Here is a 57671-nt window from a genome sequence, read left to right on the forward strand (position 1 = left end):
CAGCCACTGCTTGCGCTGCCGTTCGCTGCCGAACTGGGCGAGCACCTCCATGTTCCCGGTGTCCGGGGCGGCGCAGTTCAGCGCCGTGGGGGCCAGCTGGGGGCTGTGGCCGGTGATCTCGGCGAGCGGGGCGTACTGGAGATTGGTCAGCCCCGCGCCCAGCCCGGGATCGGGCAGGAAGAGATTCCACAGGCCCCGCTCGCGGGCCTTCGCCTTGAGCTCCTCCACGACGGGTGGGGTGCGCCAGGGGGAGTCCTGCCGCGCGCGCTGCTCCTCGGCCACCGCCTCCGCCGGGTGGACATGGTCCGCCATGAAGGCGAGCAGCTCGGCCCGCAGCTCCTCGGTGCGGGCGTCGAATGCGAAGTCCATGGCTGTCTCAGCCCTTCCGTAGCGTGGTGAGGCCGTTCTCGACGAACACCGGGACGACCTCGCCGATGCGGTCGAAGCCGGCGCCGACGGTCTGGCCGAGGGTGAACCGGTAGTGGATGCCTTCGAGGATCACGGCGAGCTTGAAGTAGGCGAAGGCCGTGTACCAGGCGACGCCGCCCACATCGCGGCCCGAGCCGGCCGCGTACCGCTCGATCAGCCCGCGCGGCGCGGGGTGGCCGGGGGCGCCGCTGGTCGTGGTGATCGGCGAGTCCGCCGTCTCCTGCTGCTCGCTGTACATCACCAGCAGGCCCAGGTCGGTCAGCGGATCGCCGAGGGTGGACATCTCCCAGTCGAGAATCGCGTTGATCCGGTCATCGCCGCCCACGAGTACGTTGTCCAGCCGATAGTCGCCGTGCACGACGGTGGGGGCGGGAGAGGCCGGCAGGGCCTTGCCGAGCGCCTCGTGCAGCTCGTCGATCCCGGGCAGCTCACGGCTGCGCGACGCGGCCAGCTGCTTGCCCCAGCGGCGCAGCTGCCGCTCCAGGAACCCGTCCGGCCGCCCGAAGTCGGCGAGACCGACGGCGGCCGGATCGACGGCGTGCAGCCCGACCAGGGTGTCCACCAGGCCGAGGACGACACGGCGGGTGCGCTCCGGGCCCAGGGGGGCGAGCTGTTCGGCCGTGCGGTACGGCGTGCCCTCGACGAACTCCATGACGTAGAAGGGCGCTCCCAGGATTGACTCGTCCTCGCACAGCAGCACCGGCCCCGGAACCGGCACGCTGGTCGGGTGCAGCGCGCCGATCACCCGGTGCTCGCGCCGCATGTCATGGGCGGTGGCGAGCACATGGCCCAGCGGCGGACGGCGTACGACCCAGCGGGCGGCGCCGTCGGTGACCGCGTAGGTGAGGTTCGACCGGCCGCCGGGGATCAGCTCGGCGCGCAGCGGCCCGCCGCGCACCAGCCCCGGCCGCTCGCGGTCCAGATGGGCGCGGAGCCGCTCGAGGTCGAGTCCTGGCGGATTGCCTGAGGTCATCGGGTCTCTTCCTCCGTCAAGGGGGCTACGGGCGGACACGGGGGTGTCGGCGGACGGTCCCGCATCATGATGCCGACCAGTCGGTATGGCGTCCAGTGTTGAGCCCGTCGAGCTGCGCCGCCGGTTTGCGCGCCGCCGGTTTGCGCCGGGTGCGCGGGAGCAGGAGCGTCGAAGAGGGGGAGCCCGAAGGGGGGAGCGCGGTCCCGGGGGCCGCACGCACCGTCCCGCCCGCAGACGCGCAGCGCAGGAACGCGAGGAGCCCGTCATGAAGGCCATCACCTACCACCGCTACGGCGGCCCCGAGGTCCTGGAGTACGGAGAGGCGCGCGAGCCCAAGGTCGGCCCCGACTCGGTGCTGGTCAAGGTCATGGCCGCCGGCGTCAACCCGGTCGACTGGAAGGCGCGGGCGGGCTATCTGGATCCCGTCCTGGAGGCCGTCTTCCCGGTCATCCCGGGCTGGGACGTCGCGGGCGTCGTCGAGCGGCCCGGCCCCGCGGTGACCGAGTTCGCGGCGGGCGACGAGGTGATCGGCTACGTCCGCGAGGACTTTCTGTCCCGGGGCACCTTCGCCGAGTATGTCGCCGCGCCCGTGCGCACCCTCGCCCGCAAGCCGCGGAACCTGACCTTCACCCAGGCCGCGGGCATTCCGCTGGCGGGCCTCACCGCGTACCAGACGCTGGTCAAGGCGCTGAAGGTCACCGAGGGCGACTCCGTTCTGGTGCACGCGGCCGCGGGTGGCGTCGGTTCCATGGCCGTCCAGCTGGCCAAGCACCTCGGCGCCCGCGTGCTCGGCACCGCCAGCGAACGCAACCACGAATATCTGCGCGCCCTGGGCGCCGAGCCGGTCACCTACGGCGAGGGGCTCGCCGACCGCGTGCGGGCGCTGGCCCCCGGCGGGGTGCACGCCGTCTTCGACACGGTCGGCGGCGACGCGCTCACCGACTCCGTGCCGCTGCTGTCCGCCGGCGGGCGGCTGGCCTCCATCAGCGACCAGGCGGTCCTCGCGCTCGGCGGCCGCTATGTCTTCGTCCGGCCCGACCCGAACGACCTCCAGGACCTCACCGACATCGCCGAGCGCGGCGCCCTCGGCGTGGAGGTCGCGGCCGTCTTCCCCCTGAAGAACACGGCCGACGCCCACCGCCTCAACGAGGAGGGCCACACCCGCGGCAAGATCGTCGTCACGGTCGGTTAGGTGCTGTCCGGCGGATCTTGACGCCTGCGGCGGGCTCGCCCCCACCCCGCCCTGGTCGATATGCGGCGCCGCCGCGTGGGGGGCTCTGCCACAGACCCGGGGTCCAGGGGCAGAGCCCCTGCCACGCGGCGGAGCCGCACATCAGCAGGGGCTCGACACCGCGGGAAGGGGCGGGTAGGGGAAAAGATCCGACGATGGTTCCGCCGGCCGGACACCCCTGGGCCCCGGCCGGGCCGCTACGGGGGGCCCTCTCTGATGGCCGCCCTCGCGCGGGCGGTCCGCACCGCCGCCGACAGGGTGGCGATGTCATAGGCGCCGTGGTGGCGACGGCCGTTGACGAAGAACGTCGGCGTCCCCGAGACACCGCTCAGATCGGCGGATTCGACGTCCTCCGCGATCCGCTCGGCCCCCGACCGGCCGCGCACATCCGCGCGGAACCGCTCGCCGTCGAGCCCGAGCTGCTCCGCGTAGCCCAGCAGATGTCTGACCTGAAGGTCGCCCTGATGGCTCAGCAGCATGTCGTGCATGTCCCAGTACCGGCCCTGGTGGGCCGCGGCCTCGGCGGCCTCGGCGGCGAGCTGGGCGTTGGGGTGGACATCCCGCAGCGGCAGATGGCGCCAGACGTAGCGCACGTCGTCGCCGAAGTCGGCGAGCAGCTCGCGGACCACGGGCTCCGCCAGGCCGCAGTACGGGCACTCGAAGTCCCCGTACTCGAGGAGCGTGACCGGTGCGGTCCGGGGGCCGCGGATGTGATCGCGCTCCACATCGACGGGGTCACTGAGGTCGATGAGGGTCTGTGCCTCGCCCAGCAGCGCCCGCGCGCGGCGGCGCGGGGGCAGGAGGGCGATGGCCCGGGTCACCAGCCAGGTGGTGAGCAGCGAACCGACGATGGCGGCGAGGATGCCGATCTTCGCCTGCTCCAGCTGCTGCCCGCTGAAGGCGAGCGTGGCGATCAGCAGGGACACGGTGAAACCCACCCCGGCCAGACTCCCGCCGGCGGCGACGCCGCCCCAGCCGACCGGGGGGAGCAGCCGCTTGCGGCTCAGCCGCACGGCGATCCAGGTGGCGCCCAGGATGCCGACCGGCTTGCCCAGCACATAGCCCAGCAGGATGCCCAGGGTGGGGCGCGAGCCGAAGGCGTGGGCGAGGTCCCCGGGGGTGACGGTGATGCCCGCGTTGGCCAGCGCGAACAGCGGCACGATCACATAGCTGGTCCAGGGGTGGAACATCCGCTGGAGCCGCTCGTTGGGCGAGATCGCCGAGACCAGACCGCGGCGGAGCACCTGCTCCGATTCGGGGCTCGGCTGTTCGCGGAAGCGCCGGAACAGCTTGCTGGCCCGTTCCAGGGCGTGCCGCTCGGCCGGATGGGCGGGCACCAGCAGCCCGATGGCCAGGCCGCTCACCACCGGATCCACACCGGACTGGAGCATCGCCGCCCACAGGGCCACGGCCGGCACCGCGTACGCGGCCGACCGCCGCACCCCGGCCACGCGCAGGCCCAGGAGCACGGCGAAGACGCCGACCGCCGTCAGCAGCGCGGGCACATGGACGACCTCCGTGTAGGCGAAGGCGATCACGACCAGGGCCAGCAGATCGTCGGCGACCGCGACGGTCAGGACGAAGACCCGCAGGCCGCGCGGGAGGCGCCGGCCGAAGAGGGCGAGCCCGCCGAGCGCGAAGGCCGTGTCGGTGGACATGGCGGTTCCCCAGCCCCGCGCCGAGGGGTGACCGGCGTTGAAGGCGAGGAAAATGGCGACGGGGACGATCATGCCGAAGACCCCGGCCAACACCGGGAGGGTCACCCGACTGCGTTCGCGCAGCTCGCCCATGTCGAACTCGCGGCGCGCCTCGAGGCCGAGCACGAAGAAGAACAGCGTGATCAGCCCGCTGTTCACCCACTCGCGCAGCTCCAGCGACACCCCGGCCGACGTGCCGAACCGCAGCGACAGCGGTGTGCTCCACCACGACTCGTAGCTGCCCGGCGCGGCATTGGCCCAGATCAGCGCCGCGACGGCGGCGACCAGGAGGAACGCCGCGCTGCCCGTCTCGGTCCGCAGAAACGCGCGCAGCGGGCCGCGCTCGTCCATCCCGGACGCGGTCTGGAGGGTCATCGTCGGATCCGAGGCCGCCACGGTCGCTCCTCTCCTGCCTCCTGCCAGCGTGCCCCCACGAGGGCACCGGCCGCGCCGCGGCGGTGCGTCAGCGCGTCAGCGCGCCAGCGCGGCGCCGAAGGCGACCAGCGCCAGCGTGCAGCCCGCCGCCGCCGCGGCCGCCCGCGGGGACAGTGCGGGCGGTCGCGGCGCGGTCATCGCCCGGATGCGGCGGGCCGCCACACCCAGGAAAGCCAGCCAGGCCAGCGCGGCGAACACCGCGCAGAGCACGGAGACCGGGCCGGTCCCGTTGTGCAGGGCCTGCCGGGCGGCCAGCGACGCTGCGACGGCGCAGGCCAGCGTCGTACGCCGCCAGGCCAGCCGGGTCCGCTCCGGCTGGAGCCCGGGGTCGCGGGACACGGGCTCGTGCACGTCGGGATCGTCCGGCTCTGCCATCGGCTCAGCCGCCCCAGCGGACCGCGACGAGGCCCACCATCACCAGGGCGATCACCCCGACGGCCAGCCCCAGCACGACCGGGAAGCGGGAGACCGGCAGATCCTCGCCGCGCCGCATCGCCCGCTCACAGCGGATCCAGTGGTTGAGCGCCCGCACCGCGCACACCGCGCCCCCCGCCAGCAGCGTGAGCGCCGCCGCCAGCCGCAGCGTCCCGTCCGTGTCCGGCAGGAACTGGTCGACCGCGAAGCCCCCGCCGACCAGCGCCATCGCGGTGCGCAGCCAGGCCAGGAAGGTGCGTTCGTTGGCGAGGGAGAAGCGGTAGTCCGGGGTCTCCCCCTCTGCGCGCAGCCGCTCGGGCGCGAACCACAGCCGCACATCCGCGACGGCGGAGGCGAGCCTGCCCCGGGGCGGCGTGCGGTTGGCGTCGATCATGGGACAAGCGTACTCGGGCCCGTATCGGCCCATTGGGTACGGGCGGGGGTGTCCGGCGGAGCTTTCCCCCACCCCGCCCCTCCCCGAAACCGGGGCTGCGCCCCGGACCCCGCCGGGGCTCCGCCCCGGACCCCGCCGGGGCTCCGCCCCAGGCCCCCGGGCTGCGCCCCGGCCCCCCGGGGCTGCGGCCCGAACCCCGCTGGGGCTGTGCCCCGAACCCCCGGGGCTGTGCCCCAGACCCCCGGGCTCCGCCCCAGACCGCTGGGGCTGCGCCCGAACTCCGCTGAGGCTATGCCTCGAACCCCGCCGGGGCTCCGCCTCAGACCCCCCGGGCTGAGCCCTAGACTCCCCGGGGCTCCGCCCCGAACCCTGCCGGGGCTGTGCCCCAGCCCCCGCCGGGGCTGCGCCCCAGACCCCTGGGGCCAGGGGCAAAGCCCGCCACGCGGCGGAGCCGCGCATCGGACACTGCGGGAAGGGGCGGGGTGGGGGAAGGCGCCTAGCCGCGCCACTCCGCCAGCCGGCGATAGGCCTCCACGCCGTCCGGCACCCACTCCCACTCGTCCAGCCGCCGCGCCAGCTCCTCCTCGCTCAGGAAGGCGTGCCAGGCGACCTCCTCGGCCTGCGGCGCGACCGGCAGCTCGCAGCGGACCTCGTAGATCCGCGACCACCAGGTGTGCTCCGGCGTGTCGTAGAGGAAGGAGAACAGCGGCGTCGGGGCGGGCAGACCGGACACTCCCAGCTCCTCCTCGGCCTCGCGCAGCGCCGCCGTGTCGTACGACTCGCCCGCGCCGACGACACCGCCGACGAACATGTCGTACAGGGACGGGAAGACGAGTTTCTCCGCGGTGCGGCGGTGTACGAAGATCCGGCCGGCGCCGTCCCGGGCCAGCACGAAGACGGTCCGGTGGCGCAGCCTGCGGGCCATGGCGTCGGCGCGCCGGGCTTGCCCCACCACCTGGTCCCGCTCGTCCACGATGTCCAGCAGCTCGTCGGCCGAGAGCGGCTGCCGGGGCGGCTCCTGCCGCGACTGTTGATCGGGCATGCCGTCATCCAAGCAGGGGTGGCGCGGTCAGCGCCACCCTCCGCCCGGGTAGCCCGATCCGCCGTGGTGGCGCCCTCCGCGGCCGCGGCCCGACCCGTCGTAGCCCGACCCGTCGGACCCGGACCCGGACCCGTAGCGGTCCGCCCACTCCTGCGCCCAGCGGGCCGCTTCCTCCGAGTCCCGCCGCCAGTCCTCGGCGGACCGCCCCTGCCGCCCCCAGCCGGACGGCCAGGAGGGGCGCGTGGGCTCGGTGCGGGTCGGGGGCTTGGCCGGGGCCGTGGAGGGGGCCTGGGTCTCCGGCTGTGCGGCCGGGGCGCCGGTGGGCGGCGCGGGCTCGGGGGTGTGCGAGGCGCCCGGCAGCGGCTTGGCGCCGGCAGCCGCGTCGGCCACCGGGACGAAGTCGTCCGCGCCCGCGTCCGGCGCCGACGACGGCGCGTCGTGCGCGGGTGCGGCGGCGGCCTCCCGGCCGTCCTTGCCGAGCATCAGAAAGAGCGCGGTGGCGGCGCCGGTGGCGGAGAGCAGAATCGCTCCGGCCGCCGCCTTGCGCCGGTCGCTGACCGGGCGGCGGCGGGCGTGCCGGGGGCCGATCACCTCGCCCTGCAACACCTGCGGGCCCTCCTCGGCCCCGGACCCGGCGAGTTCGACGGGTTGGGGGCCGGGAGTGACCAGCGTAGGACTCACCACGCGCCGGTCCGTGATGGGCGGCCGCGAGGGAGAAGGATGGTGGTCAGCCATGGCGCCTGATGATGCCCGGCCGTCGAACCCCCTGTCCATCTTCGCGATCGATTGCGACCGTTATGTCGTACAAGGTGGTGCGGAGCAGGAGTTGGGGACCTGCGGACGGGTGCCCGGAAGGGCAGCCGTTCCCCGGGTTGACGCCATACTGACCGGTAGGCAGGATCACCGACACCACCGGTTCCCGGGCGCCGCGCCGCGCCGCCCGGCCGCCGGTTCCCTGCGCGCTCCTGACGAGACGGGACACCAGAAACCATGGCGTACGACGCGGATGTGATCGTGGTCGGGGCGGGGCTCGCGGGGCTGGCGGCCACCGCCGAGCTGGCCGACGCGGGCCGCAAGGTGATCCTGCTGGACCAGGAGCCCGAGCAGTCGCTCGGCGGCCAGGCCCACTGGTCCTTCGGCGGCCTCTTCCTCGTCGACTCGCCCGAGCAGCGCCGGCTGCGCATCCGCGACAGCCGCGAACTGGCCTGGCAGGACTGGCTGGGCACGGCCGGGTTCGACCGCGAGGAGGACCACTGGCCGCGCCGCTGGGCGGAGGCCTATGTGGACTTCGCGGCCGGCGAGAAGCGGGCCTGGTTGCACGCCCAGGGGCTGCGGCTGTTCCCGCTCGTCGGCTGGGCCGAGCGCGGTGGCTACGACGCGACCGGACACGGCAACTCCGTCCCCCGCTTCCACATCACCTGGGGCACCGGCCCCGGCGTCGTCGCGCCCTTCGAGCGGCGGGTGCGCGCCGCCGTCGCGCGCGGCCTGGTCCAACTGCGTTTCCGGCACCGGGTCACCGGGCTGTCCCGCAGCGCGGGCGCCGTCGACACCGTGACCGGCGAGATCCTGGAGCCGAGCGACGCCGAGCGCGGCACCCCCAGCGGCCGCGAGGTCACCGGCGCCTTCGAGCTGCGCGCCCAAGCCGTGATCATCACCTCCGGCGGGATCGGCGGCAACCACGACCTGGTCCGCCGGAACTGGCCCGCCCGGCTGGGCACTCCGCCCGAGCGGATGCTCTCCGGCGTCCCCGCGCATGTGGACGGCAAGCTGCTGGGCGTCGCGGAGGCGGCGGGCGCGCGGCTGATCAACCGCGACCGGATGTGGCACTACACCGAGGGCATCGAGAACTGGAACCCCATCTGGCCCCGGCACGCCATCCGCATCCTGCCCGGCCCCTCCTCGCTGTGGTTCGACGCCCGCGGCAAGCGGCTCCCGGTGCCGCTCTTCCCCGGCTTCGACACCCTCGGCACGCTCGAACACATCATGCGGACCGGCTACGACTACACCTGGTTCGTGCTCACCCAGAAGATCATCGAGAAGGAGTTCGCGCTCTCCGGCTCCGAGCAGAACCCGGACCTCACCGGCAAGCGGGTCCGCGATGTGCTGGGCCGCGGCCGGGGCGGGGTGCCCGGCCCGGTCCAGGCGTTCATGGACCATGGCGCGGACTTCATCGTCGAGCGGTCGCTCACGGGTCTCGTACGGCGGATGAACGAGCTCACCAAGGAGCCGCTGATCGACGAGGCGGAGCTGCGCCGCGAAATCGTCGCCCGCGACCGGGAGATCACCAACCCGTACACCAAGGACCTCCAGATCACGGCCCTGCGCGGCACCCGGAAATACCTCGGCGACCGCCTCATCCGCACCGCCGCCCCGCACCGGATCCTCGACGCCAAGGCGGGCCCGCTGATCGCCGTGCGCCTCAACATCCTGACCCGCAAGACGCTGGGCGGCCTGGAGACCGACCTGTCCGCGCGGGTGCTGACCGAGGGCGGGGAGCCGCTGCCCGGCGTGTACGCGGCGGGCGAGGCGGCCGGGTTCGGCGGCGGCGGCGTCCACGGCTACCGCTCCCTGGAGGGCACGTTCCTCGGCGGCTGTCTCTTCTCCGGCCGTACGGCGGGCCGCGCGGCCGCGAAGGCGGTGGGGTAGAAGGGCGGCCGCGGCGGGCTTCTTCGACGGAAGCTGGCGCCGGTCGCCCCCGGGGTGCTCTCATCAATGGCATGGACCGCAACCCCGACGCCGCGGAGCCCCCCACCGCCGACCCCGACAGCGCCGACCCGGACACCACCGGTCGCGGCGCCCCCGTCGGCCGCCGCGTCATCCTCGGCATGCTCGCCCTGGGCGCGGGCGGCATGGCCGCCGCCCCCTGGCTCCAGGCCCGCCTGGAGACCTTCCTGGCCGCGGCGGCCGACAACGACCCCACCGGGGTGACCGGGCTGCTGCCCAACGGCGGCGGGTTCCGGTACTACTCGGTGACCTCCTCCGTCCCCCACAAGAACGCCGACAGCTACCGGCTGACCGTCGGCGGGCTCGTGGACAAGCCCGCCGGCTACCGGCTCGCCGACCTCCGCGCGCTGCCCCAGCACCGCGTCGTCCACGATGTCCAGTGCGTCACCGGCTGGCGCGTGCCGCACACCTCCTTCGAGGGCGTGCGCCTGGCCACGCTGCTCGACGCCGCCGGGGTCCGCCCGGGCGCCGGGGCCGTCCGGTTCACCTGCTTCGACGGGGCGTACAGCGAGAGCCTCACCCTCGAACAGGCCCGCCGGGACGACGTCCTGGTCGCGCTGCGGATGCGGGACGAGCCGCTGGGCCACTCCCACGGCGGCCCGGTGCGGCTGTACGTCGCGCCCATGTACTTCTACAAGTCGGCGAAATGGCTCTCCGGCATCGAGGTCACCCGCGACGTACAACCGGGCTACTGGGAGCACCGCGGCTACGACGTGGACGCGTGGGTCGGCAAGTCGAACGGACGCGACGATGCCCCCACCACCTGACGCCCGCCCCGGCGGCGCCGCCCCCGCCCCCCACGCCGCACGCGCCGCACGCTCCCGGCCCCGCACCCGCGTGGCCCGCTTCACCCCGGCCGAGCGCTGGATCCACCGCACCACCGCCGCCCTCCTGGGCGCCTGCGTGGTGAGCGCGGCCTGCCTGTATCTGCCCCAGCTCGCCGAACTCGTCGGCCGCCGCGTCCTGGTGGTCACGGTGCACGAGTGGACCGGCATCCTGACCCCGGTCCCCACCCTGCTGGGCCTGGCCTCCCGCGCCTTCCGCGCCGACCTCTCGCGCCTCAACCGCTTCGGCCCGCACGACCGTCGCTGGCTGCGCTCGGTGCTGCGGCGCGACTGGAGCGACGGGGCGCGCCCGGCGGGGAAGTTCAACGCCGGGCAGAAGCTGTACGCCGCCTATCTCAGCGGCGCCGTGCTGGTGATGGCGGGCACGGGGCTGCTGATGTGGTTCACCGGTCTGGCCCCGCTGGTGTGGCGCATCAGCGCCACCTTCGTCCACGACTGGCTGGCGCTGGCCGTCGGCGTCGTGCTGCTCGGGCACATCGCCATGGCGCTCGCCGACCCGGAGGCCCGGCGCGGGATGCGCACCGGCACGGTCGACCGGGCCTGGGCGGCCCGCGAGCACCCGCTGTGGCGCACCGGCGAGGACCGGGGAGACCGCCAGGACCGCCAGGGCCGCGAGGGCCGCGAGGGCCGCGAGGACACAAGCGTGAATTGAAAGCCGTCGCCCCGCCCCGATGCCATGATGCGACACACACCGTCAATTCCGAGGCCGGGAAAAGCCGGGGAACAGGAATGCCCGCATGGCCGTGAAAGGTCTCAGAAAAGCCATCGCACGATACGGGGCACCGACCGCGGGATGCGTCGTCGCGCTGCTCGCGCTGACCGGATGTCCCGGCTCGCCCGGCGCGCCGGAACGGCGGGGCGGGCTGTGGGTGAACCCGGACAACCCGGCGGCCCGGCACGCCCGTGACCAGCGGCGGGCGGGCCGGTACGCGGACGCGCGGCTCATGCGGCGGATCGCCGACGAGCCGCTGGCCGAGTGGCTCGGCCCGAATCCGCGCGACCGCGTCAGGCTCGTCACCGAATCCGCCGCGCGGGAACACCGTACGCCGGTGCTGGTCGCTTATCACATTCCGTACCGGGACTGCGGGCATTACTCCGCGGGAGGGGCGAGGAACGACAGGGAATACCTGGACTGGATCCGGGAAATCGTCTCCGGAATCGGCGATCGAAAGGCGATTGTCGTATTGGAGCCCGACGCGGTGGCCCAGGTGGTCGACGGCTGTGTCCCCGAGCGGCTGCGGGGCCCGCGGCTGGCCCTGCTGCGCGACGCCGTCGCCATGCTCTCCGCGCCGCCCGGCACCCAGGTCTATCTGGACGCGGGGAACCCTGGGTGGATCCGGAACACCCAGCGGCTGGTGGAGCCGCTCTGGGAGAGCGGCATCGAGCAGGCGGACGGCTTCTCGCTGAACGTCTCCAACTTCCAGCCGACGCGGGTGACCCGCGCCTACGGCCACCGGCTGTCGACCCAGCTCGGCGGCGCCCACTTCATCATCGACACCAGCCGCAACGGCAACGGCCCGCTCACCCGCGGCGGGGAGGGCGGGGCCGACGACGCCAAGGGCGGCGCGCGGGACGACGCCAAGGGTGGCGACGGAAGCGCGGAACATCCCGGCACCGGCACCGGCACCGGCACCAGCCACCACGTCGTCGGCGGCGAGGAGAACTGGTGCAACCCCCCGGGCCGGGCGCTGGGCGAGCCCCCGAGCACCCGCACCGGCGACCCCTCCATCGACGCCTACCTGTGGATCAAGCGCCCCGGCGAGTCCGACGGGACCTGCAACGGCGGCCCCCCGGCCGGCCGTTGGTGGACGGCGTACGCTCTCGACCTGGCCCGCAACGCCAAGGCGCGCCACAGGTGACGGCACGGGCTGTCAGGGCGGGTCAGGGCACAGGCCGTCAGCCCGCCCCGGCGTGGGCCTCGGCGCGCGCCTCCGCGGGCGCCTCGGCGCGGGCCGTCGGCACCGCCGCGGCGGTGCGCCGGGTGCGCCGCGCCAGCAACAGCCCGCCCACCCAGATGGCCATCGGCGCCAGGCACAGCCCCACCGCCAGCAGCGCCCAGGTGCGCATCGCCGCGTGGGTGTGCCCCAGGAACAGCGAGGCGACCAGCGAGCCGCCGAACACCGCGGCCCACACCAGATGGATACGGAAGGTGGACAGCTGGTCGGCGCTGGAGGAGTCGCCCTTCGGCGTCACCACGAACCGGCTTCTGCGCCGCAGCAGCGCGTCGCACAGCGACTTGGCGTAGATCGGGGCGGACAGCGCGGACAGCAGCATCCCCGCCACCCCGCCGGAGCCCTCCGGCTCGTGCGGGGAGACGTTGTGCCGCCGGTTCCACACGTACAGCCCGATCTGGAGCGCCGCGGCGTCGCTGTAGAGCATCATCCACATCTCCGCCGGGATGTGGATCCCGGAGGCGCCCAGCACCAGGAACAGCGCGCAGGACAGCGCCGACAGCATCCAGTTGAGCGCGGTCATCGGGTAGTACGCGATCATCAGCGAGTAGTTGAGCAGCTTCCCCGGAGACAGCGTGAACGGCGCCTTCCAGAACTGCTTGAGCACCGTCTCGTAGGTGCCCCGGCTCCAGCGCAGCTGCTGGGTGAAGAAGTCCGTCCAGGTGCTCGGCCCCTCCCCGACGGCCAGCACGTCCGGGGTGTAGACCGAGCGCCACTTCTTCCTGGTGACCGGGTTGCGGCGGCGGTGCAGCTCGAAGCCGGTGGCCATGTCCTCGGTGATCGAGTCGTACAGCCCGCCGATGCTCCGCAGCGCGGCGATGCGCACCGCGTTGTTGGTCCCGACGAACATGGGGCCGCCATACGCGTTTCCCGCCCGCTGGATCAGCGCGTGGAACAGGAACTGCTGGCTCTCGGCCGCTTTGGTGACCGCCGTGTCGTAATTGCCGTACACCTGCGGGCCGACCACAAAGGCGATATCCGGATCGCGGAAGTAACCCATCATCCGCTCGAGGAAGTTGGGCAGCGGAACGTGGTCGGTGTCCACACAGGCCATGAATTCATAGTCGTCGCCATGGGCGTCCAGCCAGGCGTTGTAATTCCCGTGCTTGGTCTTCGCGCGAAAGGGCCCCTTCGGCTGATTCCACTTCTCGACGCCCTTGCGGGAGAAATGCCGGACGCCGAGCCGCGCGCACAACTCCTTGACCTCGTCGTCGTTCCCCTCGTCCAGCAGCCATACGTCGAGCCACCCCGTGTGCCTGACCCGCATCGCCCCCTCCAGCGTCGCCCGGACCATCTCGATCGGCTCCTTGCCGGGCACGAAGCTGGTCAGAAACGCCACCCGGGTCCCCGGCTCGGCGGTCACCGGCACCGGGTCCCGGGCCACCAGCGTTGCGTGCGCGTTGGAGACCACGGTGAACAGGCGGAACGCCTCGATCAGCGCGATCGAGAGCAGCATCGTGGTGTCCGCCGCCGTCTCCCAGGCCGGCACATAGTCGCGGTGCACCCAGTGCTGCGGCTGGAGCAGCCACAGCAGCAGCAGCCCCGAACACACCGGCGCCGCGCACAGCAGCAGCGCCGCGCGGACGCGGTGCGGCTCCTGCGCCAGCAGGCTGCGGCAGCGCACCCGGTACGGGCGGCCGGGCGGCGGCTGGGTCAGCGGGCCCGCCAGCTGGCTGTACCGCTTGTACTCGTACGCCGCGGCGGGGCCCCGGCGGCGGGAGGTCGTCCCATGGTGCGCGGGCCGTGCGGGGCGCGGCGCGGCGCGGGGCGTGGCACCCGGCTCGGAAGCGTCTCTGACGGGCGTTGGTGCAGACATCTGGGCACTCCCGCGGGTCGCCTGGGACAAAATATCGCGCGGCGATGACCCGGACGGCTTACATTCGTCAGGTCATCGCGCGAGATGAGAAGGTAACAATCCCATGGGGAATGACTGTGCAAATCGGATTTTCGGCGCGCCTTGGCGCGCCCCGGTGCTCCCCATCGCTTCCCGGTGCCGCCCGTCGTATTGGGCGGCCCGCCACTCCGACGGCCTATAGCCGCGCGTCTTACGTGATTTACATCCCGATGTCTGTCATGGTCGGATGCGATTCGGCGTGCATGATTCGACCGCGCGATCCGGGCTGTGTTTCGGCCGCGCGTTTCGGCTGCCGGGTTCGGCATGTGTGAGGAAGCCCGCGCCATGGGGCGGGCGCGACAGGAAAGATGGGGCCCGGTCGCCCGATGAGAGTGCTGCACATCATCTCGCGCCTCGGCGCCGGTGGCGCCGAGCAGCAACTGCGGCTGCTGCTGCGCCACCTGCCCGCCCGCTGTGACGTCCTCACCCTGTCCGCCCCCGGGGCCGTCGGCCACGGCATCCGGGCGGACGGGGTGCCCGTCACCCACCTGCCCCTGCGCGGCCGCGACCCGATGGCCCCGGCCCGGCTGGCGCGGTTCATCCGCGGTGGCGGCTACGACCTGGTCCACACCCATCTCCACCGGGCCGGCGTATACGGCCGGATCGCCGCCCGGCTGGCGGGCGTCGGCGCCGTGATCGCCACCGAACACAGCCTGGGCGACCGTCACATCGACGGCCGCCCGCACACCGTCGCCACCCGCGCCCGCTACCTCGCCGCCGAGCGCCTGGGCTCGGCGACCGTCGCCGTCTCGGCCGCCGTCGCCGACCGGCTCCGCGCCTGGGGCGTCGCCAACCACCGCATCCACCTGGTGCCCAACGGCCTGGACGCCCGCCACTTCCACTACACCCCGGCCGCCCGCGCCGCCGCCCGCGCCCGCCTCGGCATCCCCGGACACGCCTTCGTCGTCGGCGGGGTGGGCCGGCTGGTGGCGGCCAAGCGCTTCGACGTGGCGCTGCGGGCCGTCGCCGAGGTGCCCGGGGCCCGGCTGCTGCTGGTCGGCGACGGCCCCGAGCGCACCGCGCTGCACGACCTGGCCGCCTGGCTCGGGGTGGCCGACCGGGTCCGGCTGCTCGGCGAGCGCGACGGGGCGGTGGCCGGGACGGGGGACCGGCCCGCCGACATCCCCGGGCTGCTGGCCGCCATGGACGTCTTCGTCGCGCCGTCCGCGGAGGAGGCGTTCGGCATCGCCGCCGTGGAGGCCCTCGCGGCCGGGCTGCCGGTGCTCTACACCGTCTGCCCCGCCCTCGACGAACTGCCGCCCGGCGCCGCCCCCGGCGCCCACCGCATCGGCCCCGGTGCCGCCGCCCTGGCCGGCGCCCTGCGCGAATCCGCCGCCGCCGGCCCCGTACGGTTCCCGGTGCCCGCCGCCGTCGAGCGCTACGACATCGTCCGCACCGCCCGCCGGCTGGCGCTGCTGTACGAACGCTCCGTCAGCTGCGGGCCCGACGGCTGCGCCCGGGGCCCTGCCGTCAACCTGCGCTGGCCGCGGAGCGGTGCTCCTGCGGGCTGACCCCGCGCACCCGCTTGAAGGCCGAGCTCAGCGCGTACGGGCTGCCGTAGCCGACCCGCCGGGCCACCGCCCCGAGGGTCGCGTCCGGCTCCCGCAGCAGATCGGCGGCCAGCGCCAGCCGCCAGCCGGTCAGATACGCCATGGGCGGCTCGCCGACCAGCTCGGTGAAGCGCCGGGCCAGCGCCGCCCGGGAGACCCCGGTCCGCTCGGCCAGCAGGGCCACCGTCCACGGATGGGCCGGATGGTTCTGGAGCAGCCGCAGGGCGCGGCCCACCACCGGGTCGCCCAGCGCCCGGTACCAGGCCGGGGCCCGCGCCTCCGGCCGGGCGAACCACGCCCGCAGCACGGAGATCAGCACCAGGTCGAGCAGCCGGTCCAGCACGGCCGTCTGGCCCGCCTCGTCCTTGACGATCTCCTCGCCCAGCCACGACAGCAACGGTGAGCCGCACTCCTTGCCCGGCAGCACCAGCAGCGGCGGCAGCGCGTCCAGCAGCCGCCGGCTGATCTCCCCGTCCATCCGGTACGTGCCGACCAGCATCGTCGCCGAGCCGTGCTCGCTGTTGCCCCAGGTGCGCACCCCCAGCGCCATCCGCTCGGCCAGATCCTCGCCCTCGGCGGTGCGGCACACCTCGCCGGGCAGGATCCAGGCCTGCGGCCTGGTGGCCGGATCGTCGGCCACCGTGTACGGGTCGGGGCCGCGCACGATCGCGACGTCCCCCGGGACCAGCCGCACCCCTTTCTCTGGCTCGCCCTGCCCCGGGACCACCCACGCCGCGCCGCGCGCCACGGTCATCACACACAGCGGGGCCCGGTCCTCGATCCGCACGGACCAGGGCGGTTCCATGACCATACGGAGCAGAAACGCCCCCCGGGCTCTCGGCCCGTCCAGCAGGCCGGCCAGTGGATCCATGGCGCCCGCTACCGCCGTTCGAGGGCGGCCGTGGAGCCCCGTACCACCAGATGCGTCGGCAACACCCGCTGCGGGGGCTGCTCGCCCTCGGCTGCGGGGGTGGCCAGCATGCGGAACAGCAGATCGACGGCGGCCCGCGCGCCGTGCGCCTTGGGCACCGAGACCGTGGTCAGAGGTGGCGCCGCCATCCCGGCCAGGGCGATGTCGTCGCAGCCCACCACGCTCATCTCGTCCGGCACCCGCACCCCCCGCACCGCGAACCTGCTCATCAGACCGAACGCGACGATGTCGTCGAACGCCAGCACCGCGCTCGCCCCGCTGGCCAGCACCACATCGGCGGCCCCGGTGACCCCGCCATCGAAGTGCGGCGCCACGCTCCCCACCTGAACGATCTCCACCAACCCCGACGCGGCCACCGCCTCGACACCGGCCGCCCGCTCCCGCGCGGCCCACGAGCTGCGCGGCCCTCCGACGTAGGCGATCCGGCGGTGGCCCAGCGCGTGCAGATGGGTCAGCGCGTCGGTGATCCCCTCCACCAGGTCGGCCGTGACGCATCCGAACCCCGGCGCCTTGCGGTGCAGCAGCACGATCGGCTTGTCGGTGAGTTCGCCCAGCGACCCCAACTCCTCGCCGCTCAGATGCGGGGAACACAGCACGATCCCGTCCACCTGCGGGGCCAGGGTGCGGATCGCGTCCAGCTCCAGGCCCTCGTCCCGCTCGGCGTCGCTCACGAACACCGTGTGGCCGAGCCCCCGGGCCCGCGCCTGCACCCCCTTGCAGATGTCCGCGAAGAAGGGGTTCAGCAGATCCGGGACGATCACGCCCAGGTGGCCCGTGCGCCCGGTGATCAGCCCGCGCGCGGCCTGGTTGGGCTGATAGCCGAGCCGGTCGGCGGCGGCCCGGACCCGCTCGCGCGTCACGGGGCTCACCGTCCCGCCGGGCGTCAGGGCCCGCGACACGGTGGACGGGGACACCCCCGACGCCTTCGCGACGTCCCGAATCGTCACCTGCACGCCCCGAGGTTGACACCCCGTTCCACCCGCGTCAAACATCGTCCCGCCAGGCCACCACCGGGCTTCACGGTGTTAGGAACTCTTAAGACGCCCTTGTGAGACTTGCGCGGACCGGTTTTCGTACCTGTCCACGCTTGAATCGAGGCACCGTGTCTCCTTCGGAAGCCACGTCCACTTCATCCACCGCAGCCGCGTCTCCCGACTTCCTCGATCCGTCCTTCTGGGCCCGGCCGCTCGATGAGCGTGCCGCGGTGTTCGAGAGGCTGCGTGGGCTGCCGCACCCCGAATTCGTTCGGCCGCGGCTGCCCTGGGGGCCGATGGCATCCGGCTATTACGCGCTGGCGAAACACGCGGACATCGCCGAAGTGAGCCGTCGCCCTCAGGACTTTTCGTCCGAGGGCGCCACCACGATGCTGACGCCGGAGATGGAAGAGTTCTACGGCTCCATGATCACCATGGACAATCCGGAGCACGCCAGGTTACGGCGCATCGTGGCGCGGTCGTTCGGCCGCAACATGGCGCCCAGGTTCGATGCCATTGCCCGTCAGGTGGCCCGGCGGATCGTGGACGAACTCATCGAGCGCGGGCCCGGCGACTTCGTCCGCCCGGCGGCGGAGATGCCCATCGCCGTGCTCAGCACCATGATGGGCATTCCCAGCGAGGACTACGAATTCCTCTTCGAGCGGACGAACATCATCATGGGCGGGCTCGACCCCGAGGTCGCGGCCAGCCCCGAGGACGCGGCGGCCGCCGTGCTGGGCGCCCTGCGGGACCTCGGGGACTACATCGGACGGCTCCGCGAGGACCGGCTCGCCCGCCCCAGCAACGATGTCATCACCAAGCTGGTCCAGGTACAGGACGACGGAGAACAACTCACCCGCCAGGAACTGGTCTCCTTCTTCATCCTCCTCGTCAACGCCGGCATGGAGACCACCCGCAACTCCATCGCCCAGGCCCTGGTGCTGCTCACCGCCCACCCGGACCAGCGGCAACTCCTGCTGTCCGACTTCGAACGCCATGCGAAGGGCGCCGTCGAGGAGATCCTCCGGGTGGGCACCCCCATCAACTGGATGCGCCGGACCGCCACCGGCGACATCGAGATGAACGGCCATCGGTTCCGCAAGGGCGACCAGGTTTTCCTCCTCTACTGGTCGGCGAACCACGACGGACACGTCTTCGAGGATCCGTACCGCTTCGACATCACCCGGGACCCCAATCCGCATCTGTCATTCGGCGCGGTGGGGCCGCACTTCTGTCTCGGCGCCCATCTCGCCCGGATCGAGATCATCGCCATGTACCGAGAACTCCTGGCCTCACTCCCGGACATCCGCTCGGAGGGCGAGCCCATCCGCCTGGATTCCAGCTTCGTCGAGGGCTTCAAAGGTCTGAACTGCACGTTCTGACGCTAAAAGAGAGGAGGCGCCAGCGATGGCGAAGGACGAGGCGAAGCTTCTCGACCACCTCAAGTGGGTGACGGCAGAACTGCGGGACACTCGGCAGCGTCTGCGTGAAGCGGAGTCCGCCGAACCCGAGCCGATCGCGATCGTCGGAATGGCCTGCCGGTTTCCCGGCGGGGTGGAGAACCCGGACGACTTGTGGAATCTGGTGGCGGCCGGAGGCGAAGGGCTGGTCGATTTCCCGGAGGACCGAGGCTGGGATCTGGAGAACCTGTTCGATCCCGACCCGGACCGGCCGGGGACGAGTTATGCGCGCCAGGGCACCTTTCTGCGCGGCGCCGGAGGCTTTGACGCCGAATTCTTCGGGATTTCGCCGCGTGAGGCGGTGGTGATGGACCCCCAGCAGCGCGTGTTGCTGGAGGTCGCCTGGGAGACCTTCGAACACGCCGGCATCGACCCGCACGGCCTCGCGGGCAGCAGCACGGGCGTCTACGCCGGGGTGACCTCACAGGACTACATGGTGCTCACCGCCATGGCCGCCAATGACGTGGAGGGATACGCCGCCACCGGAAACCTCGCCTGTGTCCTGTCCGGGCGGGTGTCCTATGAGTTGGGGCTCGAGGGCCCGGCGGTGACCGTGGACACGGGGTGTTCGTCGTCCTTGGTGGCGCTGCACTCCGCCGTGCAGGCGCTGCGCGGTGGCGAGTGCTCGCTGGCGCTGGCGGGCGGGGTGACGGTGATGGCCACGCCGGGTGCGTTTGTGGAGTTTTCGCGGCAGCGGGGATTGGCGGCCGATGGGCGGTGCAAGTCGTTCGCGGCGGCGGCGGATGGCACGGGGTGGGGTGAGGGTGTCGGGCTGTTGCTGCTGGAGCGGCTGTCGGACGCGCGGCGGAACGGCCACAAGGTGTGGGGTGTGGTGCGGGGTTCGGCGATCAACCAGGACGGTGCCAGCAATGGGCTGACGGCGCCCAACGGCCCGTCGCAGCAGCGCGTGATCCGGCAGGCGCTCGCGAACGCGCGGCTGTCACCCGCCGATGTGGACGCGGTCGAGGCACATGGCACGGGCACCACACTCGGCGATCCGATCGAGGCGCAGGCGCTGCTGGCCACCTACGGCCAGGGGCGTGCGGCCGAGCGGCCGCTGCTGCTGGGGTCCGTCAAGTCCAACATCGGCCACACCCAGGCCGCCGCCGGAGTGGCGGGCATCATCAAGATGGTGATGGCCATGCGGCACGGGCTGTTGCCCAAGACCCTGCACGTGGACGAGCCGACGCCGCATGTGGACTGGAGCGGCGGGGCGGTCGAACTGCTCAGGGAGGCGACGGCCTGGCCGGACGCGGAGCGCCCCCGGCGGGCGGCTGTCTCCTCGTTCGGCATCTCCGGCACCAACGCCCATGTGATTCTGGAAGCGGCCACAGCACCGGCGGCGGACGTGGCGACCACCGAGCCGACGGTCCCCGGTGGCGTGGTGCCGTGGGTGGTCTCGGGGCGGTCGGCGGCGGCGCTGCGGGCCCAGGCGGAGCGGTTGGCGGAGTTCGCCGAGCAGACCTACGCCGACCCGTCCGAGGTGGGCTGGTCGCTGGCGGCGGGCCGGGCGATGCTCGACCACCGGGCGGTGGTCGTCAGCGACGACCGGGAGGAGCTGCTGGCCGGTCTGCGGGCGCTGGCCGTGGGGGCGCCGTTCGGCGGTGTGGTGACCGCGGAGCCGGTGGCCGGGGGTGCCGGTCCGGTGCTGGTGTTCCCGGGCCAGGGTGGTCAGTGGCGGGGGATGGGGGTGGAGTTGCTGGACTTCTCACCGGTGTTCGCGGCGCGGATGGCGGAGTGCGAGGCGGCGCTGTCGCCGTTTGTGGACTGGTCGCTGACGGCGGCGCTGCGAGGCGAGGGCGGGGTGGACGCGTCGCGGGTGGACGTGGTGCAGCCGGCGCTGTGGGCGGTGATGGTCTCGCTGGCTGAGGTGTGGCGCTCCCACGGCGTGGCGCCCGCGGCGGTCGTGGGGCATTCGCAGGGCGAGATCGCGGCGGCCGTGGTGGCCGGGGCGCTGTCGCTGGAGGACGGGGCGCGGGTCGTGGCGGTGCGCTCCCAGGCGTTGCGGGTGTTGTCGGGGCGGGGTGCGATGGCTTCGCTCGCGGTGGGTGCGGAGGAGGCCGAGGAGGCGATCGGCGGGCGTGAGGGTGTGGTCGTGGCGGCGGTGAACGGGCCCGGGTCGACCGTGATCTCGGGTCCGCCCGGGGCGGTGGCCGAGGTGGTGGCGGCGGTGGAGGCGGCCGGTGGACGGGCGCGGCTGGTCGACGTCGATTACGCCTCGCACGGCCCGCAGGTCGACGAGATCGCCGAGGATCTCGTGGCGCTGCTGGGGGAGATCACTCCGGTGGAAACGGCCACGGCGTTCTACTCGACGGTGACCGGTGGCCGGGTGGAGACCACGGCGCTGGACGCGGCGTACTGGGTGGAGAACCTGCGCCGTCAGGTCCGGTTCGGCACCGCGGTGGAGGCGGTCCTCGGCGAGGGGTACCGGGTGCTGGTGGAAGCCGGTCCGCATCCTGTGCTGAGCGTGGGCATCCAGGAGACCGCCCAGGCATGCGATATCGCGGTGGCCACGCTGCCCACTCTCCAGCGTGACCAAGGTGGCCCGACGCAGCTGGCCCGGGCCCTGGCCCAGGCCTTCGCCGCCGGGCTGCCCGTGGACTGGAAGACCTGGTACGGCGTGACCGCAGCCGCGCCACCCGTCCTCGACCTGCCCACCTACCGCTTCCAACACCAGCACTACTGGCTGAAGCCGGGTACCTGGGCGGGGGCCCAGGGGAAGGGCTCCCCAGAGGACGAGCGCTTCTGGAGCGCCGTCGAGAGCGGCGATCTCGCCGGGCTCGAGGCATCGCTGCGCGTGGGGGAGGACACCGCGCGACACCTGCTGGCCCCGGCGCTGCCGGTGCTGGCGGAGTGGCGTCGGCGTAGCCGGGATCAGGCCCGGATCGACGCATGGCGCTACCGGACCGCCTGGTCCGCCGTCACCGGCCTGGACGCGGCACCCCGGCTGAGCGGCACGTGGTTGCTGGTCGTCCCCGAGAAGTGGGCCGGGGACGCCGCGGTCGAGACGGTCACCCAGGCGCTCGAAGGCCATGGGGCGGAGTGCGTGCTCCTCCCGCTGGCCCCCGGGGACCAGGCGCGCGGCCCCCTCGCCGAGCGGCTGCGGCAACTGGAGGGCCGGCCCGAGATCGCCGGTGTGATCAGCGCCTTGAGCCTCGACGAGGCCGTACACCCGGAGCACCCGCATCTGCCGATGGGACTGGCCGGGACGCTCGCCCTCGTGCAGGCGCTGGACGAGGTGGACTTCGGCGGGCGCCTGTGGTGTGTGACGCGCGGCGGTGTGTCCGCCGCAGGGGACGGCGCCGTAAGCCCGGTGCAGGCCCAGGTGTGGGGTCTGGGCCGCGTGGTGGCGCTGGAGTATCCGAAGCGGTGGGGCGGCCTGATCGATCTGCCGGCGGTGGCGGAGGAGGGCACGGCGGGCCGGCTGGCCGCGGTGGTGGCCGAGGGCACGGAGGACCAGGTCGCGCTGCGCGCGGAGGGCGTGTTGGGGCGTCGCCTCCGTGCGGCGTCGGCGGGCGCGCCGGGTGAGGAGTGGCGCATCGACGGCTCCGTCGTGGTGACCGGCGGGACGGGCGGGGTGGGCGGCCGGGTCGCCCGGTGGGTCGTGGAGCGGGGCGCGCGCCATGTGATCCTGGCAGGCCGCCGGGGTCCCGCCGCGCCGGGGGCCGAGGCGCTGACGGCGGAACTGGAGGCGCTGGGCGCCTCGGTGGACGTGGTGGCCTGCGATGTCACGGACCGCGACGAGGTGGCCGCGCTGCTGGCGCGGGTGCCGGAAAAGCATCCGCTCCGTGGGGTCTTCCACGCCGCGGGGGTCGGCGACTACACCCCGGTCAGCGACCTGGACCCGGACCGGGTGGCGCAGGTGGCGGCGGCGAAGGCAGGGGGTGCGCGATGGCTCGACGAGCTGACGCGCGACATGGACGTGTCGGCCTTTGTGCTGTTCTCCTCCGGCGCGGCCAGCTGGGGCAGCGGGCAGCAGGGTGCGTACGCGGCCGCCAACGCGTACCTGGACGCGCTGGCCGAACGCCGCCGCGCCGAGGGCCTGCCGGGTCTGTCCGTGGCGTGGGGCCCGTGGGGTGAGGTCGGCATGACCGCCGGCGACGCGGTGGCGGCCTTCTTCCGCGAGCGGGGGCTGACCGCCATGGCTCCCGAGTTGGCGCTGCGGGTACTGGGCGACGCCCTGGGCCGCGGCGAGACGGCGTTGACGGTGGCCGACTTCGACTGGCGGCGATTCGCCGCGGCGTTCGCCGGGCAGCGCGTCAGCAGGCTGCTCACCGAGATTCCCCAGGCCGTCGAACTGCTGGAGAAGGAGACGCCGTCCGAGGACAGCCCGCTGCGCAAGCAACTGGCCGCGGCCGTATCGGAGCAGCGGCACCAGATGCTCACGCAGCACATCCGCGCCCTGGCGGCCGGGGTGCTGGGCCACTCGGGCCCGGACGCGATCTCCGCGACCAAGCCGTTCTTCGAGATGGGCTTTGACTCGCTGACCGCTGTCGAGCTGCGCAACCGGCTCAGCGCCAGCGCCGGGATGCCGCTGCCCACCACGCTGATCTTCGACTACCCCACCGCGGACGACCTGGCCCGTTACGTCCTCGCGGAAATCTCCGGCATCCAGACGGCCGTGACCGGCACGGTCACACCGGCCGGGGAATCGGACGAGCCGATCGCGATCGTCGGCATGGCCTGCCGGTTCCCGGGCGGGGTGAGCAGCCCCGAACAGCTCTGGGACCTCGTGGCCACGGGCCGGGACGCGATGTCGCCCTTCCCGGCCGACCGCGGCTGGCGCCTCGACACGCTGTACGACCTGGACCCCGATCGCCCCGGCACCAGCTATGTGCGCGAGGGCGGATTCCTCCACGACGCGGGCGGGTTCGACGCGGAGTTCTTCGGGATCTCGCCGCGTGAGGCGGTGGGGATGGACCCTCAGCAGCGGCTGTTGCTGGAGACCGCCTGGGAGACGTTCGAGCGCGCCGGGATCGACCACGGCTCGCTGCGCGGCAGCGACACCGGCGTCTATGTCGGCGCGACCCTCTTCGACTATCTGTCGATCATCGGGATCTCCAGCATGGACATGGAGGGCTACACCGGCACGGGCAACCTCGGCTGTGTGCTGTCGGGGCGGGTGTCGTACGTGCTGGGGCTCGAGGGTCCGGCGGTGACGGTGGACACGGGGTGTTCGTCGTCGCTGGTGGCGCTGCACTCGGCGGTGCAGGGGTTGCGTGGCGGTGAGTGTTCGCTGGCGCTGGCGGGCGGGGTGACGGTGATGGCGACGCCGGGTGCGTTTGTGGAGTTTTCGCGGCAGCGGGGGTTGGCGGCGGACGGGCGGTGCAAGTCGTTCGCGGCGGCGGCGGATGGCACGGGGTGGGGTGAGGGTGTCGGGCTGTTGCTGCTGGAGCGGCTGTCGGACGCGCGGCGGAACGGCCACAAGGTGTGGGGTGTGGTGCGGGGTTCGGCGATCAATCAGGACGGTGCGAGTAACGGCCTGACGGCGCCGAACGGCCCGTCGCAGCAGCGCGTGATCCGGCAGGCGCTCGCGAACGCGGGGTTGTCGACGGCGGACGTGGATGTCGTCGAGGCGCATGGGACGGGCACCACGCTGGGCGATCCGATCGAGGCGCAGGCGCTGCTGGCCACGTACGGTCAGGGGCGGTCGGCCGAGCGGCCGTTGCTGCTGGGGTCGGTCAAGTCCAACATCGGTCACACCCAGGCGGCTGCCGGAGTGGCGGGCATCATCAAGATGGTCATGGCGATGCGGCACGGGGTGGTGCCCAAGACGCTGCACGTGGACGAGGCGACACCGCATGTGGACTGGAGCGGCGGGGCGGTCGAACTGCTCAGGGAGGCGACTGCCTGGCCGGAGGCGGAGCGCCCCCGGCAGGCGGGCGTGTCGGCGTTCGGTATCTCCGGGACGAACGCACATGTGATCGTGGAAGAGGCTCCCCAGGAGCCGGAGGCTCCGACCGCGCCCGGCGTGGTGCCGGTCGGCGGTGTGGTGCCATGGGTGGTCTCCGGACGGTCGGCGGCGGGGCTGCGGGCCCAGGCCGGGCGGCTGGCGGAGTTCGCCGAGCGGACCGCCGCCGATGAGGCGGAGGTCGGCTGGTCGCTGGTGGCCGGCCGGGCCACGCTGGAACACCGCGCGGTGGTCGTCGGCCAGGACCGGAAGGAGCTGCTGGCCGGGTTGACGGCGCTGGCCGAGGGCGAGCCGTCCGGTGGTGTGGTGACCGCCGAGCCGGTGGCCGGGGGTGCCGGTCCGGTGCTGGTGTTCCCGGGCCAGGGCGGTCAGTGGCGGGGGATGGGCGTGGAACTGCTCGACGCCTCGCCGGTGTTCGCGGCGCGGATCGCGGAGTGCGAGGCCGCGCTGTCGCCCTTCGTGGACTGGTCGCTCACGGCGGTGCTGCGGGGCGTCGACGAGACGGCGGACATCGATCGGGTGGACGTGGTGCAGCCGGCGCTGTGGGCGGTGATGGTCTCGCTGGCGGAGGTGTGGCGCTCCCATGGCGTGGCGCCCGCGGCGGTCGTGGGGCATTCGCAGGGCGAGATCGCGGCGGCCGTGGTGGCCGGGGCGCTGTCGCTGGAGGACGGGGCGCGGGTCGTGGCGTTGCGCTCCCAGGCGTTGCGGGTGTTGTCGGGGCGGGGTGCGATGGCTTCGCTCGCGGTGGGTGCGGAGGAGGCCGAGGAGGCGATCGGCGGGCGTGAGGGTGTGGTGGTGGCGGCGGTGAACGGGCCCGGGTCCACGGTGATCTCGGGTCCGCCCGGGGCGGTGGCCGAGGTGGTGGCGGCGGTGGAGGCGGCCGGCGGGCGGGCGCGGCTGGTCGATGTGGACTACGCCTCGCACGGCCCGCAGGTCGACGAGATCGCCGAGGAGCTGGTGGCGTCGCTGGGAGACGTCAAGCCCGCCGGCACGGGGGTGGCGTTCTATTCGACGGTGACCGGCGGCCGGGTGGAGACCACGGCGCTGGACGCGGCGTACTGGGTGGAGAACCTGCGCCGTCAGGTCCGGTTCGCCACCGCGGTCGAGGCCGTGCTGGCCGACGGATACCGGGTGCTGGTGGAGGCCGGTCCGCATCCTGTGCTGAGCGTGGGCATCCAGGAGACCGCCCAGACGCTGGACCTTCCCGTGGCCACGGTGCCCACCCTCCAGCGTGACCAGGGCGGCCCGACGCAGCTGGCCCGGGCCCTGGCCCAGGCCTTCGCCGCCGGGCTGCCCGTGGACTGGAAGACCTGGTACGGCGTGACCGCAGCCGCGCCACCCGTCCTCGACCTGCCCACCTACCCCTTCCGACACCAGCACTACTGGATCGACCCCGCCACCATCGGCGGCCAGGGCGATCCCCACAGCCTCGGCCTCACCTCCGCCGACCACCCGCTGCTCGGCGCCGCCGTGCGGGTCGCCGAGAGCGAGGAGATCGTGCTGACGGGCCGGATCTCTACCGCCGGACACCCTTGGGTGGCCGATCACGCCGTGGCCGGTTCGGTGTTCCTGCCCGGCACGGCGTTCGTCGACCTCGCCGTGCGCGCGGGGGACGAGGCCGGCTGCGACCGCGTCGAGGAACTGGTCCTGGAAACCCCCCTGATCCTCCCCGAAGAAGGGGCGCTCCAGCTCCAGCTCGTCGTCTCCGCGCCAGGCCAGGACGGGAGCAGCCGAGCCTTCACCGTCCACGCGCGCGCCGAGGGCGACGACGGCGCCGACCGGCCCTGGACCCGGCACGCCAGCGGCACCCTCACCACCGGCGCCCGGCCGGACGACTTCGACTTCGCCCAGTGGCCGCCGACCGGTGCCGAGCCGGTGCCGCTGGACGGCCTCTACCCGGGCCTGGCCGAGGCGGGCTACGGCTACGGCCCGGCGTTCCGCGGCCTGAAGGCGGCCTGGCGCCGCGGTGACGAGGTGTTCGCCGAGGCCGCGCTCGCCGAGGAACTGCACGGCGACGCGGGGCGGTTCGGTCTGCACCCCGCCCTGCTGGACGCCGCGCTCCAGGCCGGCGGCATCGGGAAGGGCGGTGCGCTCGACGGGCAGCTGCTGCTGCCGTTCACCTGGACCGGAGTGTCGCTGTACGCCACCGGCGCCGCCGCGCTGCGGGTCCGGATGGTGCCCAACGGCGACGGGGTGGCCCTGAGCGTCGCGGACCCCTCGGGCCGCCCGGTCGCGTCCGCCGAGGCGGTGGTCTCCCGCCCGGTCTCCCTGCGGCAGTTGCGCCGCGGCGATGCCGAGCTCGACTCGCTGTACCGCGTCGAGTGGGTCTCCACCGAGTACGAGCCCGAGCCCGGGGTGTTCGCCGACCGTACGTGGGACGTGGTGGGCGCCGGCGGCCTCGGCCTCGAGGACCCGCTGGAACGCGCAGGACACACCGTCCGCACCAGCCGTGACCTCGCGGAGCTGGCGCGGTCCGTCGAGGACGGGACACCCCTGGCCGACCTGGTGGTGCTGGACTGCGCCCCGCTCGCCGGTGGCGGAACGGAAGCCGACCCCGGACTCGCCGACGCGGTCCACGACGAGACCGAACGGCTGCTCGGCGTCGTCCAACGCTGGCTCGGGGACGAGCGGTTCGGCGACTCCCGGCTGGCGCTGGTGACCCGCGGCGCCCAGTCGACCAGCGGCGACGAGCGCGTCGCCGATCTGGTGCACGCCCCGCTGTGGGGCCTGGTGCGCTCCGCGCAGATCGAGAGCTACGACCGGCTCGTGCTGGTCGACCTGGAGGACGGCGACCAGGACGCGGCCGGCCTGCTGCCCCGCGCCCTCGCCGTGGCGCTCGGGGCGGGCGAGCCGCAGGTGGCGGTGCGCCGCGGCGGCCTGGTCGTCCCGCGCCTGGCCCGTATCGGCAAGGACACCGCCCTCACGCCGCCGGACGTGCCCGGCTGGCGCCTCGACACAGCCCGTCCCGGCACTCCCGGCACACCAGTCGCTCCGGACCAGTTGGCCCTGGTGCCGCACCCCGAGGCGGCCGGGCCGCTGGGGGAGGGCCAGGTCCGCATCGCCGTACGGGCCGCGGGCCTCAACCCCCACGACGTCCTCCCGGGCCCGGACCCGCTTCCCGACCAGCAGCCCATGGGCGGTGAGGGGGCCGGGGTCGTCGTCGAGACGGGGCCCGGTGTCATCGGGCTCGCCCCCGGCGACCGTGTGATGGGCGTCTTCCCCCGCGCGTTCGGCCCGCTGGCCGTCGCCGACCAGGGGAGCCTCGTACCCGTCCCCGCCGGCTGGTCCTACGCCCGGGCCGCCGCCGTGCCCCTGGCCTTCCTCACCGCCTACTGCTGCCTCGCCGGGCCCGCCGAGGTCCGTGAGGGCGACGTGGTGCTCGTCCACGAGGCCGCCGGTGGCGTCGGCATGGCCGCCGTGCAACTGGCCCGGCACCTCGGCGCCGAGATCTATGCCACCGCCGACGAGAGCGAATGGGACGTCCTGCGCGCCCTCGGCCTGGACGACGACCACCTGGCCCCCTCCCGGACCCCCGACTTCGAGGACCGGGTGCGCGCCGCCACCGGCGGCCGGGGCGTGGACGTGGTGCTGAACTCCCTCGCCGAGGAGTTCACGGACGCCTCGCTGCGCCTGTTGCGCGACGGCGGCCGGTTCGTGGAGCTGGGCCGGACCGACATCCGGGATGCCGCCCAGGTGGCAAGCGCCCACCCGGGCATCGGCTACCGGGTGTTCACGGGGGCCGATCCGCGACGGGTCCGCGCGCTCCTCACCGAGGTCGTGGGCCTCATGGAGCGGGGCGTGCTGCGTCATCTGCCCCTACGGACCTGGGATCTGCGGCTCGCCCCCGACGCGTTCCGGTATCTGAGCCGGGCCCGGCACACCGGCAAGGCCGTGCTGACCCTCCCGGCGCCCCTCGATCCCGAGGGCACCGTGCTGATCGTCGGCGGCACCGGCACGATCGGCGGCATGCTCGCCCGCCACCTGGTCACCACCCATGGCGTTCGCCACCTGCTGGTGACCGGCCGGCGGGGTGGCGAGGCGCCCGGCGCGGACGCGCTGCGCGAGGAACTGTCCGCTCTGGGGGCGGAGGTGACCATCGCCGCCTGCGATGCCGCCGACCGCGACGCGCTGGCGGCGCTGCTCGCGGACATCCCCGCCGAGCACCCGCTGACGGGCGTGATCCACGCCGCCGGCGTGGTGGACGACGGCACCGTCCCCTCCCTCACGCCCGAGCAACTGCACACCGTGCTGCGGCCCAAGGTGGACGCGGCGGTCAACCTGCACCAGCTGATCCGTGAAGACGATCTCGCGGCGTTCGTGATGTTCTCCTCGACGGGCGGCCCGGGCGGCGCCGCGGGCCAGGGCAACTACGCGGCGTCGAACGCCTTCCTCGACGCCCTCGCCCAGGACCGCCGGGCCGCCGGGCTGCCTGGTCAGTCGCTCGCCTGGGGCCACTGGGAGCAGAGCAGCGGCATCACCGGCACCCTGGGCGAGCGCGACATCGCCCGCATGGAGCGCTCCGGTGTGCGCGCGCTGTCCTCCGACCAGGGTCTCGCCCTGTTCGACGCGGCCGGGCGCCGGCCCGAGAGCCTGCTGATGCCCGCCCGCCTCGACCCGGAGGTACTGCGGGACCTCGCCGGCGCCCAGGTCCTGCCCCGCATCCTCAGCGGCCTGGTGCGGGCGGCACCCGCCCGGCGCGCCACCGCGGCGGCGCAGTACGCGGCCGGGGACGCCCAGCCGATGGCGGAGCGCCTGGCGGGCATGTCCGCCGCCGAGCAGGGCCGCACCCTGCTGGACCTGGTGCGCCGCAACGTGGCGGCGGTGCTCGGGCTCGGCGACGTCCTCGCCGTCGACCCGGCGCGGCCCTTCAAGGAGATCGGCTTCGACTCGCTGACCGCCGTCGAGCTGCGCAACCGGCTCAGCCAGGCCACCGACACCAAGCTGCCCTCCACTCTCGTCTTCGACATCCCCACCCCGGCGCTGCTCGCCGAGCACCTGCGCGAACAGCTCGTCTCCGAGGGGCTGAGCGGGGCGGAGGCCCTTGTCCAGGAACTGGACCGGCTGGAGGAACACGTCGACCTGCTCGCGGACGACACCGAACGGGACACCGTGACAGCCCGGCTCGAGGCGCTGCTGACACGGTGCCGCCAGAAACCCGCGGCGGAGAGCAACGGCGTCGCGGAGCGGCTCCAGGACGCCTCGGCCGACGAAGTCCTGCAATTCATCGACTCCCACCTGGGAAGGGCCTGAAAGAGGACCGCCATGGCGAACCAGGAACAGCTCGTCGACTACCTCAAACGAGTGGCGACCGATCTGCATGACGCTCAGCAGCGCCTCCGCGAGGTGGAGGCCCGGGACCGCCAGCCGATCGCGATCGTCGGTATGGCCTGCCGGTTCCCTGGTGGCGCGGACACTCCGGAGGCCCTGTGGGAGCTGGTGTCCGCGGGCCGTGACGCGGTCTCCGCCATGCCGGACGACCGGGGCTGGGACCCCGGCATGTTCAACGACTCCGGCGAGACGGGCACCAGCTATGTGCGCGAGGGCGGATTCGTGCGCGGCATGGCCGACTTCGACGCCGACTTCTTCGACATCTCGCCGCGCGAGGCGCTCGCGATGGACCCGCAGCAGCGCCTGTTGCTGGAGACCGCCTGGGAAGCCATCGAGCGCGCCCGTATCGACGTGACCTCCCTGCGCGCCACAAAGACCGGCGTCTTCATCGGCGGAAGCACCATCTACTACGCCGGCACCGGCGCCGGCGCCCCGCAGGACGTCGCCGGGTACATGGCCACCGGGCTGGCCGCGAGCTCGATGTCGGGCCGCATCTCCTACACCTTCGGCCTCGAGGGTCCCTCCTTCACGGTGGACACCGCCTGTTCGTCGTCCGGGGTGGCTCTGCATCTGGCGGTGCAGTCGCTGCGCAAGGGCGAGAGCTCGCTGGCGCTGGCCGGCGGGGTGTGCGTGATGGCGACACCCGGCACCTTCCTGGAGTTCAGCAAGTTGAACGGGCTGGCCGCCGACGGCCGGTGCAAGGCGTTCGCGGCGGCGGCCGACGGCTTCGGGCCCGGCGAGGGCGTGGGCGTCCTGCTGGTGGAGCGGCTGGCGGACGCCGAGCGCCTCGGACACCCGGTGCTCGCCGTGATCCGCGGCTCCGCGATCAACCAGGACGGCGCCTCCAACGGCCTGACCGCGCCCCACGGCCCCGCCCAGGAACGCGTGATCCGGGCCGCGCTGGCCGACGCCCAGCTGTCCGCCCGGGACATCGACGTGGTGGAGGCGCACGGCACCGGCACCTCGCTGGGCGACCCCATCGAGGCACAGGCGCTGATCGCCGCGTACGGCAGAAGGCGGGGCGAAGGCGCCCCGCTGTGGCTCGGCTCGGTCAAGTCCAACATCGGGCACACCCAGGCCGCCGCCGGCATGGCCGGGGTGATCAAGATGGTGCAGGCGCTGCGGCACGGCGTCCTGCCGAGCACCCTGCATGTGGACGAACCCACACATCAGGTGGACTGGTCCGAGGGCACCGTGAAGGTGCTGACCGAGGCGCGGCCGTGGCCCGGGACCGGCGGCCCGCGCCGGGCCGGGGTCTCCTCCTTCGGCATGAGCGGCACCAACTCGCACGTCATCCTCGAAGAAGCCCCCGAGGCTCCCCAGATCCCCCAGGTCCCCCAGATCCCCCAGGCCATCGAACTGCCGGTGGTCCCTTGGCTGGTGTCCGGGCGCGGCGAGGCGGCGCTGCGCGCCCAGGCCGCCCGGCTGCGCGACTTCCTCACCGAGCGGCCGGAAGCCGACCCGACCCGCGTCGGGCTCGCCCTGGCCGGCTCGCGCGCCGCCCAGTCGCACCGGGCCGCCGTGGTCGCCGCCGACCGCGACGCGCTGCTGGCCGGGCTGGCCTCCCTGGCCGACGGGGTCCCCGCCGGCCATGTGGTCACGGGTGTGCCCAGCCCCGGCGAGACGGTGTTCGTCTTCCCCGGCCAGGGCTCGCAGTGGGCCGGCATGGCCCTCGACCTGGCCGACGCCTCCCCGGTGTTCGCCGAACACTTCCGCCGCTGCGCGCAGGCCGTGGAGCGGCACACCGAGTACACCGTGGAATCGGTGCTCAGAGGCGAGCCGGGAGCCCCCTCCCTGGAGCGGGTGGACGTGGTCCAGCCCGTGCTGTGGGTGGTGATGGTGGCGCTGGCCGAGCTGTGGCGGTCCTACGGCGTGGAGCCCGCGGCCGTGGTGGGCCACTCCCAGGGCGAGATCGCGGCGGCCTGCGTCGCGGGCGTGCTGTCCGTCGAGGACGCGGCCCGCGTCGTGGCGCTGCGCTCCCAGGCGCTGCCCGAGCTGTCCGGCCGCGGCGGCATGGCCTCCGTGGCGCTCCCCGTCCAGCAGGTCGGGAAACAACTGGAGCGCTGGGACGGCCGGCTGAGCGTGGCCGCCGTCAACGGCCCCTCCTCGACCGTGGTCTCCGGCGACGTCGACGCCCTGGAGGAGCTGCTGGAGAGCTGTGAGGCCGACGGGGTGCGCGCCCGGCGCGTCCCCGTGGACTACGCCTCGCACTGCGCCCACGTCGACGCGCTGCGCGACCGGCTGGCCGAGGACCTCGCGGGCATCGCGCCCAAGCCGGGCTCCGTCCCGCTGTACTCGACCGTCACCGGGCAGCGCATCGACGGCACCGCCATGGACGCCGGGTACTGGTTCACCAACCTCCGTCAGCAGGTGAGGTTCGAAGAGGCCACCCGGGCGCTCCTCGACGACGGGCACAGCGTGTTCATCGAGTGCAGCCCGCACCCGGTCCTCGTCATGGGCGCGCAGGAGACCGTGGACGAGGCAGGCGTCAATGCCACGGCCCTCGGCACCCTGCGCCGGGACGAGGGCGGCTGGGACCGCTTCCTCCTCGCGCTGGCCCAGGCCCATGTCCATGGCGTCGAGGCGGACTGGGGCCGGGTGTTCCCGGCCGGCACCGGCCCCGCCGACCTGCCCACCTACGCGTTCCAGCGGCGGCGCTACTGGCTGGACGCCACCGACGGCGGAGCCGGTGACCCCGACCGGCTCGGCCTCGCCGCGGCCGGCCATCCGCTGCTGGGGGCCGTCACCGTCCTCGCCGAAGGCGACGAGGTGGTCCTGACCGGCCGGCTCGGCCTGGACACCCATCCGTGGCTGGCCGACCACGCGGTGGCCGGCGCGGTGCTGGTGCCCGGCGCCCTGTTCGTGGAGCTGGCCGTCAGGGCCGGTGACGAGGTGGGCTGCGACTGGCTCGAGGAACTGGTGCTGGCGAGCCCGCTGATCCTGCCCGACCAGGGCGGCACCCACCTTCAGCTCGTGGTGGGCCGCCCCGACGGCGAAGGCCGCCGCACCCTGAACGTGTACGCACGCCCGGCCGACGAGAGCGGCCGGCCGTGGCTGCGGCACGCCACCGGCACTCTGGCGCCCGGCCCGGACGCCGAGCCGTACGACCTCGCCCAGTGGCCGCCGGAAGGCACCGAGCCCGTGCCCGTGGACGGCTGCTATGACCAGCTGGCCGAGGCCGGCTACCGCTACGGCCCCGCCTTCCGCTGCCTGCGCGCCGTGTACCGCCGCGGGACGGAGGTCTTCGCCGAGGTCGTCCTCCCGGAGGAGCAGCGCGGGCAGGCCGCCGCGTTCGGTGTCCACCCGGCGCTGCTGGACGGTGCCCTCCAGGCCAGCGGGTTGCCCGAAGTACGCGGTGGCCAGGGCCGGATGGCGCTGCCGTTCGCCTGGAACGGAGTGTCCCTGGCCGCCACCGGCGCCGAGCTGCTGCGCGTCAGGCTCGCGCCCGTCGGCGACGACGGCATGTCCGTCCACGCCACCGACGCCGCGGGCCGCCCGGTGATCTCGATCGACGCGCTGGTGACCCGGCCGTTCACGCCCGAGCAACTCCAGGGCGGCGGCGAGGACATCGGCGACGCGCTCTTCCGTGTGACGTACACCCCCCTGACCGGCGCCCCGGTGGGCGGCGCCATCGACGGCTGGGCCGCCGTCGCCACCGGCACCACACCCACCTGCTACGGAGCGCCCCGTTACGACGATCTGGACGCGCTCGCCGCCGCGGTGGACGGCGGCCTGCCCGTCCCGCTGGTGACACTGCTGCCCTGCGAGCCGCTGCCGGACGACACCGACCTCCCCGGCGCGGTGCGCCACCGGCTGGGCGAGGTGCTGCACTCCGTGCAGCGGTGGCTGGCCGACGAGCGGTTCGCCGACTCCCGGCTGGTGGTGGTCACCCGGGGCGCGGTCGCCGCCTCCGACGGCGAGGACGTCACCGACCTCGTGCACGCCCCGGTGTGGGGCCTGATCAGGTCCGCGCAGTCCGAACACCCGGACCGGCTGGTCCTGGTGGACCTGGACGGACCCGCGCTGCCCGGGGCCCTTGCCCCCGCGGTCGCCGCGGGCGAGCAGCGGATCGTCGTCCGGAACGGGACGGTACGGGTGTCCGCCCTGGTCCCCGCGGCGTCCGGCGCCGCCCTGACCCTGCCGGAGGACCCCCACTGGCGGCTGGACATCACCGGCCCCGCCACCCTGGAGAACCTGGCCCTGGAGGCGGCGGAGGAGCCCCCGCCGCTGGCCCCGGGCCGCATCCGGGTCCGGGTCCGCGCCGCGGGCGTCAACTTCCGGGACGTGCTGATCGCGCTCGGGATGTACCCGGGCGACGCGGTGATCCGGGGCAGCGAGGGCGCGGGCGTGGTGGTCGAGGTGGCCCCGGACGTGACGTCGGTGGCCGTCGGCGATCGCGTGATGGGCATGTTCCAGGGGGCGTTCGGCTCGACCGCCGTGGCGGACGCCCGTTCCGCCGTGCCCGTCCCGCCCGGCTGGACCGACGAGCAGGCGGCGGCCGTGCCCATCGCGTTCCTGACCGCCTGGCACGGGCTGGTGGACCTGGCCGGTCTGAAGGCCGGCGAGTCGGTTCTCGTCCACGCGGCGGCGGGCGGCGTGGGCATGGCCGCCGTGCAGATCGCCCGCCACCTGGGCGCCGAGGTGTACGCCACCGCGAGCCCCGCCAAACACCACGTCCTGGAGGCCATGGGCATCGACGCCGCCCACCGCGCCTCCTCCCGCGACCTGGACTTCGAGGACGCCTTCCCGAAGGTCGACGTGGTCCTCAACAGCCTCGCCGGCGAGTTCACCGACGCCTCGCTGCGCCTGCTGGCCGACGGCGGCCGGTTCGTGGAGCTGGGCCTGACCGACGTCCGCGACCCCGAGCAGCTCGCCGAAACGCACCGCGGCGCCCGCTACCGCGTCCTCGACCTCGGCGCACCGGGAGAGGAAGGACTCGGCCGGATCCTGACCGAGGTACTCGCCCGGTTCGCACGCGACGAGCTGACCCACCCTCCGGTACGCGTCTTCGACATCCGCCGGGCGCGCGACGCGTTTCGCCTGATGAGCCGGGCCGCACACATCGGGAAGATCGTGCTGACCCTGCCCCGGCCCCTCGAACCGGACGGCACGGTCCTGGTCACCGGCGGCACCGGCACCCTGGGCGGCCTGATCGCCCGTCATCTGGTCAGCCGCCACGGGATACGCCACCTGCTGCTGACCGGCCGTCAGGGCGCACAGGCGCCCGGCGCCGCCGAACTGCGCGAGGAGCTGGCCGCCCTGGGCGCCACCGTGACCGTCGAGGCCTGCGACATCGGCGACCGCGACGCCCTCGCCGGGCTGCTGGCCGGCGTGCCCGACGCACACCCGCTGACCGGTGTGGTGCACTGCGCCGGCGTCCTCGACGACGGCATGGTCGACTCCCTGACCCCCGAGCGGCTGGCCCGGGTCCTGCGGCCGAAGGCCGACGGCGCGGCGCACCTGCACGAGCTCACCAAGGACGCCGATCTGGCGATGTTCGTCATGTTCTCCTCCATCGTCGGGGTGAACGGCAACCCCTCGCAGGCCAACTACGCCGCAGCGAGCGCCTTCCTGGACGCCCTGGCCCACCACCGCCGGGCCCACGGCCTGCCCGGTCAGTCCCTGGCCTGGGGCATGTGGGAGGAGACCAGCCGGCTCACCGGCCGGCTGGACGACGGAGACCTGGAGCGCATCCGCCAGGCCGGCATGGACCCGCTGCCCACCGAGCAGGCCCTGGCGCTGTTCGACCGGTCGTACGCCGCGGGTGACGCGCTGCTGGTTCCGATCCGGCAGGCCACGGCGGCCTCCGGCAGCCGCCCGGCGGCCGGCCGCACCAGGGCGCGGCGCGTGGCCGACAGCGGCGCGGCGGGCACCGGCGGTCCGTCGCTGGCGGAGCGGGTCGCCGCACTGCCGGAGGCGGAGCGCGAGGATTACGTACTGGAGGCGGTGTGCGCGCACATGGCGGCCGTCCTCGGCCACGGCTCGGCCGACGAGATCGCCCACGACCGCACGTTCAAGGAGTTGGGCTTCGACTCGCTGACCGCGGTCGAACTGCGCAACCGGCTCTCGGCCGCGACCGGCCTGCGCCTGCCCGCCACGCTCATCTTCGACTTCGCCCACCCACTGGCCCTCGCCCAGCACCTGCGCGAGCGGATCGCCGCGCCCGCCGACCCGGCCGGGAGCGCACCCACCGACCCGGCCGGGAGCCCGCCTCCGGACCCGCGTGAGAGCCGGGTGCGCGAGGTGCTGGCCGCCGTCCCGCTGCGGCGGCTGGAGGAGTCCGGCCTGCTCGACGCGCTGCTGCGGCTGGGCGAGGAACCCGACACCACCGACACCACCGAAAGCGCAGACAGCACCGACAGTGCGGACAGCGCCGATTTCGCCTCGATGGAGCTGGAAGAACTGGTGGACATGGCCCTGCGCAACGGCGATTCCTGACGTGTGCCGTCCCCTCGGAGGAATGTCATGACGGTGGCCAACGACAAGATCGTCGAGGCCCTGCGCGCCTCGCTGCGGGAGGCCGAGCGGCTGCGCAAGGAGAACGACCGACTGCGCGCGGCAGCCCGGGAACCCGTCGCGATCATCGGGATGGCCTGCCGCTACCCCGGTGGCGTCGAGTCCCCGGACGACCTGTGGACCCTGCTGACGGAGGAGCGGGACGCGATCGGCGCCTTCCCACGCGACCGGGGCTGGGACCTGGACGGCCTGTGCGGTCCCGACGCCCACCCGGCGGTGCGCAGCGCGGTCGCGGAGGGGGGATTCCTCGGCGGCGCGGCCGAGTTCGACCCCGGGCCCTTCGGGATCTCGCCGGACGAGGCGTCGGTGATGGACCCCCAGCAGCGGCTGCTGCTGGAGCTCGCGTGGGAGGTGTTCGAGCGGGCCGGGATCGACCCGCGGTCGGCCGGCGGCCGGCGCTACGGAGTCTTCGTGGGCACCACCGGACAGGACTACACCCCCCACCTGAAGGACGTCCCCGACGAGCTGCTCGGCCACCTCGCCTCCGGCGGTTCGAGCGCCGTGCTCTCCGGCCGTATCGCCTCCGTCTTCGGCCTCGAAGGGCCCACGGCCACCCTCGACACCGCCTGCTCCGGTTCCCTGGTGGCGCTGCACCTGGCCTGCCGGGCGCTGCGCGGCGGCGAGTGTTCCATGGCCCTGGCCGGCGGTGTCACCGTGATGTCCAGCCCCGACTCGTTCATCGGCAGCGGCCGGGGGATAGGGCTGCCCGTCGCGGCCCGCTGCCGCTCGTTCGCCGACGGGGCCGACGGGATCGCCTTCGCCGAGGGGGCGGGCGTGGTGCTCCTGGAGCGGCTCTCCGCCGCCCGCGCGCACGGCCACCCGGTGCTCGCCGTCGTGCGTGGCAGCGCGATCGGCCAGGAGGGCGCCACCAACGGCGCGAGCGCCTCCAACGGCCCCGCCCAGCGCAGGCTGATCAGGCAGGCGCTGGCCGACTCGGAGCTCGAGCCGCACGAGGTCGACGCGGTCGAGGGCCAGGGCACCGGCGGCCTGCTCAGCGACGCGGTCGAGGCGCGGGCGCTGGCGTCCGTCTACGGTGAGGGCCGCCCCGCCGACCGCCCGTTGCCGGTGGGGTCGGTGAAGTCCAACCTCGGCCACACACAGGGGGCCAGCGGTGTGGCCGGGGTGATCAAAATGGTGCAGGCCATGCGCCACGGCGTGCTGCCGCGCACCCTGCACACCGAGGTGCCGTCACCGCACATCTCCTGGGAAGAGGGCCGGATCCGGCTGCTCACCGAGGCCACCCCCTGGCCCGCGACGGACCGGCCGCGGCGGGCCGGGGTGTCCGCGTTCGGATTCGGGGGCACGGACGCACACGTGATCCTGGAACAGGCACCACACCTGGACCATCCCGTGCCGCCGTCCCCGCTGCCGGAGGCGGAGGCGGGACGAGGGCCGGCGGCCGCCGGTGTGGTGCTCTGGCCGGTCTCCGGCTGCGACCCCGACGCGCTGCGCGGGCAGGCGACGCGGCTGCTGGCCCACCTCGACCGGCGGCCCGAACTCCGGCCCGCCGACGTCGGCCTGTCGCTCGTGACGTCCCGGGCCGCGCTGACACACCGCGGTGTGGTCGTCGGCGAGAGCCGCCAGGAGCTGCTGGACGGCCTGCGGGCGCTGGCCGGGGGAAGGGGCTCGCCCCGCGTCGTCCAGGGCTCGGCCGGACGCCGCCACCGGCTCGTCGTCCTGCTCACCGGCCACGCCCTCGCGCCCGGCACCGGCAAGCAGCTGTACGACGCCTTCCCGGCGTTCGCCGACGCGTTCGACGCGGTGTGTGCGGAGCTCGACGCCCCCGTGGGATCCGAGGCCCGTGACGCGATGCTCACCGGCCCGGCCAGGGACTTCGCGATCCAGGTGGCGCTGTTCCGGCTGGTCGAGTCGTGGGGGGTACGGCCCGGCGTCGTACGCGGCCACGGCGCCGGCGGGCCGGCCGCCGACCACCTCGGCGGGCGGCTGACGCTGTCCGAGGCGTGCGCGGCGCTGACCGGCTCGCCCCACCCGGCGGACACCCCGCGGGACTTCGCCGCCACGGCCCGCACCCTGGCCCGGGAGGGCACCGTCTATCTCGAACTGGGCGGCCATGAACTGGCCGAACTCCTCGACGGCGAGGGGCTGCCCGCGGTGGCCGCGCTGCGGCCCGGAGCCGGGGAGGTGGCCGCCGCGGCCGCCGCCCTCGCCCATGTGCACGCCCACGGCACCGCCGTGGACTGGCCGGCGGTGTTCGCGGGCACCGACGCCCGCCGGGTCGACCTGCCCACGTACGCCTTCCGGCGCGCACGCTACTGGCGCGCGGCGTTCGACCTGGGCCGGGTCGACGGGGCGCGGTGAGACCGCCCGGAGCGGGGTGAGGGGCCGCACCGACCGGTACGGCCCCGCACCCCGCTCGGACGGCTCTCAGGCTTCGGCGCCCAGCTTCACCGGCAGCCGGCCGAGCTGGCGGGTGCCCGGGACGGGGCGCCACGTCAGCTCCTTCTCCGGCACGGCCAGGGTCAGCTCCGGGAAGCGGCCGAAGAGCGTCTCCAGCGCCAGCTCCGCCTCCTGGTTGGCCAGCATGGCTCCCAGGCAGTAGTGCGGTCCGCGCGAATAGGCGACGTGCTGCGCGCCCCCACCGCCGGAAGAGCGGGTGATGTCCAGCCGCTCGGGGTCGGGGAAGCGCCGCGGATCGTGGTTGGCGGCGCCCTGCACGGGCAGGACGACCTCGCCCTTGCCGATCGGCGCGCCCGCGACCACGACGTCCTCCGTGGCGTACCGCGGCTTGCCGAAGACGATCGGACTGCACCGGCGCAGCAGTTCCTGCACGGCTCCGGGCAGCAGCTCCGGCCGGCTCCGCAGCAGCGCCCGCTGGTCGGGGTGGGTCAGCAGCGCGAGGACGCCGTTGCCGATGAGACCGGCGGTCGTCTCGTGCCCGGCGACCACCAGGTGGAACAGCATGGTGACCAGTTCCGTCTCCGACAGCCGCCCGCTGTCCTCGCTCCGCGCCTGAATGAGCGCGGTGATCAGGTCGTCGGCCGGCTCGGCACCGCGCCGCTCGACCAGCGTGCGGAGGTAGGCGGTCGACTCCGAGAGCACACGGCTCAGCGAGAGGGCGTCGGTGTAACCGTGGCTCCACTCGCGCCACATCGCCCTGTCCTCGGCCGGCACGCCGATCAGCTCGCAGATGACCGCGATGGGCAGGCGGTGGGCGAAGTGCTCCATCAGGTCGACCGTGCCGTCCACGGCGCGGCCCGGCAGACCGTCGACCAGCTCGTCCGTCAACGCCCGTATCCGCGGTTTCAAGTCGGCCACCCGCCGCGCCGAGAACGCCCGCGCGACGAGCGTGCGCAGCCGTGTGTGATGCGGCGGATCGAGCTGTGTGATGGCCTCGGCGAGATGGGGAACGAGGTCCTTGGACAACCCCAGCCAGCGCAGCGACTCGGCGTGGTGATCCGTCGTACATCCCGGGATCGACCGCGAGTTGCTGACGAAGCGCTCGTCGGTGAGCACGGAGACCACGTCCTCGTAGCGGGTGATCACCCACGCGTTCCGGCCGTCCGCCACGCGCGCCAGGGCGACGGGCGTCTCCTCCCTGATCCGCCCGAAGCCGCCGTACGGATCGGCGGTCAGCTCGGCCGCGTTGATGGCGAACGGGCAGCGGTCCGGTTCGCCGGGCGTCTCGGCCTCACCTGCTGGTGTCATCTTCGGGCCTTCCGTCGTCGGCCATCCCTGCGGGTGATGATCGCCCATCCCGCTTAAGCAGTCCTGTCACCGGGGCGGGACCCGAGGCGGTGACCCGAGGCGGGGCGCGGGCCGGTTCGGTAGGTCCGCTTAAGAGCGCTCGGCGAGCATGAGCCCTTGCCATTCCCGTTCCGAAATCACCGCTCCGTTGGTCTCAGCGATGCGGGGAAGCAGGGAGAACACGGTGATCAACGAGCGCAACCGCAAGTCGATCGCGCGCGAACACAGCCGGCGCCTGAGTGCGGGCGATGTCGACGCGCTCCTGGAGCTGTACGCGAAGGACGCCACGTTCGAGGACCCCGTGGGGGCCGGCGGCCGGGCCGGACACGAGGCGCTGCGCGCACACTTCGAGAGCGCGGTGGCCGGCAACGTCGCCGAGACCGTCGAGGACACGGTGGTCGGGCAGGACGGCGCGCATGTGCTGTCCCGGATCACCGCGGTCATGGACTACCGGCCGCGCGGCCCGGAATACGCCGACCGCGGCTGGCTGCCCGCGCCGCAGGCCGCGGAGCCGTCGGGCCTGCGCTGCCACTACGCGCTGCTGCTCCGCGTCGGCGAGTCCGGCCTCATCGAGGACATGCGGGCGTTCTGGGGCCGACCCGACATCGAGACATCGGCCGACGGCGCGGCGGAGTCCTTCCGCGGTCCCGAGTCCATCACCCCCGACGAGGCGGCTCTGCGGCAGCTGCCGTACACCTACGCCCGGCGGCTGGAGTCGGGCGATGTGGCCGGGACCGTCGCCCTGTTCTCGGACGATGTCGTCTTCGAGGACCCGGTGGGGCGCATGAAGCTGTGCGGCAAGGAAGCCCTGGCCAAGCACGTGGCCCACGGCTCGGCGGGCAAGGTGAACGAGATCCTGGGACGGCCCGTGTCCTCGATGGACGGACGGTTCGTGGTGATCCGGGGGGACGCCCGGATCTTTGTGCCGGAGAAGATGCGCATGCGCATGATCACCGTCTGTGAACTGAACAAGGACGGCCTGGGCGTGCACATCCAGGGCTTCTGGGGGATCACGGACACCACCTTCGGGGACATCGGGCCGGACCCCGCCCGCTGACTGCCGTCCGGCGCAGCGGCGCCGAGGAGCGGCAGGAAACGGCAAGACGCACTTAAGCCGCTTGGGACACCCTCGTGACGGTGTCCGAGGCGATAGACGAATGCCACATCAGGCGAGCCCGTTTCGGAGGGACTTCCGCGCCATGACCACACCGACACGTGCCGTCGTCCTGGGCGGCGGATGGGCCGGCATGCTGACCGCCCATGTGCTGGCCCGCCATCTGGAATCCGTGACCGTGGTGGAGCGTGACCTCCTCCCCGACGGACCCCTCCACCGTAAGGGCCAACCACAGGCCCGCCACGTCCACATACTCTGGTCAAGCGGCGCGGGCATCGTCGAGAACCTGCTGCCCGGCACCATCGAACGGCTGCTGGCGGCCGGCGCCCGCCAGATCGGCTGGAACCGCGACCTGGTGACCCTGACCGCCTCGGGCTGGCAGTACCGCTTCCCGGCCACCACCTACGCCATGATGTGCACGCGTCCCCTGCTCGACTGGGTGGTGCGTGACGCGATCCTCTCCAGTGGCCGTATCGAGGTGCAGCAGGGCACCGAGGTCGTCGGCCTGGTCGGAGACCGCTCCAAGGTCTCCGGAGTGCTGGTGCGTGACGTGGCCGGCGGCGAGCCCCGGCCGCTGGAGGCGGACCTGGTGGTGGACGCCACCGGGCGGGCCTCGCGCCTGGGCCGCTGGCTGGCGGGGCTCGGCCTGTCGGCCGTCGAGCAGGACGTGGTCGACGCCGGCGTCGGCTACGCGACCCGCATGTTCAAGGCGCCCGAAGGCGTGAGCGGCACCTTCCCCGCGGTCATGGTCGCCGCCGACCACCGCACCCGGAGCCCCGGCCGCTTCGGCGTGGTGTACCCCCAGGAGGGCGGCCGCTGGCTGGTCACCCTCACCAGCACGCGTGGCGCCCCGCTGCCCACCCACGAGGACGAGTTCACGGGCTTCGCCAAGATGCTGCGGCACCCGATCGTCAGCGACCTCATCGGCGTGGCCGAGCCCATCAGCCCGATCTTCCCCTCGCACTCGGGAGCCAACCAGCGCCTCTACCCCGAGCGCATGGCGCAGTGGCCGCAGGGCCTGCTGGTCATCGGCGACTCGCTGGCGGCGTTCAACCCCGTCTACGGCCACGGCATGAGCACGGCCGCGCGCGCCGCCGAGGCCCTGGACACGCAACTGGCGGGCGACGCCTTCGCCTTCGCCGAGGGCGGCACCCAGCGGGTCCAACGGGCGCTGAGCGAGATGGTCGACGACCCGTGGATCATGGCCGGGCTCAAGGACATCCAGTACGTCAACTGCCGCATCCGCACCGACGACCCGCGCCTGACCGACCCGGACACCCCCGAGCGGCTGAGGTTCTCCGACTACGTCGCCGACCGGTCGATCCGCTCGCCGAAGGTCAGCGAGGTCGCCACCAGCGTGCTCAGCCTGAACACGCCGCAGAAGGCCCTGGGCGACTCCCACTTCCTGTCGCTGCTGCGGACCGACACCAAGTACCCGGAGCTCGTCGAACCGCCGTTCCACCCGGACGAGCTGGAGATGGTGGGGCTCAAGCCGCCCGGCAACGCCGCGAACGGCGTGCTCGGATAACCCACCCCGCAGGCCCCACATCGAGAGAGGTACAGCCATGGAACCCATCGAAGAGCCGACCGGCGACAGCCGACTGGCCGAGCGGCTCACGACCGCGACGCCGGAGGAGCGCGAGCAGCTCCTGCGCGGGCTGGTGCTCCGCCACGCCGCCGAGATCCTCGAAGCTCCGGAACTCGACGAGGAGAGCAACTTCGTGGAGAACGGCCTGACCTCGCTGCGGGCCCTCCAGCTGTCCAAGGCCCTGATGAACGACACCGGGCTCGAAGCCCCCCTCGTCGCGATCGTCGAGCACCCCACGCCCACCCTGCTCGGCAAGTTCCTGTCGGAGACCTACGAAGCGGACGCGGCCTAGGCCTGTCCGGTAGATCTTGACGCCTGCGGCGGGCCTTGCCCCTCCCCGCCCCTTCCCGGCCCGGAGCCGCACATCGACACTGCGGGAACGGGCGGGGAGGGGAACAGCGTCGATATGCGGCTCCGCCGCGTGGCCGCCGGACACCCCCGGCACCCGTCTTGTCCTTTCTCCAGGAGGCATGGGATTTCCGCCATGAAGCTGTCCGTTGCCGTGGACCACGGAGTGACGTTGCGGGTGCGGCACCGGCCGGGCGGCGACGGTCGGCCGTTCCTGCTGCTCCACGGGCTGAGGTCCAACGCCCGGATGTGGGACGACGTGGCCGACCGGCTGGTGGCCGCCGGCCATCCCGTCTACGCGCTCGACATGCGCGGGCATGGTGACTCCGACCTGCCGGAGCACGGATACGACAACGCGACCGCCACGGCCGATCTGGTCGCCGTCTGCCGCGAGCTGCGGCTGACCGGGGCGCTGCTCGCCGGTCACTCCTGGGGCGGGAACCTCGCGGTGCGGCTCGTGGCCGAACACCCGGAGGTGGCCGCCGGTCTCGCGCTGGTGGACGGCGGCTGGATCAGCATGGTGGACACCTCTCAGGGCGGCCCCGCCCGGGAGAAGGTCGTGGAAATGGTCGGGCGGGCACACTCCCAGGTTTCCGGGATGACCGCCCAGACCCTGCGGGAAACCCTGCGCGGCCTCCACCCGACCTGGTCGGCGGCCGCCGTCGAGGCGACCCTCGCCGACCTGGCCGAAGGGCCGGACGGGCTGCTCGTCCCGCGGCTGCCGCTGGAGAAGCTGCTGTCGATCCTGGAGAGCATGTGGGAGGACCCGCCCGCCCGCTGGTACCCCGCCATCACGGTGCCCGTGATGCTGTGCAGCACCCTGCCCGTGCAGGTCCCCATGCTGAGCGACCTGGCGCGGAAGTGGGTGGCGGAGGTCGAGGCGGCCCTCCCGCAGGCCGACCCCCGCTGGTACGTGGGCGCCGACCACAACGTGCACGCGGATCACCCCGCGCGGGTGGCCGGCGACCTGCTCGACCTGGCGGCCACCGTGGACAAGCCGGCATCGGAAAGGCCCTGACATGGCGAATGACGAGACGAAGCTCCTCGGCTACCTCAAGCGCGTGACGGCCGACCTGCGCGAGGCCCAGCGCCGGCTCAAGGACGTCGAGTACGCCCAGCACGAGCCCGTCGCGATCATCGGCATCGGCTGCCGGTTCCCCGGCGGGGTGAGCTCCCCCGACGACCTGTGGGACCTGGTCGCGGCCGGCCGCGAGGGCATCGGGGGCCTGCCCACCGACCGCGGCTGGGATCTCGAAGCGCTCTACGATCCCGACCCCGACCACTCGGGCACCAGCTATGTGCGCGGGGGCGGATTTCTCTACGGCGCCGACCAGTTCGACGCCGGATTCTTCGGGATCGGTCCGCGCGAGGCGGTCACGATGGCCCCGCAGCAGCGGCTGGCGCTCGAGGTGGCCTGGGAGGCGATCGAGCACGCCCGCATCGATCCACACACCTTGCACGGCAGCGCCACCGGCACCTACCTCGGCTGCGACGGCCTCGACTACTTCCTCAACTCCCTCCAGGTGCCCGAGGGCTCGGCGGCCCATCTGACGACCGGCAACTCGCCGAGCGTGGTGGCCGGGCGGGTCGCGTACACCCTCGGCCTGGAAGGCGCCGCGGTCACGCTGGACACCGCGTGCTCCTCGTCCCTGGTCGCGATCCACCTGGCGTGCCAGGCGCTCCGGCAGGGGGAGGTGACGCTGGCGCTGGCCGGCGGGGTGTGCGTGATGTCCTCACCGGCACCGCTGGTCGGCTTCAGCGAGATGCGCGCCGTGGCGCCGGACGGGCGCTCGAAGCCCTTCTCCGCGGACGCCGACGGCATGACCCTCGCGGAGGGGGCCGGGGTCGTCCTGCTGGAGCGCCTGTCGGACGCCCGCCGCAACGGGCACCGGGTGCTGGCGGTCGTCCGCGGCACCGCCGTCAACGAGGACGGCGCCAGCAACGGTCTGACGGCGCCGAACGGCCCGTCGCAGCAGCGCGTCATCCAGCAGGCGCTGGCCAGCGCCCGCCTCGCGGCGGCGGATGTGGACGCGGTCGAGGCGCACGGGACGGGCACCAGCCTCGGCGACCCCATCGAGGCCCAGGCGCTGCTGGCCACCTATGGACACAACCGGCCGGAGGGGCGGCCGCTGCGGCTGGGGTCGATCAAGTCCAACATCGGCCACACCCAGATGGCCGCCGGTGCCGCGGGCGTGATCAAGATGGTCATGGCGCTGCGCCACGAACTGCTGCCGCGCTCCCTGCACATCGGTGCGCCCAACCCTCACGTGGACTGGGGCAACGGCGCGCTGAGCCTCCTCCGGGAGGCCGTCGCGTGGCCGCGCGACGCGCGGCCCCGGAGGGCCGGCGTGTCCTCCTTCGGATTCTCGGGGACCAACGCGCACCTGATCCTGGAGGAGGCGCCCGAACCTCCCCCCGCCGAGCCCGGCGAGCCAGGCGAGCCCGCCGAACGGCCCGAGGGCCGGGTCACGCCGTGGGTGGTGTCCGCACGCGGCGCGAAGGCGCTGCGCGGCCAGGCCCGGCGGCTGCTCGACGCGACGGCCGTCGTCGGCGGCGAGCCGGAGGCGGTCGGCTGGTCGCTGGCCACCACGCGCGCGACGCTCGCCGACCGGGCGGTGATCACGGGCCGGGACGCCGACACCCTGCGGGCGGGCCTGGCCGCGCTGGCGGCCGGGGAGGACCATCCGGCCCTGATACGGACCACCGCCGCGGCGCCCGCCCCCGGGTGGCAGGTGTTCCTCTTCTCCGGGCAGGGAAGCCAGCGGCCGGGCATGGGCGCCGGACTGTACGAGCGTTTCCCGGTGTTCGCCGCCGCCTTCGACGAGGCGTGCGCGCTGCTCGATCCGCACCTGGATCACCCGCTGCGCGACATCGTCCTCGCCACCGCCACCGACGAGGAAACCGCCGGCCTCCTCCACCACACCACCTATACGCAGACCGGGTTGTTCGCGGTGCAGGTGGCGCTGGCACGGCTGCTGCACGACTGCGGTGTGCGGCCCGACGCCGTGATCGGACACTCCATCGGCGAGATCGCCGCCGCACACGTGGCCGGAGTGTTCTCCCTGGAGGACGCCTGCCGCCTGGTCGCCGCCCGCGCCACCGCGCTCGGCGCCCTGCCGCCCGGCGGCGCGATGACCGCCCTGGAAGCCACCGCCGAGGAGGCCGCCGAAGCCCTCGCCGGCTACGACGGCCAGGTCGGCATCGCCGCCCTCAACGCCCCCACCAGCACGGTCATCTCGGGGCCCGCACAGCTGGTGGCCGAGGTCGGCGCGGCCTGGAAGAATCGCGGCCGGAAGGCCAAGGCGCTCACCGTCAGCCACGCCTTCCACTCCTCCCTCATGGAGCCGGCCCTCGACGGCTTCCGCGACGCCATCGCCGACCTGGCCTTCCACCCACCGCTCATCCCCCTGATCAGCAATCTGACCGGGCAGCCGGCCGGCGAGGACATCGCCACCCCCGACTACTGGGTGCGCCACATCCGCCAACCCGTCCACTTCCACCCCGCCGTCGCCCACACCGCCCCGCGGACCGCCGTCTACCTCGAAATCGGCCCCGACCCTGTCCTCATCCCTCCCGCCCAGGACACCCTCGACGCCCTGCGGGACGCCCCCTTGGCCACCGCACCGCCGCTGATCCCGACGCTCACCCGCACCCAGCCCGACACCCAGGCCCTATCCCAAGCCCTGGCCCGGCTCCACACCCACACCCCCGTCGACTGGAGCCCCTGGTTCACCCACCCGGCCCCGCCGCCCACCGTCGACCTGCCCACCTACTCCTTCCAGCGCGACCGCTACTGGCTGGCCCCGGCCCGCCCGACGGGTGGCGACGGCGCGCAGGACCCGGCCGAGGCCGAGCTGTGGGAAGCCATCGAGGACCACGACGTCGAGACCCTCGCGCAGGTGCTGGAGCCCGAAGGCGATGCCGAGGACATCGAGGCGCTGCGGCCGGCCCTGCCCGTGCTGTCCGCCTGGCGCCGCCGCCACCGCGAGCGCGCCACCCTGGCGTCGTGGCTCCACCGGATCCGGTGGACGCGGCTGCCCGAGCCCGACGCGCCGGCGCTGAGCGGCACCTGGCTGCTGCTCGTCCCCGCCGGCCACGAGAACCACCCGGCCGTACGGACGGCGCTCCAGGCCCTGACCGAACACGGCGCCGACGCCACCACCTGCCCCGTCGACACCGCCAACAGCCGTCAGGCGCTCGCCGAACGCCTCACCGCCCTGCGCTCCGAAGTCACGCCGTCGACCGCCCCCGCGGGCGTACTCAGTCTGCTGGCCCTCGACGAAGCCCCCCACCCCGGTCATCCGGCCGTGCCCGCCGGGCTCGCCGCCACCCTCACCGCCCTCCAGGCGCTCGGCGACGCGGACATCACCGCGCCGCTGTGGTGCCTCACCCAGGGGGCGGTGTCCACCGGGCAGGACGACCCACTGCCCCATCCCCTCCAGGCGCAGAGCTGGGGCCTGGGCCGGGTCGCCGCGCTCGAACACTCCCAGCGCTGGGGTGGCCTGGTGGACCTGCCGGTCGACCCCGACCAGCGGACCCCGGCCCGGCTGGCGGCCGTGCTGGCCGGCGCGCCGACGGGCGCCCAGCCCCCCGAGGACCAGGCGGCGATCCGCACCACCGGGGTGCTGGCGCGCCGCCTCGTCCACAGCACCACCGGGCACGCCGGGCCCGGCCGGGACTGGCGGCCCCGGGGCACCGTACTGATCACCGGCGGCACCGGTGGCATCGGCGCACTGCTGGCCCGCTGGGCGACCGGACACGGGGCCGCCCACCTGGTCCTCATCAGCCGCCGCGGCCCCGACGCGCCCGGCGCCGGGGAACTCGCCGCCGAACTCGGCGGCCTGGGCGCCACGGTGACTCTGGCCGCATGCGACGCGGCCGACCGCGAAGCCCTGCGCGCCGTCCTGGACGCGATCCCCGCCGAGCACCCGCTGTCCACCGTCATCCACGCCGCGGGCGTCAGCGAGCACGACGCCGTCGCCGACGCGGACACCGGACACCTGAACCGGCTGCTCGAACCGAAGGCGCTCGCGGCCCGGCACCTCCACGAACTGACCCAAGGCCTGGACCTCTCCGCGTTCATCCTGTTCTCCTCGGTCTCCGCGGCCTGGGGCAGCGGGGGGCAGAGCGGCTACGCCGCCGCCAACGCCTACCTGGACGCGCTCGCCGACCACCGCCGCGGACTCGGCCTGCCCGCCACCTCGGTGGCCTGGGGGCTCTGGGGCGAGGTGGGCATGGCCACCGCGTCCGACGACGTCGACTACTTCCGCCGTCGCGGCCTCCATCCCCTCGACCCCCGGCTGGCCGTCGCCGCCCTGGAGCAGGTGGCCGGAGGCAGGGAGACCAGTGCCGTGGTCGCCGCCGTCGACTGGCGGCGCTTCCTGGAGAGTTTCACCGCGCTGCGCCCCAGCCCGCTGCTGGGCGATCTCCCCGAGGCCGCCGAGGCGCGCACGGAGGAACCGCGGCCGGCGGCCGAGGAGACGGACCAGCTCAAGCGGAAGCTCGCCGGCAGCGCGCCGGCCGAGCAGCACCACATCCTGGTGCGGCATGTACAGGCCCATGCCGCCGGTGTCCTCGGCCACGCCGCCGCGGACGACGTCCCGCCCGCCAAGCCCTTCCAGGAGCTGGGCTTTGATTCGCTCAACGCCGTCCAGCTGCGCGACCGGCTCAACGCCAGCACCGCGCTGCACCTGCCCACGACCGTGCTGTTCGACTACCCGTCGGCCGACGAACTCGCCCGCCATCTGCACGGCCTGCTCGTCACCGACGGGGCCTCGGGCGAACAGCGGGTCATGTCGGAACTCGACGGCTGGGACGTCGCCCACGCACCGGATGCCGTGGACGAGGCCGCCCGCTCCCGGGTCGCCGCACGGCTGCGGCTGCTGGCCGACAAGTGGGCCGACCCGGGCCGCGCCGCCGGGTCCCACGACGACCTGGAGACGGCGACGGCGGAAGAGATCTTCGACCTGATCACCCAGGAGTTCGGGAAGTCCTGAGCGGGGCGCGGAAGAAGGGAGGGGTTCGTCAGCGGACTGACGAACCCCTCCCGAGGCTTTGGGCCCAGGGCCTCAGCGGGAGCCGTACTCGGCCGCCAGCTTCTCCAGCTCGGGGACCACGTCATTGGGGGACGGCTGAGCCGCCATCTCCTGACGGAGCCGCTCGGCCCCGGACCGGAACGACGGGTCCTCCAGCAGCCGGACCAGGTCCTCCCGGATCCTCGGCCCGGTCATGTCCTGGGGCGGAATCCACAGCCCGGCCCGGGCCTCCTCAAGGCGCTGGCCTCGTATCTGGGCGTCCTGAGCGGTGAGGCTGACCATGAGCTGCGGGACTCCGTGCGCCAGTGCGCCGCAGAACGCCGGGACCCCACCGTGGTGCATCACAGCGGAACATGAGGAGATCACGGCGTGCAGGGGCACGAAATTGACGATTCTCGTGTTCTCGGGTATCCGCTTGAGTTTCCGCTGAATACTTTCGGAAAGCGTGAGCATCAGCTCGATGTCCAGGTCGGCCACCGAGTCCAGCATCTCCTGGATCTGGCCGACGGGAACGGGCTGGCTCCCGGCCACGCTCCACATGCTCACCCCGAAGGTGGCAAGGACGCGCGGCGCCGGCGGCTTCTCGTGAATCCAGTTCGGTATGACGGAGGGGCCGTTGTGCGGGACGTAGCGAACGGAGACGTTTCGCACATCGCTTTCCGACCTTATCGAGTCCGGCATCTGATCGATCGTGAACTGGCCGGTCAGCAGCTCTTCCGAGGCGTCAAAGCCGTATTTCGACGCCCACTTGCTCATCCATTCCTCCACCGGGTCCTCGCGGTCCCCCGGCGGCTGCTGTGCCCGCACGGTCAGAAAGCGCTGACGCAACGGCGTTCCCACGTCGATGGCGAGGTGCATCCGCGCATGGGGCACTCCCGCCGCGGCGGCGGCGACCGCGCCGGCGTAGCTCATCGATTCCCAGACCACCAGATCGGGCTTCCACCAGCGGCAGTACGCCACCAGGTCATCGACCATCGAGTCGTTCGCAGCCTCCATGATCATGGCGAAGACGGTGTGGAACGCCTTCAGGTTCTCCCAGGTGAGCTGCTCCTCGCGGGCGTAGTCGACCTTGGGCAGCACCATGCCGCTCCGGGCTGCCCGCTGGATAATCAAGTCCCCTTTTTCCTGGAGGGACGGACCCGATCCCGCGGCGACCGCCGTCAGCCCTGTTCCGGTGATGACGTCGGTGAATTCGGGACTGCTGGCGACATGGACGTCATGCCCGGCGGTGCGCAGCGCCCAGGCCATGGGCACGGTGAGATAGAGGTGGGTTTTCCAGGGGAATGTGACGAACAGGACGCGCATGGCTACCGTGTCTCCTCACCAGTCGCCGTGGGCAACCGATCTCGCTCGCCTGATCCCAATATGCTATCGCCGCCCCTTAGGCGGATCTTACGGTCCGGTGTTAGCCGAACTTTAGGCAGGTGGGTGAGGATATGACGGAACCACAATGAGGTGGTGATATGTCGGCGTCGTCAGGATTCCATGATGAAGGGTATTGTTCTCGCGGGAGGAAACGGGACACGGCTGCACCCTCTTACATTGGTGGGGTCGAAGCAGCTGGTTCCCGTTTACGACAAGCCCATGATCTACTATCCGCTGTCCGTTCTCATGTTCGCGGACATCCGGGAGATCCTCGTCATCACCCGCCCCACCGAAATGCCGCTGTTCCAGGAACTCCTCGGAGACGGTGAGCATCTGGGACTGAGCATCAGCTATGCCTCCCAGGAGAAACCGCGGGGGATCGCCGACGCCTTCCGGGTCGGCGCGGACCACATTCGCGGTGAGGACTGCGCGCTGATTCTGGGCGACAACCTCTTCCACGGCGCGAAACTGCCCACGCTGCTCCGCCGCAGCGCGGAGCGGCTGCGCGGGTGTGTGATGTTCGGGCACGAGGTCGCCGACCCCCGCCACTTCGGCGTCGCCGAGGTCGACGACCGGGGCCGGCTGGTGTCCATCGAGGAGAAGCCGGAGCGGCCCCGGTCGAACCTGGCCATCCCCGGCCTGTACTTCTTCGACGGCGGCGTCGTCGACGTCGCCAAGCGACTGGTGCCCTCGGCCCGGGGCGAGCTGGAGATCACGGACGTCCTGCGCGCCTACCTGGAGGACGGCCTGGCCGACCTGGTGTGGCTCGGCAGGGGCGTCACCTGGCTGGACACCGGCTCGCACGAGACCCTCCTGGACGCCGGGCGCTTCGTACGCGACCTTCAGCACCGTCAGGGCACACGGCTCGGCTGCGTCGAGGAGATCGCCATGTACATGGGATTCATCGGAGCCGACGAGTGCCACGCGCTCGGCTCCAGGATGAGCACATCGCCCTACGGCCAGTACGTCATGGACCGTGCGCTCGCCTACCGGCAGGGGCTGCCGCCCGCGCGTTTCCTGGAGGAGCTGTGAACCTCCTCGTCACCGGGGCCGCGGGGTTCATCGGCTCCACCTATGTGCGCGGTCTCCTCGCCCGGCGCGGCGCGGAGCCGATACCCGACGTGTCCAGCGTCACCGTGCTGGACAAGCTCACCTACGCCGGGACGCTGAGCAACCTCGAACTCGCCGATCCCCGGCTGACGTTCGTCCACGGCGACATCTGCGACGCCGATCTGGTCGACACGCTGATGGCACGGGCCGGCCAGGTGGTCCACTTCGCCGCCGAGTCGCATGTGGACCGCTCCATCGACGGCGCCGACCCGTTCGTACGCACCAACGTCGAGGGCACCCACACGCTGCTTCAGGCCGCCCTGCGCCACCGGGTGGAGCGCTTCGTCCATGTGTCCACCGACGAGGTCTACGGCTCGGTCGAGACCGGCACCAGCCCCGAGACCGCGCTCCTGGACCCCAACTCGCCCTACGCCGCGTCCAAGGCCGCCTCCGACCTGATCGCCCTCGCCTACCACCGCACCCACGGCCTTGATGTGCGCATCACCCGGTGCAGCAACAACTACGGCCCCCATCAGTTCCCCGAGAAGATCATCCCGCTGTTCATCACCCATCTGCTCGACGGCGAGGACGTGCCGCTGTACGGCGACGGGCTGAACGTGCGCGACTGGCTGCATGTGGAAGACCACTGCGGCGGGGTGGAACTGGTGCGTACGAACGGGCGGCCCGGCGAGATCTACAACATCGGCGGTGGCACCGCGCTGACCAACCGGGAGCTGACCGGCCGCCTGCTGGACGCCTGCGGCGCCGACTGGAGCCGCGTACGCCATGTCGCGGACCGCAAGGGGCACGACCGGCGCTACGCGGTCGACGACGACAAGGCCAGGAACGAGCTCGGCTACCGCCCCCGCCACGACTTCGTGGCCGGGCTGGCCGAGACGGTCGCCTGGTACCGGCACCACCGCACGTGGTGGGAGCCGCTCAAGCGCTCCGCCCAGCCCGCACACCGCTGACCTCGACCGACACACCGATGACCGCGCGGACCCCGCGCGGTCATCGGTGTGCGGTGGCGACGCTCAGCGGTGGTCTCCGACGAACTCGGCGACGGAGGACACGACATAGTCGATCATCTCGTCGGTCAGCCCCGGATAGACCCCGACCCAGAACGTGTGGTCGGTGATGATGTCGCTGTTGGCCAGCTCGCCGCACACCCGGTGCGGCGCCTCGGCGTGCGCGGGATGGCGCGTCAGATTCCCCGCGAACAGCCGGCGGGTGCCGATCTTGCGGGACTCCAGGAAGTCGACGAGCCGGGCGCGGCTGAACGGGGCCCGCGGGTCGACAGTCAGGACGAACCCGAACCAGCTCGGATCGCTGCGCGGCGTCGCCTCCGGCAGGATCAGCCACGGCAGCCCGTCAAGACCCTCGCGCAGCCGCCGCCAGTTGCGCCGCCGGGCCGAGCAGAACGCGTCGAGCTTGTCGAGCTGGGTCAGCCCCAGCGCCGCCTGGAGATCGGTCGACTTCAGATTGTAGCCGATGTGGGAGAAGATGTACTTGTGGTCGTAGCCGGCCGGCAGCGTGCCCATCTGGTAGCCGAACCGCTTGCGGCAGGTGTCGCTCTCGCCCGGCTCGCACCAGCAGTCCCGGCCCCAGTCCCGGAGCGACTCCACGATCCGCGCCAGCACCAGGTTCGAGGTCAGCACGCAACCGCCCTCGCCCGTGGTCAGATGGTGCGCGGGATAGAAGCTGACGGTCGTCAGATCGCCGAACGTCCCCGCCGGTCGCCCGTCGTAGGTGGACCCCACGGCGTCGCAGGTGTCCTCGATCAGGACCAGATCGTGGTCCTGCGCGAGCCGCGCCATCTCGGTGGCCTCGAAGGGGTTGCCCAGCGTGTGCGCCATCATGATCGCCCGGGTGCGCGGGCCGATCGCCTCCGCCACCCGCTCGGCCGTGGCGTTGTACGTCCCCAGCTCGACGTCCACATAGACCGGGACCATGCCGTTCTGGAGGATCGGGTTGACGGTGGTCGGGAAGGACGCCGCCACCGTGATGACCTCGTCGCCCGGGCGCAGCCGGCGGTCGCCCAGCAGATGGGAGGTCAGCGCCGAGAGCGCCAGGAGATTCGCGGACGACCCGGAGTTCGTCAGATGCGCCTTGCGCCGCTTCATCCGGCGCGCGAAGGCCGACTCGAACTTCCGTGAGGCCTTCCCCGCGGCGATCCGCATCTCCAGCGCGGCCTCCACCAGCGCGACCCGGTCGTCCTCGTCCAGCACCGCGCCCGAGGGCCAGATCTCGGTGACCCCGGGGATGAAGCCCCGCCCCTCCTGGCTGTCCTGGTGATACTTGCGCACCTCATCGAGGATGCGCGCGACCCGTTCGCTCATCTGCTGTCCTTCCCATGGCTGTTCGGGGGTCCGCAGGCCGTCGCCGCCCGCACCGTCGCGGGCGGCGGCACGCCGGCGGCCACGAGCAGATCGCGCACCGACTCCCGCAGGGCTCGCCGCGGCGACCAGCCCAGCAGGCGGCGCGCCCGGCCGATGTCCAGTCGTTGCCAGGCCGCGTCCGAACGCGTCCGGTGCAGGGCCGGGTCCTCGACGACGCGCACCGGCAGCCCGCTGAGGGAGATCATCAGGTCGACCAGCGCACGCACCGGCACCGCCCGGCCGCTGCCGATGTTCACGACACGGCCGGCCACCGCGTGGGACGGTGCCAGGGCCGCCGCGACCACCGCGTCGGCCACGTCCCGGACGTCCACCAGGTCGCGGTGGTCGTGCAGGGGCGCGAGCCGCAACTCGTCGCGCCCGGCAGCCAGGTGCGCGGCCACCACCCCGGCGAGGCTGTTGCCCGGGGCGCCCGGGCCGCAGGCCACGCCGACCCGCAGCACGACCCCGTCCACCCCCAGCTCGTGGGCGGCCCGCAGCACGGCCTGCGACCCGCGCAGCTTGGTGCGGCCGTACACGGTGGTCGGGGCGGTCGGCCAGTCCTCGCCGATCGACGTGCCCGGGTCCGCCGGGCCGTATTCGTAGGCGCTGCCCAGATGGATCAGGCGCGGCCGGTCGGGCAGCCCGGCGACGGCCCCGGCCAGCCGGCCGACCAGCTCGGTGTTGGCCTCGGCCATCCGCCGTTCGCCACCGCCCCACACCGCGCCCGAGGCGTTCACCAGGACCCGCGCCCGGGTGTCGGCGCAGAGCCTGGCCAGCTCGGCGGGCTCGGCCTCGGTCAGGTCGAGACGCACCGAGCGGCAGCCGTCGCCGTCCACGCCGCCGCCGTTCACGCCGTCGCCGTCCACGCCGCTGCGGGAGACCCGCACCACCCGCGCGCCCGCGGCGCCGAACGCCGAGCAGATGTGCCGTCCCAGATACCCGGAGCCGCCCAGGACCAGGACCGGCGTCGTCATGCCGCTTTTCTGCTGCTTGTTTTCCTGCTGCTTGTCTTCCTGAAGATTGCCTGCCGGAAGTAGCTCCAGGGAACGCCCCGCGCGTCGGCGGTACACGCCCATCCCGCACCGGGCCGGTAGGCCTCGATGAAGGCGGGCACGGCCGCGTCCACGGCCTCGCTGTCGTGGATGTCGAGCACCTGCCGCAGCGGCCCGGTCTCCATGGCCAGCCGCACGGCCTCCTCGCCCTTCTGATGGCCGTCCATTGCCTTGTCCCGGAACTTCCCGACCGGGTTCTTGACGAAGAACGCCTCGCACCTGTCGTCGATCAGACGCAGATAGGCCTGGACGGTGTCGGGGGTCATCTCCGTGAAGGAGTGCACATTGACGCACAGCTCGAAGCGGTCCGACCCCAGAGCGGCGTCGATGTCCTCGTCCTCGACCTGGATGAACTTCATCTTGGCGAACTGCTTGTCGTCCAGGACCTCGCGAAGATACGCCCTGCTCAGGGAGAGGGTGTTCTTCAGATCGACGATGGTGTAGGAGTCGAGGTCGTAGTTGGACAGCATCGCGTGGCAGGTACGGCCGTATCCCGCGCCGATCTCCAGCACGCGGGCGCCGTCCAGGGCCAGTTCCCTCTCGATGAATCCGAGTTCGAGCGCAGCCTGGAGATAGTCCAGACAGATGCTCCTGCCCTCGTAGCGAACCGTGACCGGATCTCCCACGTCACGGTTGTGGACATTCTCGATTTTCGACCATTCGTCGTCACTCAGCCGCGTGGCCAGCTCATAGACGAGGGCCCTCAGATACCTGACCCCGTTGGCCGTCGGGTCCCAAAGAGCGATATTGAAATTCCGTCGGTCCGACTTGAATCCGGTCAAGTCGGCGGCCGCGTCCTCAGTGACCCAGAGCTCGTTGATGCGCTCCCACTGTCGGCTGGCCTGAAAACCCTTCGCCATCCCGCCCTCCTACTCCATCGGCGATGGTCACATCACGCGGTACGAAGTCTGTCTCCCGTGTCTAATGGCGGGCTAACACTTCCGGGTGCCGTGGTCAGGACTCCCCGAATTCCCGGTCGATAAGAGCGAACACCTCATCAGCGGAAGCGGTTTCCAGGTCGTCCCCGCCTGTCTCCTCGCGAGGTTCGGACGCGCTCTCCCCGTCCGTGTACCGCCACAGCAGCACCTGGAGCCGGTGCGTCAGCCCGGAACGCCGCGGGTCGTCCGCGGCCAGCGCGGCGAGCGCCGCCTCGATCCCGTCGAGATGCGCCGCGGCAGGTACCTCCGTCGGCTCGGCAGGCAGCACCCGCGACACCAGATGGCCCGCCAGCGCGGTCGGCGTCGGATAGTCGAAGACCAGCGTGGGGGACAGGGTCAGGCCGGTGGCGTCCCGGAGCCGGTTACGGAACTCGACGGCCGTGAGGGAGTCGAACCCCAACTCGTTGAAGGGCTGGTCCGGTTCGACCAGCTCCGCCGCCGAGTAGCGCAGCGCGCTCGCCGCGTGGGCGCGGACCAGCGCCAGCAGGGTGCCGGTGCGCGCCTCGGGCTTCTGGGCCGCGAGCCGGTCCCGCAGGGCCGTCAGGCTCCCGGAGTCGTCGGACTCGGGGGAGCCCGGCGCCGCCCGGCCCGCCCGCCGGGCCGCCGGGATCTCGTCGAAGAGGCGGCTGGCCCGCCCCAGGGTGAACAGCGGGGCGAAGCGCTCCCAGTCCACCTCCGCGAACACCGCGTGGGCCTCGTCGTGGCCGGCCTGATCGAGCGTCCGCCGCAGCGCGGTCAGCGCCAGCGCGGGGTCGAGGGCCGGGAGGCCATGGCGGCCGGAGCGTTCGACCGCCGCCCGCTCCGCCATGTCGTCCCACACTCCCCACGCCACCCGGACGACGGGCCCACCGGCCGCCTCGCGCCGCCGCGCCACCGCGTCCAGATATGCGTCGGCCGCGGCCCGGGCGCCGTGCTCGCCGGCCCCCCAGACCGCGACGACGGACGAGAAGACCACCACGGGATCGTCGGGCTCCAGGCCGCACAGCTCCGGGAGCCGATCGGCGCCGCCCACGGCGGCCGACAAGGACTCGGCCAGCCGGTCCGGGGTGAGTTCGGCCAGCGGTGTCCGGTCACCCGGCGCCCCGGTGTGGATGATCGTGCGGACCCGTAGCCCCGAGGCCGCGAGCCGGTCCGCCAGCTCGCGTCGGCCCGACGGCTCGGACGGCACACCGTCCACCACCGTCCCCTCCGCGCCCAGCTCCGCCAGCTCGGCCACCAGCTCCGCGCCACCGGGCGCGGCCTGGCCGCCCGGCGCCAGCAGCACGATGCGCTTGGTGCCGCCCGTGGCCAGCCACCGGGCCACATGGGCGGCGGCCCCGGCGACACCGCCGGTGACCAGGACACCCTCCCGCGGCGTCCACTCACACGTCGGCGCCTCCGCGTCCAGCGGCGCGGACA

General features: G+C 73.2%; 33 protein-coding genes and 1 pseudogene (2 of these 34 cut by a window edge). 18 read left to right on the forward strand and 16 right to left on the reverse strand.

What is annotated here, in order from left to right; genetic code table 11:
- Together ABTY62_RS38755 and ABTY62_RS38760 are read right to left on the reverse strand one after the other, a co-directional pair.
- On the reverse strand, positions 1-369 hold the 5' end (the start) of the coding sequence (locus ABTY62_RS38755; RefSeq protein ID WP_352134062.1) for an acyl-CoA dehydrogenase family protein. 846 nt of this gene lie to the left of the window's left edge; the window shows 369 of its 1215 coding nt (coding positions 1-369); the start codon lies at positions 367-369; its stop codon lies beyond the left edge, outside the window.
- A 7-nt stretch (positions 370-376) separates the two neighbouring features.
- Positions 377-1402: a phosphotransferase family protein gene (locus ABTY62_RS38760; protein ID WP_352134063.1), complete on the reverse strand. Its 1026-nt coding sequence runs from the start codon at positions 1400-1402 to the stop codon at positions 377-379.
- Between the two features lie 265 nt (positions 1403-1667).
- Between ABTY62_RS38760 and ABTY62_RS38765 the strand changes: the two genes are divergently transcribed.
- On the forward strand, positions 1668-2594 hold the full coding sequence (locus ABTY62_RS38765) for an NADP-dependent oxidoreductase (protein ID WP_352134064.1): 927 nt from the start codon (positions 1668-1670) through the stop codon (positions 2592-2594).
- A 236-nt stretch (positions 2595-2830) separates the two neighbouring features.
- On the opposite strand, the gene nhaA is transcribed toward ABTY62_RS38765, so the two are convergent.
- From nhaA to ABTY62_RS38790, 5 genes are all read right to left on the reverse strand, one after another.
- The gene (gene nhaA, locus ABTY62_RS38770) at positions 2831-4705 is read right to left on the reverse strand and encodes a Na+/H+ antiporter NhaA (protein ID WP_352134100.1); all 1875 of its coding nucleotides are present in this window, start codon (positions 4703-4705) and stop codon (positions 2831-2833) included.
- A 96-nt stretch (positions 4706-4801) separates the two neighbouring features.
- A complete protein-coding gene (locus ABTY62_RS38775) occupies positions 4802-5140 on the reverse strand; it encodes a DUF202 domain-containing protein (protein WP_502997602.1) in 339 nt (112 codons plus the stop codon).
- Positions 5141-5144: 4 nt separating this feature from the next.
- Positions 5145-5573: a YidH family protein gene (locus ABTY62_RS38780; RefSeq protein ID WP_352134066.1), complete on the reverse strand. Its 429-nt coding sequence runs from the start codon at positions 5571-5573 to the stop codon at positions 5145-5147.
- Positions 5574-6069: 496 nt separating this feature from the next.
- A complete protein-coding gene (locus ABTY62_RS38785; protein ID WP_352134067.1) occupies positions 6070-6615 on the reverse strand; it encodes an NUDIX hydrolase in 546 nt (181 codons plus the stop codon).
- Between the two features lie 27 nt (positions 6616-6642).
- Positions 6643-7299, reverse strand: a complete 657-nt coding sequence (locus ABTY62_RS38790) for a hypothetical protein (RefSeq protein WP_352134068.1) — start codon at positions 7297-7299, stop codon at positions 6643-6645.
- Positions 7300-7605: 306 nt separating this feature from the next.
- On the opposite strand from ABTY62_RS38790, the gene ABTY62_RS38795 reads away from it, so the two are divergent.
- The 4 genes from ABTY62_RS38795 to ABTY62_RS38810 all read left to right on the forward strand — a co-directional run bounded on the left by ABTY62_RS38795 (position 7606) and on the right by ABTY62_RS38810 (position 12043).
- Positions 7606-9261 carry an FAD-binding dehydrogenase gene (locus ABTY62_RS38795; RefSeq protein WP_352134069.1) on the forward strand — a complete coding sequence of 552 codons (1656 nt, stop codon included), beginning with the start codon at positions 7606-7608 and terminating at the stop codon, positions 9259-9261.
- Between the two features lie 71 nt (positions 9262-9332).
- A complete protein-coding gene (locus ABTY62_RS38800; RefSeq protein ID WP_352134070.1) occupies positions 9333-10106 on the forward strand; it encodes a molybdopterin-dependent oxidoreductase in 774 nt (257 codons plus the stop codon).
- A complete protein-coding gene (locus ABTY62_RS38805) occupies positions 10090-10836 on the forward strand; it encodes a cytochrome b/b6 domain-containing protein (protein ID WP_352134071.1) in 747 nt (248 codons plus the stop codon). Before ABTY62_RS38800 ends, ABTY62_RS38805 begins: the two co-directional genes overlap by 17 nt.
- 85 nt (positions 10837-10921) lie before the next feature.
- Entirely contained in the window at positions 10922-12043 is a 1122-nt protein-coding gene (locus ABTY62_RS38810) for a glycoside hydrolase family 6 protein (protein ID WP_352134072.1), read from the forward strand.
- Between the two features lie 37 nt (positions 12044-12080).
- Here ABTY62_RS38810 and ABTY62_RS38815 read toward each other — a convergent pair whose 3' ends face one another.
- Complete coding sequence (locus ABTY62_RS38815) at positions 12081-13952, reverse strand: glycosyltransferase family 2 protein (protein WP_352134073.1); 1872 nt, start codon at positions 13950-13952, stop codon at positions 12081-12083.
- 404 nt (positions 13953-14356) lie between these two features.
- Here ABTY62_RS38815 and ABTY62_RS38820 point away from each other — a divergent pair, with 404 nt between their 5' ends.
- The gene (locus tag ABTY62_RS38820) at positions 14357-15541 is read left to right on the forward strand and encodes a glycosyltransferase (RefSeq protein ID WP_352134074.1); all 1185 of its coding nucleotides are present in this window, start codon (positions 14357-14359) and stop codon (positions 15539-15541) included.
- Here ABTY62_RS38820 and ABTY62_RS38825 read toward each other — a convergent pair.
- Both ABTY62_RS38825 and ABTY62_RS38830 read right to left on the reverse strand, forming a co-directional pair.
- Positions 15501-16451 carry an AraC family transcriptional regulator gene (locus tag ABTY62_RS38825; RefSeq protein WP_352134075.1) on the reverse strand — a complete coding sequence of 317 codons (951 nt, stop codon included), beginning with the start codon at positions 16449-16451 and terminating at the stop codon, positions 15501-15503. The genes ABTY62_RS38820 and ABTY62_RS38825 overlap by 41 nt on opposite strands.
- 8 nt (positions 16452-16459) lie before the next feature.
- Positions 16460-17464, reverse strand: a complete 1005-nt coding sequence (locus ABTY62_RS38830; RefSeq protein ID WP_352134076.1) for a LacI family DNA-binding transcriptional regulator — start codon at positions 17462-17464, stop codon at positions 16460-16462.
- 317 nt (positions 17465-17781) lie between these two features.
- On the opposite strand from ABTY62_RS38830, the gene ABTY62_RS38835 reads away from it, so the two are divergent.
- From ABTY62_RS38835 to ABTY62_RS38850, 5 genes and pseudogenes are all read left to right on the forward strand, one after another.
- Entirely contained in the window at positions 17782-18867 is a 1086-nt protein-coding gene (locus ABTY62_RS38835) for a cytochrome P450 (RefSeq protein WP_352134077.1), read from the forward strand.
- 25 nt (positions 18868-18892) lie between these two features.
- Positions 18893-18973: pseudogene (locus ABTY62_RS47625) on the forward strand (polyketide synthase docking domain-containing protein); the annotation flags it as partial.
- On the forward strand, positions 18968-30106 hold the full coding sequence (locus ABTY62_RS38840; RefSeq protein WP_502997605.1) for a type I polyketide synthase: 11139 nt from the start codon (positions 18968-18970) through the stop codon (positions 30104-30106). The pseudogene ABTY62_RS47625 and the gene ABTY62_RS38840, both read left to right, overlap by 6 nt.
- A gap of 12 nt (positions 30107-30118) precedes the next feature.
- Entirely contained in the window at positions 30119-36622 is a 6504-nt protein-coding gene (locus ABTY62_RS38845; protein ID WP_352134079.1) for an SDR family NAD(P)-dependent oxidoreductase, read from the forward strand.
- 27 nt (positions 36623-36649) lie between these two features.
- Entirely contained in the window at positions 36650-39019 is a 2370-nt protein-coding gene (locus ABTY62_RS38850; RefSeq protein WP_352134080.1) for a type I polyketide synthase, read from the forward strand.
- Between the two features lie 66 nt (positions 39020-39085).
- On the opposite strand, the gene ABTY62_RS38855 is transcribed toward ABTY62_RS38850, so the two are convergent.
- A complete protein-coding gene (locus ABTY62_RS38855) occupies positions 39086-40366 on the reverse strand; it encodes a cytochrome P450 family protein (protein ID WP_352134081.1) in 1281 nt (426 codons plus the stop codon).
- 223 nt (positions 40367-40589) lie between these two features.
- Between ABTY62_RS38855 and ABTY62_RS38860 the strand changes: the two genes are divergently transcribed.
- The 5 genes from ABTY62_RS38860 to ABTY62_RS38880 all read left to right on the forward strand — a co-directional run bounded on the left by ABTY62_RS38860 (position 40590) and on the right by ABTY62_RS38880 (position 49451).
- Complete coding sequence (locus ABTY62_RS38860; RefSeq protein ID WP_352134082.1) at positions 40590-41462, forward strand: nuclear transport factor 2 family protein; 873 nt, start codon at positions 40590-40592, stop codon at positions 41460-41462.
- Positions 41463-41604: 142 nt separating this feature from the next.
- Positions 41605-43047 carry an NAD(P)/FAD-dependent oxidoreductase gene (locus tag ABTY62_RS38865; RefSeq protein ID WP_352134083.1) on the forward strand — a complete coding sequence of 481 codons (1443 nt, stop codon included), beginning with the start codon at positions 41605-41607 and terminating at the stop codon, positions 43045-43047.
- Between the two features lie 37 nt (positions 43048-43084).
- Entirely contained in the window at positions 43085-43399 is a 315-nt protein-coding gene (locus tag ABTY62_RS38870) for an acyl carrier protein (protein WP_352134084.1), read from the forward strand.
- Positions 43400-43591: 192 nt separating this feature from the next.
- Positions 43592-44473 carry an alpha/beta fold hydrolase gene (locus ABTY62_RS38875; protein ID WP_311725223.1) on the forward strand — a complete coding sequence of 294 codons (882 nt, stop codon included), beginning with the start codon at positions 43592-43594 and terminating at the stop codon, positions 44471-44473.
- Between the two features lies 1 nt (position 44474).
- Positions 44475-49451 (forward strand): type I polyketide synthase, encoded by a 4977-nt coding sequence (locus ABTY62_RS38880; protein WP_352134085.1) that lies wholly within the window; start codon positions 44475-44477, stop codon positions 49449-49451.
- A 72-nt stretch (positions 49452-49523) separates the two neighbouring features.
- Here the strand turns inward: ABTY62_RS38880 and ABTY62_RS38885 are convergent, their stop codons facing one another.
- The gene (locus ABTY62_RS38885; RefSeq protein WP_352134086.1) at positions 49524-50795 is read right to left on the reverse strand and encodes an activator-dependent family glycosyltransferase; all 1272 of its coding nucleotides are present in this window, start codon (positions 50793-50795) and stop codon (positions 49524-49526) included.
- Between the two features lie 183 nt (positions 50796-50978).
- Between ABTY62_RS38885 and rfbA the strand changes: the two genes are divergently transcribed.
- Both rfbA and rfbB read left to right on the forward strand, forming a co-directional pair.
- Entirely contained in the window at positions 50979-51887 is a 909-nt protein-coding gene (rfbA, locus tag ABTY62_RS38890) for a glucose-1-phosphate thymidylyltransferase RfbA (RefSeq protein ID WP_352134087.1), read from the forward strand.
- On the forward strand, positions 51884-52876 hold the full coding sequence (gene rfbB, locus ABTY62_RS38895; protein ID WP_352134088.1) for a dTDP-glucose 4,6-dehydratase: 993 nt from the start codon (positions 51884-51886) through the stop codon (positions 52874-52876). The genes rfbA and rfbB overlap by 4 nt, the downstream gene beginning before the upstream one ends.
- Positions 52877-52939: 63 nt before the next feature.
- Here the strand turns inward: rfbB and rfbH are convergent, their stop codons facing one another.
- The 4 genes from rfbH to ABTY62_RS38915 all read right to left on the reverse strand — a co-directional run.
- Entirely contained in the window at positions 52940-54244 is a 1305-nt protein-coding gene (rfbH, locus tag ABTY62_RS38900) for a lipopolysaccharide biosynthesis protein RfbH (RefSeq protein WP_352134089.1), read from the reverse strand.
- Complete coding sequence (locus ABTY62_RS38905) at positions 54241-55257, reverse strand: NAD-dependent epimerase/dehydratase family protein (RefSeq protein WP_352134090.1); 1017 nt, start codon at positions 55255-55257, stop codon at positions 54241-54243. The genes rfbH and ABTY62_RS38905 overlap by 4 nt, the downstream gene beginning before the upstream one ends.
- The gene (locus ABTY62_RS38910; RefSeq protein WP_352134091.1) at positions 55254-56195 is read right to left on the reverse strand and encodes a putative sugar O-methyltransferase; all 942 of its coding nucleotides are present in this window, start codon (positions 56193-56195) and stop codon (positions 55254-55256) included. The genes ABTY62_RS38905 and ABTY62_RS38910 overlap by 4 nt, the downstream gene beginning before the upstream one ends.
- A 94-nt stretch (positions 56196-56289) precedes the next feature.
- Positions 56290-57671: the final stretch of a type I polyketide synthase gene (locus ABTY62_RS38915; protein ID WP_352134092.1), read on the reverse strand. Its footprint extends 3568 nt past the window's final position; the window shows 1382 of its 4950 coding nt (coding positions 3569-4950); its start codon lies beyond the right edge, outside the window — the gene reads right to left on this strand; the stop codon is at positions 56290-56292.

The sequence above is a fragment of the Streptomyces sp. NPDC097640 genome, from assembly GCF_040302705.1.
GTDB lineage: Bacteria > Actinomycetota > Actinomycetes > Streptomycetales > Streptomycetaceae > Streptomyces.

Coding starts and splice junctions, on each gene's coding strand:
- ABTY62_RS38760 (WP_352134063.1), bottom strand. CDS start 1,402: ATGACCTCAGGCAATCCGCCAGGACTCGACCTCGAGCGGCTCCGCGCC.
- ABTY62_RS38765 (WP_352134064.1), top strand. CDS start 1,668: ATGAAGGCCATCACCTACCACCGCTACGGCGGCCCCGAGGTCCTGGAG.
- nhaA (WP_352134100.1), bottom strand. CDS start 4,705: ATGACCCTCCAGACCGCGTCCGGGATGGACGAGCGCGGCCCGCTGCGC.
- ABTY62_RS38775 (WP_502997602.1), bottom strand. CDS start 5,140: ATGGCAGAGCCGGACGATCCCGACGTGCACGAGCCCGTGTCCCGCGAC.
- ABTY62_RS38780 (WP_352134066.1), bottom strand. CDS start 5,573: ATGATCGACGCCAACCGCACGCCGCCCCGGGGCAGGCTCGCCTCCGCC.
- ABTY62_RS38785 (WP_352134067.1), bottom strand. CDS start 6,615: ATGCCCGATCAACAGTCGCGGCAGGAGCCGCCCCGGCAGCCGCTCTCG.
- ABTY62_RS38795 (WP_352134069.1), top strand. CDS start 7,606: ATGGCGTACGACGCGGATGTGATCGTGGTCGGGGCGGGGCTCGCGGGG.
- ABTY62_RS38800 (WP_352134070.1), top strand. CDS start 9,333: ATGGACCGCAACCCCGACGCCGCGGAGCCCCCCACCGCCGACCCCGAC.
- ABTY62_RS38805 (WP_352134071.1), top strand. CDS start 10,090: ATGCCCCCACCACCTGACGCCCGCCCCGGCGGCGCCGCCCCCGCCCCC.
- ABTY62_RS38810 (WP_352134072.1), top strand. CDS start 10,922: ATGGCCGTGAAAGGTCTCAGAAAAGCCATCGCACGATACGGGGCACCG.
- ABTY62_RS38815 (WP_352134073.1), bottom strand. CDS start 13,952: ATGTCTGCACCAACGCCCGTCAGAGACGCTTCCGAGCCGGGTGCCACG.
- ABTY62_RS38820 (WP_352134074.1), top strand. CDS start 14,357: ATGAGAGTGCTGCACATCATCTCGCGCCTCGGCGCCGGTGGCGCCGAG.
- ABTY62_RS38825 (WP_352134075.1), bottom strand. CDS start 16,451: ATGGATCCACTGGCCGGCCTGCTGGACGGGCCGAGAGCCCGGGGGGCG.
- ABTY62_RS38835 (WP_352134077.1), top strand. CDS start 17,782: ATGGCATCCGGCTATTACGCGCTGGCGAAACACGCGGACATCGCCGAA.
- ABTY62_RS38845 (WP_352134079.1), top strand. CDS start 30,119: ATGGCGAACCAGGAACAGCTCGTCGACTACCTCAAACGAGTGGCGACC.
- ABTY62_RS38850 (WP_352134080.1), top strand. CDS start 36,650: ATGACGGTGGCCAACGACAAGATCGTCGAGGCCCTGCGCGCCTCGCTG.
- ABTY62_RS38855 (WP_352134081.1), bottom strand. CDS start 40,366: ATGACACCAGCAGGTGAGGCCGAGACGCCCGGCGAACCGGACCGCTGC.
- ABTY62_RS38865 (WP_352134083.1), top strand. CDS start 41,605: ATGACCACACCGACACGTGCCGTCGTCCTGGGCGGCGGATGGGCCGGC.
- ABTY62_RS38870 (WP_352134084.1), top strand. CDS start 43,085: ATGGAACCCATCGAAGAGCCGACCGGCGACAGCCGACTGGCCGAGCGG.
- ABTY62_RS38875 (WP_311725223.1), top strand. CDS start 43,592: ATGAAGCTGTCCGTTGCCGTGGACCACGGAGTGACGTTGCGGGTGCGG.
- ABTY62_RS38880 (WP_352134085.1), top strand. CDS start 44,475: ATGGCGAATGACGAGACGAAGCTCCTCGGCTACCTCAAGCGCGTGACG.
- ABTY62_RS38885 (WP_352134086.1), bottom strand. CDS start 50,795: ATGCGCGTCCTGTTCGTCACATTCCCCTGGAAAACCCACCTCTATCTC.
- rfbA (WP_352134087.1), top strand. CDS start 50,979: ATGAAGGGTATTGTTCTCGCGGGAGGAAACGGGACACGGCTGCACCCT.
- rfbH (WP_352134089.1), bottom strand. CDS start 54,244: ATGAGCGAACGGGTCGCGCGCATCCTCGATGAGGTGCGCAAGTATCAC.
- ABTY62_RS38905 (WP_352134090.1), bottom strand. CDS start 55,257: ATGACGACGCCGGTCCTGGTCCTGGGCGGCTCCGGGTATCTGGGACGG.
- ABTY62_RS38910 (WP_352134091.1), bottom strand. CDS start 56,195: ATGGCGAAGGGTTTTCAGGCCAGCCGACAGTGGGAGCGCATCAACGAG.